Source organism: Streptosporangium sp. NPDC051022, assembly GCF_040683035.1.
In the GTDB taxonomy this organism is placed as follows: Bacteria; Actinomycetota; Actinomycetes; order Streptosporangiales; family Streptosporangiaceae; genus Streptosporangium.
On record NZ_JBFBCF010000053.1, the window covers coordinates 1 to 44,379 of the forward strand.

Below are 44,379 nucleotides of genomic sequence, written 5' to 3' on the forward strand. Positions count from 1 at the left end.
CACCGCCATCGACCAGCGACTACGGCTCGCCTTCACTTGCGCCGAGCCGGTCGACGCCGCCACCGCAGACGGGATCGAAACCCTTCACCCCCACCCCACCCTCACCACACCCGCGACCGCTCCACCTCGCCGCGTCCGTAACCGACCTCCCCCCACCATGGCCGTGACCATCCCGGCGCCGGTACGGCGGGCAGTGAGACGGAGCGGATCGGCGCCGATGAGCGGTGCTCGGCCAGGGAACGTCCCGGCCATCCCGTCTGTTGTGAGCGGAACCGTCGACGGAGGGCTCCGCTCTCCTTCCCCGCTTCTCCTCCCCGGCACGGTCGGCTCTTCCGGCACGGCCGGCTCCTTCGGTATGGCGGGTCCGCGCCTCACCCGTTACGCTATGACCAAATATCCGATCTGGTCATAGCTAAGGAAGGTTCGTGGCTGTCGCCTTCACCCAGCAGGAACGAGCGCGCATCACCGAGTGCCTGCTCGACACCGCCGAGGAGCTCTTCGCCGCCCAGGGACTGGCCAAGACCTCGCTGGAGGAGCTCGTCGCCCCGGCGGGAATCGCCAAGGGCAGCTTCTACGCCTTCTTCGACTCCAAGGAGACCCTCTACAAGGAGGTCATGATCCGCCGCGCCCCACTGATCGGGGACCGGCTGAAGGAGGCGCTCAGCCGTCCGCCGAGCGCGGAGGCACTGGCCGAGCTGATGCGGCAGATCTCGACGCTGCTCACCACCGATCCGTTCTACCGGCGGCTGCTCACCCACCCCGACGAGCTCCGGTCCGTGGCCCGGCGGGTCGGCACGGAGGAGATCGCCCGGGTGACGCCGCAGATCCTGACCCCGCTGCTGGACTACCTCTCCAGAGGTCAGCGCGACGGCCTGATCATCGGCGACGTGGAGCCGATGACGCTCATGGGCGTGCTGCGCACCACCGGACTGATCACGATGAATCGCCACCTGTTCGGCCAGGACTACGAAGCGGTCCTGGAAACCACGATCACCGCCCTCGCACGCGGGCTGACCACATCGAACGGAGACAGAAATGAGCGGCTTGTCGAAGGTGGCCGACACCTTCCGCATGACGGATGAGGCCTGGACCCGTCATGCCAACCCCTGGAGCGTGTGGACCCGCTTCGCCGCGATCCCCCTGATGATCCTGGCGATCTGGAGCAGGACATGGCTCGGCTGGTGGTGCCTGGCCCCGATCGCCGCCGTCGTCGTGTGGCTCTGGCTGAACCCGCACGTCTTCCCCCCGGTCACCACACCGCGGAGCTGGACCGCCAAGGGGATCTACGGCGAGAAGCTGTGGCTGCACAACCGGTCGATGATCTCCGCCGACCACCGCAACGTCCACCGCCTGCTGGTCGGGGTGGGGCTGACCGGGTTCGCCGCGCTGGTCTACGGGCTGGTCGCCCTGGAGATCTGGCCGACGGTCTTCGGCGTGACCCTCGTCGTGCTGGGCCAGCTCTGGCGGATCGACCGGCTGGGCCTGCTGTACGAGGAGCACCAACGCCAGGCCGCCTGATCCGTTCCCCCGGCCGGAACTCAGCTGCGGATGATCGCATTGAGGAGCGCCGCGAACAGCACCGCCGCCCCCAGGCCGTACGAGATCATGCGCCGGACCGCCTTCCGGGCCGCCGTCTTCGCGGGGAGAACCTTGGCGGCGGCCTCCGCGGCCGCCTGAATCGCCTTCCCCCATCCCGCCCACGTGTCCACGGTGCGCTGGAAGAGCCGTCCGATCCCGAACAGGATCAGTGCGATCAGGATGACAGCGGCAACCCGGCTGCTCGGGCCGTCCATGGGCGCGCTCCTACCTAGAGGGAAGCAGGATTTCGCCACTCAGGGTAATGTAATGACTACGTAAAGAAAGGAAAACGGCTCGGAAACCCGCCCCACCGCGCCACGCCGACCCCAGCCGCTCCGTTTCCCGGCCCTCCGTTTCCCGGCCGCTCCGCTCCCCTCGGTCCTCTGAAGCTCTCCTTGGCCCCCCGGAACCGCCCCTCCTGAAGTCACGATCCGCCGCCACATGGACGAAGACGGATCACCTCGTACGCAGGGCCGACGCCGCGGCGGGCACTGGAGAACCCTCACGGACCCGACCGGCACCGGTCCTTCACCGAGACTCGCCGTACCGGATGGAGCGGGAGGCGCAGGCGACCGCCACGAGCAGGATCAGGGCCGCCGTCAGCGCGGACACGGGGCCGACGTTCAGGTGGAGCACGGCGCCCGTCAGCCCGCCGGTGAACAGCGCGACGATCAGGACCGACCTGCGCAGCCCCGCATACCCCGGCGGGTCGACGGCCAGACGCGTGAGAGTGCTGGTGAGGACGGTGATGGTGACCAGGTCGGGTACCGCCAGCCGGTGCGCCGCGGCGTTCTGCAGGCCCATGCCGTAACCGAGCAGTCCGATGAGCGCCACCTGCGCGCCCGTCTCGCGATATCCCGCCGACCAGACCACCAGAAGGGCGACGGCGACCAGGATCGCGTGCATGATCGTGAGTGCGGTGAACTCCCGCCGTACGTCCCGCATCCACCTAGCGAGACGTCCCGTGCTCCACGCCCCGGTGACGAAGGCGGCCAGGGCGAGGAGCGAGGCCCACACCGACAGTTCGCGATCGCCGGCCAGGGCGAAGCCGACGAACATCACGTTGCCGGTCATGTTGGCGACGAAGACCCGGTTCAGGCCCAGGAAGCTGACGGCGTCCACGAGGCCGGTCGTGACGGTCAGCATGATCAGCAGGGCGGGCAGGATGCCGTGCTCGTTCGCGCCACGCGGGAACAGCGCATCGGAGACCCACCTCAACCCGCTTATCACGGGCGCTCCCCCGCGAGCGCGCCATGCCGGTGCCGCGGACCACCTCTCATGTGTTCTCCCCGCTCCCCTCGTTCTCCTCGGTCTCCCGGTGTCGGGACGACGCGGACGCGAGTGCTCCCATCTCCGCCGACAGACGCCTCATGATTGGAAATCTGCCCAGCTCATCCAAGGTGTAGTGCAGGCGGAACCGCCCTTCGGCAGGCCGTCGACCACGGGCCCGGCGCCCCATGGGAGCCGACGGCCGAGGCCCCGGCGAGCGTCGTGGGCGGTCAGTCGCCGAGGACGGCGATGTCCAGTCGCCGGAGACGGCCGGGATCGGCGATCACCTCGTATCCTGCGATCCTGTCCCCCGCCACCGTGACGGTGAGGACGAGAAGCAGGCGTCCGCGCGGGGCCACGACGATTCCCACGGCTCCGTTCACGAGCGCCGCCTCCGCGAAGCGCGCCCGCCGCCCGAAGACGAGGGTCTCCTCGGCGACCGCCCGCGCGCCACGGACCTCCGTCACCGCGCCCGGCGGCAGGGCGGCGGGGTCGGCCCGGCGCACGACGTCGGGGGCCAGCACCGCGAGAAGCGCGCCGATGTCGCCGCCGCGCGAGGCTGCGAGGAAGGCGTCGACGACATGCCGCTGCCGGGAGAGTTCGACGATGGGGACCCCGGACGTGCCCCGCACCCTGTGTCGCGCGCGGCTGGCGAGCTTTTTCGTGGTGACCGGTGTGCGCCCCACGATGGGGGCGATCTGGTCGAACGGCACGGCGAACATGTCGTGGAGCACGAACGCGACCCGCTCGGCGGGGACCAGGGTGTCCAGCACCACGAGCAGCGCGCGGCCGACCGATTCGGCCAGCAACGTCTCCTGCTCGGGATCGCCCCCGTCGTCGGGGTCCCCGGCCCGGTCGGGCATCTGCTGCCCGACGGGCTCCTCCGGCCGCGCCCTGCGGGAGCGCAGCATGTCGAGGCAGATCCGCGAGACGACCGTCGTCAGCCACCCGCCCAGGTTCTCGACACCGTCGGCGTCGACGCGGCTCAGCCTCAGCCACGCCTCCTGGACGGCGTCGTCCGCCTCACCGGACGAGCCCAGCATCCGGTAGGCGACCACCCGCAGGTGGTCGCGATGCTCCTCGAACCGCTCCGCCAGCCGGTCGTACTCGCCCATCGGTCACCTTTCCCCGTCGCACCCCGTCAACTACATGACGGATACGACACGACCAACGTGACATGGGGGAAAGCCGGATGACGTCCTTGCTGCACCTGGACTCCAGCGCCGACCGTTTCGACGACTCGGTCAGCAGGCGGCTGACCGCGCTGTTCGCCGACACCTGGCGGGGGCTGCACGGCACGACCGGATACCGGTACCGGGACCTGGCCGCCGACCCGGTGCCGCCGGTGACCTCGGCCTACGCCACCCTCGGCCGACGGGTGGAGAAACGCGGTGTCGTCCCCCCGGCCGGGGTGACCGCGCTGGCCGGGGACCCGGCCGAGAGACGGGAGTGGGCGCTGACCCTGCCACTGGTCACGGAGGTGCTGGCCGCGGACACCGTGCTGCTCGGCGTCCCGATGTACAACTTCTCGGTGCCCGCCTCGCTGAAGGCGTGGATCGACCGGATCTCCTTCCCGGGGGTGTTCACCGACCCGGACAGCGGGGGCAGCCTGCTGCGCCGTACGCGGGTGGTGGTGGTCACCGCGCGGGGCGGCGCGTACGGCCCGGGCACCCCGCGGGAGAGCTTCGACTTCCAGGCCCCCTATCTGCGGATGTACTTCGGCAACCTCGGGGTGACCGAGGAGAACCTGAGCTTCGTGCACGCCGAACTGACCCTGGCCGCGCAGATGCCACAACTGGCCCACCTCCAGCCCCTGGCGGCCGACTCACTGACGGCGGCCCGCGCCGCGGTGACCGAACTGGCCTCCCGCCCGGCGAACACCCCCGCGCCGGCGACCACGCCATAGGTTCTGGCGAACGGCCCACCCCGTCGACTCGGGCTCCGGCCGGGACGGCACATCACGATCACACGCCGGCAGTACGGATCCGTTCGACAAGGCGCCAGATGTCCGTACTCGGGTTCGCTCTCGACGGTGAGCCGTCACCCCGGTGTTTACCCTCAAGCGCCAGGGCACGGCTCACCGCCTGGTCATGCAGTTCGGCAAGCCGGGCGAGTGCCGCCGGGGTGAGAACCTTCCCGCAGCCGAGCAGCTCACGCACCTGGGATTGTGCGTCATGACGGTCGAGAGAGGCCCACTGCTCCTTGAGATGGAGCAGGAACCAGAGCTCCAGGCAGGGGTTGGAGACGGCGAGATTGATGCCGTGCGCGGCGGCGAGTTCGGTCGCCTGTCTGAGGTTGGGGTGTTCGTCCACGTCGAAGACGCACCAGTACTCGTCGTAGGCGGCACCGCGCCCACGTTTCTGCTCGCGCAGATCGGCCTTCTTACGGTCGCGGGCCTCCTCGACGAGACGCAGCGGTACCCCGTGGAAGTCGCCGAACGTCACGATGACCCGGTCACGGTGAAGTCGGTACCAGTGCTGGAGGTAGATCGTCTCGGTCTTCTCTCCCTCTGTGAAGACGAGCAGCGATCGACGAGCGGCCGCCTTCGACGGCTTACGCCCCCGTCCGTCGTGGATCGCGCGCCTCACCCGCGCCCGCTCTCGGCGATGTGCTTGGCGATCTCGGTGAACTCCTCATGACTGACGATCGGGGCGGCGCCGTATCGTCCGGCGAGATACCTGCGGCCGATCGCCTCTTCCTTGCGCGGCCCCAGGTCCGACAGCGGATAGAGCCGGGTGCTCCCATCGGGGAGTTTCTCGGTGAACCAGATCTGGTCACGGCCGAGCACGCGGTCGCTTTCGGCTCCGCCGAGCAGCGGGACATCGTGAGAGCTGAAGATCAGCTGGGCGTTGTGGGGATTGGACTCCGGATCCTGGAACAGCCCGACCAACCGGGCGACCAGCACCGGGTGCAGGCTCGCCTCAAGTTCGTCGGCGAGCAGGACGGATCCGCGGGCCAGCGCGTCCACCACCGGTCCGATCAGTCCCAGCCAGACCAACGTGCCGAGCGACTCGTCCTTGACGTCGAAGTCGACGTCGTCGCCCGCCGCGCGATGGCTCAGCGTGATCCCCAGCTCGGTGATCTTTATTTCGATCCCCGCGCCTTCGGGTTCCTCGTCCTGGCCGTGCAGGATCTCCACGATCCGACGGAGCCGCTCGACCACCTGGGGATCGAGCGGGCGGGTTTTCACGTCGGTGATCCCCAGGTCCGCGGCGCGGATCAGCGAGAGCATCAGGTCGCGGGTCTCCGGGTGATGGAGCAGTTGCGCGGTGAAAGCCCACCGATGGGTCCGGCTGGACGCCTCGGCCAGCAGAAGGTTTCCCTCGAACCATTCATAGATCGGCAGGAGATCGGGATGGCCCGCCGCGGCCGCCGCCGACAGGAACAGGGCGTTGGGCCGCATCACCTCGGTCGTCGCACGGCCTTTGGCGCGGTTCGACGCACCTAGTTCGACGTCGTCCCCGTCCCGCCGAAAAAGCAGTGCGGCCCGGCCACGCGGGTAACGGTACGCCCACTCCTCGATCACACGGTGGTCGTCGAGCCTGACGCCGTACTCGTGGCGGACTCCGTCCAGGATCAGGTCGATCTCGAAACGGGTCGAGTCATCCACGGCGGCGTCGAGCCGGAACGGACTGCGCTGGATGCGCCGGGAGGGGCTGCCCGCCCGGAACGAATGCAGGATGTGCCCTCGCAGATCATCCAGCGCTTTGAGCAGGTTGGTCTTGCCGGAAGCGTTGGCACCGAACAATCCGGCGGCGGGGAGGAGTCGCAACGGGTGTCCGCCCGCACGCCAGGGAATCTCGCGGGGCACCCCCGGCTCCGCGAGCGCCGTGGCCTCCAGGGAGAAGTCCAGCTCGTCCCGGAACGAGCGTGTGTTCTCGGCCCGGAACGCCAGCAACATCGACGTCGACCCAACCCTCTTCATAGGGAGAATTATTGCAGGCTACCTGCGATTTTCGTGCTAAGACAGCGCCCTATTGGATTCGATCAAGGTACACCGACACTCCTGTGGCATCTACGCCCACGAAGCTCCCCCGGTTCGGACAGGAGCAGGCCATGGACACTCCCGCGCACGGCGTCAGCGACGACCGGCGCGGCCAGGCGCTCCAAAGCCTGCCCCTCGACACGGCCAGGGATCGTTCCGTTTACACCGTCTCCGTGTCTCCGTCAGCCGAGACGTCCGGCCTTGATGGCGGCGGTGAGGGCGGACCAGGCGTCGGCGGCGAGAACGAGCGCCGGGCCGGTGCGGTCCTTCGTGTCGCGGACGGCACGGCGCCCACCGGAGAGGGCGGCGACCTCGACGCAATTACTTCCGTCGCCGCCGGACAGACTGGACTTGCGCCACCGGGCGCTGGAAAGCTCGCGGGTCAGGTCGTCCATCTGCGCATCGTCTCCTTGATGAGGCCGAGTGACTCGCGTCGTGGCAGGGCGTCGGCCCTGATCACGCCATGTCTGCATATTAAGCTTTTTACCTCCTCCGACCTATCGCTCACTCGATCCTCGGTGCTCTGAGAATCGATGTAGGCCACGGGCGGAGCCCCACTCGGCAACTCCGCGACGACGAAACTACCCAGCAGCCCGACGGTGCCATAGGCCGCGTAGGGAAGCATCTGAAGCGAGATGTGAGACCTTTCACCCAGCTCCAGCAGATGCCAGATCTGGTCTTTCATCACCTCCGGGCTGCCCACCGGCCGGTGCAGGATGCTTTCGTCCAGCACCACCCACATCATCGGCGGCGTGGGCTGGTCGAGGAGACGCTGCCGTTCCAGCCGGGCCGCCAGGCGCTCCTCCGCCTGGTCCGGGGTGGCGCCGGGCTCGTTGGCGATCAGCGCCCGCGCGTAGCCCTCGACCTGAAACAGGCCGGGAACCATCGACAGTTCCCAGACGTGCAGCGACTCCGCCTCGGACTCGAAGTCGAGCCAGGGGCGGAACCAGCGGGGCATCTGATCGGCCTCCCGGGTCAGCCGGTCGAGCAGGTCGGTCAGCTCCCTGCCCCTCCCCAGGGCGGCGTCCACCGTACGGGCCAGGTCCAGGGTGGGAGACCGGCGGCCGTTCTCGACCATGCTGACCTGGCTGACCGACATGTGGATGATAGCGCCCAGCTCTCGTTGACTCATTCCGGCCAGCAGCCGGATCTTTCGCAGTTCCGCTCCGAATCGAATGCGTGGGGACGCATAGGGATTCGGTTCCGGTGAAACAGTCATCTCCGGGCTCCTCCCGCCGTTTCCGACCGTGTTCAGGAGATTACTCCGGGGAGTCATCGGAAATGGCGGGGGTTCACACACTGTGAATACCATGCGAAGCCATCGGCACTCTTCGACAGAGAAAGCCCCTGTCGCCCGGGAAGCGGCCACGCACCACCGCCTCCCCCGGAGAACCGAAACCGGATATCCGGATTTCCATGACATAAAGCTTTATAGCGAAGGCGCGAATCGACTCGCCGGCCCCACGAACCGGATATCCCGCCATGAGACGAGCCGCTGGAGCGGGCCGTACGGCGCGACACGGCCGCATCCGCCGACGTCGCGAGGCACGGGACACCGGCCCACCCTCCCCGGAGAGAACTTCGTCTTCGTTGTTGACGATGTTTCAACGTCCACCCTAATGTTGTCTCTGCCAGAGACGATGTTCGACACATCCGGTGGACGCGGGGCTCCGTCTCGGGCGTGGTAGGAATGGGACTCACGGAGGAGGCCGGACAGACAAGTTGGTGTGCCATGACCGAGCACTTCCTCGGCGTTCTCGGCCTCGGCCAGGCGCTGGGGGTGAGCCGGCACGCGGTGCACAAGTGGCGCGCCCGCTACCCGAGCGATTCGAGTCACCCGTTTCCCGAGCCCGACGTCGAGGTCGATGGAGCTCCGGGCTGGCGGGCTGACCGGCTGGAGGAGATCATGCGCTGGCGCGACGGCCTGCCGGGCCGCGGCGCGGGCGGAGGCCGTCCTTCCGCCGCACGTCAGGAGTACCTCAGGGCCGCGATGGCGCGCGGCCTGACCCGGGACGAGGCGATACGCGCGCTCGTCACGTTCACCGAAGAGTTTCCCGAGATGACCGAGCCGGAAGTCTGCGCCTGGCTCATCGAGAAATGGCGTAGGTAGCGCTTCCGGTAACACCCCACCAAACGGAAGGCGATGACGCATGCCCGAAATCGGCGGAAGCACCGCACCGGGATTCGAAGAGGTGCGCGAGGCGTTCGCGGCCAATCTGGCCGGCGGGCAGGAGGTGGGCGCCGCGGTCGCCGTCTACCTGCACGGCCGGAAGGTCGTCGATCTGTGGGGCGGAATCGCCGATCCCGCGACCGGCCGCCGCTGGGAGCGCGACACCTTGCAGGTCGTGTTCTCCACCACCAAGGGCGTCACCGCCGCCTGCGCGCACCTGCTGGCCCAGCGCGGCGAGCTGGACCTCGACGCCCCTGTCGCCGAGTACTGGCCGGAGTTCGCGGCGAACGGGAAGGAGCGCGTGCCGGTCCGCTGGCTGCTCACCCACCAGGCCGGACTGCCCGCGATCGACCACCCGATCACCCCGGCGGAGGCGATCGCCTGGCACCCGATGGTGACCGCGCTGGCCGCCCAGCGTCCCCTCTGGGAGCCGGGCACCGCGCACGGCTACCACGCGCACACCTACGGCTGGCTGGTCGGAGAGGTCGTCCGCCGGGTGACCGGCCGCAGCCTCGGCACGTTCCTCGCCGAGGAGATCGCCGCGCCGCTCGGCTTGGACCTGTGGATCGGGCTGCCGAAGAGCGAGCATCACCGGGCCAGCCGGATCGTCGCCGCCCCGATCGACCTGGACGCGCTGGCCCGGATCGACCTGGACACCCTCCCCGAGCCCGCGCGCGAGGCGATGCGGGCCTACGCCGACCCCACGTCGCTGACCATGAGGGCGATGACCGTCGTCACACCGATGCTGAACCACGACGACCCCGACGAGCAGGCCGCCGAGATGCCCTCGACCAATGGCGTCTGTACGGCCCGCGCGCTGGCCCGCTTCTACGCCGCGCTCATCGGCGAGGTCGACGGGCACCGCATCCTCAGCCCCGGCATCCTGGCCGCGGCGACCGCCGAACAGGTCGCCGGTGTCGACCGCGTCCTGCGGGTACCCGTCCGGCTCGGCACCGGTTTCGGCCTGCCGACCCCCGACGCCTTCTGGTACAGCCCGACCGCCTTCGGCTTCCCCGGCTACGGCGGATCGCTCGGCTTCGCCGACCCGGCGAACGGCCTCGCCTTCGGCTACACCATGAATCACATTCGGGAAGGCGTGCCGGATCGGAGAGCCGCCGATCTCCTTGACGCGGTCCGCGGCGCGGTCAAGGCCCAGGACCGGTAGGCCGCGGTCCCCAACGGCTTCGATGTGCCGCCCGGGAAGACGTTCCGCCCGGGAATCGGCCGGTGAACGCCGAGGTCGTCTCAGCCGCGCCGTACCTCGAAGTGGAAGCAGCCGAACTCGATCGCGCGCACGTGCACCGTCGCCGCCTCGGGATCCTCGAACACCTCCCGCAGCGCCGCGTCCGGGTCCTCACCGTCGGCCAGGTAACGTCCCCCCAGGATGTGCCCGTCAGCGGCGTAGGCGCGGAGCATCCGGTGGGCCGTGTGCGCCTCGGGCCAGCCCGGCTTCGCGCCGGGGCAGTCCCCGGCGTGCACGAAGACCGGCCCCTGCTCGTCGTAGGCCCCCGGGTCCACTCCTCGCTCCGCCGCCCAGCGACGCAGCGGCGCGTACGACAGCAGCGCGACCCGCTCCCCCGCCTCCGCCTTGGCCAGACAGCAGCGCAGCGGAGCACCGGCCTCCTCGGCGACGAACACCCTCGGCGCCCGGCCCGCGTCGTCGCCGTCCAGCAGTTCCCTCACGACATCGGCGTCGATCGCCCTGACTTCATGTCCCATTCGCCCATCGTTATCCGTTCCGCCCCTCCGCACCGGCGGTTCTCAGACCTCGAAGCTGGGACCGCGTCCGCCGAGGCGCGAGGTGACGTGGCCGCTGAGGAGGAGCCATCCACCACCGGGGAGAGCAAGGCGGGAACCATGATCAGGGCTCACGGCCCGTGGGGGACGGTGTCAGACCGACGGCCAGTTTCTGAGGAGGAGGTCGAGGGCGTCCAGGGCTCTGAGCCACGAGGTCTCCACCCCGGGCGAGTGGCTGAACCCGCCCGCCATCTCCAGACTCACGTACCCGTGGAAGGTGCTGTGCAGCAGCCGTACCGCGTCCGTGTGGTCGGACTCCGGCAGCGTGTAGCCGCGCAGGATCGCCCGCGTCATCTCCGAGTGCCGGCCCGCCGCGCTGGCGGCCGCCGTCTCCGGGTCGAGCTCGGTCTGCATCGCGGCGTATCTCCCCGGGTGCGCCTTCGCGTAGTCCCGGTAGGCGTTCGCGAAGGCCACCAGCGCGTCCTTGCCCGCGCGACCGGCCAGCGCGGCGGAGACCCGGTCGGCGAGCTCCGCCAGGGCCAGCACCGCCACCCGCACCCGCAGGTCCTGCGCGTTCTTGATGTGGAAGTACAGGCTCGCGTCCGTGACGCCGAACCTGCGTGCGAGCGCCGAGACGGTCACGTTCCCGAAGCCGATCTCGTCGGCCAGGTCCGCCGCCGCCCGGGTCAGGCGTTCAGCGGTCATCCCCGCGCGTGCCATGTGCCACCCTTCTCGCATACTTAGAGGCATTAAGTATTTGCTTAATAGGCCTAAGGAAGCTAGCTTCCCCATCTATGAGACCAGTCACCGAACGCGACATCCGCATGTCGTTCGTCAACTGCACCAAGGGCGAGGCCAAGCGCCTGGCCGTACCCAGGGACCTGGCCACCCGGCCGTGGGACGACCTGGACTTCCTCGGCTGGCGGGACCCCGCCTCACCGGAGCGGGGCTACCTGGTCGCCGAGTCCGGCGACGGGTTCGTGGGGGTGGCGCTGCGGCAGGCCGCGCCCCACGCCGGGCACGTACGGCGCAGCATGTGCTCGTTCTGCCTGACCATGCATACGGGAGACGGTGTCTCCCTGCTGACCGCCCGCAGGGCGGGCCGGAACGGACAGCAGGGCAACTCGGTGGGCGCCTACATCTGCACCGACCTGGCCTGCTCCCTTTACCTGCGCGGCAAGAAGGAGGTCGGCCCCGGCGGACGGCTCCACGAGTCGCTCACCCTGGAGGAGCAGATCGACAGAACCACGGCCAACCTGGCCGGATTCCTGGACAAGGTGGTCGGGTGACCACGCCGAAGAACCGGGGGCGCGGCGGCCGTTCTCGATCATGCTGACCTGGCTGAAAGCACCGGTATCAGGCGCAAGGATTTTCAAGGCGTGAACCGCATGGCGGTGGCACCACTTACAGATGGCCGCGATGACCCACCCCCGCCCCAAAGCCTTACGGAGAAACGGCAGCAAGAATTCAACATTCCGCCAGGCATTGGTGGATTTTATCCTCATAGCGGATCGCTTCATCGAGGACATCACGTTCAACGAGGAGGTGACGGAACATTCGCCCCTCAGCGATGCCGTTGTGCCGACTGCCCCCGTCCCGATGATCAGCAAGGCGAGCCCACGACGATATCGCTCTGCCACGATCTCGACCGGCCGAGCCTGGCTGGTCCCGAAAACGAGATGAACGGTTGGTCCATCGGATGGAAGAGCCGCGACGTCCACAAACGCAGTGATGGCCGCAACCCGCTCGCCACCGGTGTCGTCGGCCGTCCACGCTCCTCGGCAGGGGCGAGTAGCCAGGGCCGGCACCCGGTCAGGCCCTTGATCACCCCTTGGCGGCGGGCATGACAGTCCGCGCCCCGGTGACCCGGCCCGGATGGTGAGGGTTCACCGCTGCGAACCCTCACCGGCGTCGGCGAACGCTTCACAACGCCACCGTCAGGCGACGTCGACGGACCATCTCACGGGCGACCTCCGATCAACGAGCGATGACGCCGATAAGCGAACACATTTCCGGCCCCCTCCATCTCACCCTTCGCATTTATGCCACAAAGCGCCACAGCATTACACCATGTCCCTTTATGGCGATTTATTGCTATTTGGCATCACTGCTCCCACCAGTCGGTATTCGCATCGAAAATAAACCTCATGACGAGTCTGCGAAAATCGTCGCGCAGGGGCCGGCTTTCTGCGGCCTCGGTCGTGTCGCCAGGGGCGGTGCGGCCGACAACGCGCTTCTGCGCTGATGGCGACGCGATGGCCGGGCGATCATGAGCACGCCGGAATCGGTCATCGCCCTGCTCAAACTGAAGCTGGCCGACAGCGAGCGGCAACTGGGGCGCGAGCACCCCCAAACCCTCAAGAGCCGCAACGACCTCGGCCTCGCCTACCTGGACACCGGGCGGACGGAGCAGGCCATCCCCCTGTACGAGCGGGCACTGGCCGACTCCGAACGGACGCTGGGCGACGACCACCCCGAAACCCTGCTCAGCCGCAACAACCTCGCGGGCGCCTACCTGCAGGCAGGACGGACAGAGCAGGCCACCCTCCTGCTCGAGCGGGTACTGGCCGATCGGCAACGAACACAGGGCGCCGACCACCCCGACACCCTGACCGGACGCAACAACCTCGCGGGCGCCTACCTGGACGCCGGACGGGCGGAGCAGGCCATCCCCCTCTTCGAGCGGGTACTGGCCGACCGACAGCGAACACTGGGCGCCGACCACCCCGACACCCTGTTCAGCCGCGGCAACCTCGTCCGCGCCTACCGGCAAGTCGGACGGGCGGAGCAGGCCATCCCCCTGTGCGAGAGAGCACTGGCCGACTTCGAACGGACGCTGGGCGCCGACCACCCCGAAACCCTGCTCAGCCGCAACGACCTCGCCCTCGCCTACCATGAGGCGGGGCAGACGGAACAGGCCATCCCCCTCTTCGAGCGGGTACTGGCCGACCGGCAACGAACACTGGGCGCCGACCACCCCGACACCCTGACCGGACGCAACAACCTCGCGACCGTCTACCTGGACACCGGACGGGCGGAGCAGGCCATCCCCCTGTTCAAGAAGGTACTGGCCGACAACGAGCGGACGCAGGGGGACGATCATCCCGACACCCTGACCGGGCGCAACAACCTCGCCCGCGCCTACCGGCAAGCCGGACGGAAGGAGCAGGCCATCCCCCTCTTCGAGCGGGTACTGGCCAACCTCGAACGGGTGCTGGGCGCCGACCACCCCGACACCCTGCTCAGCCGCAACAACCTCGCCCTCGCCCACCATGAGGCGGGGCAGTTGGAACAAGCTGTCCCCCTCTTCGAGCGGGTACTGGCCGACCGGCAACGAACACTGGGCGCCGACCACCCCGACACCCTGCTCAGCCGCAACAACCTCGCCCTCATCTACCTGGCTGCGAAGCAGGCGGAACAGGCCATCCCCCTGTGCGAGCAGATACTGGCCGACAACAAGCGGACGCGGGGAGACGATCACCCCGACACCCTGGCCAGCCGCCGCAACCTCGCGACCGCTTACCTGGAGACCGGGCGGGCGGAGCAGGCCATCCTCCTGTTCAAGAAGGTACTGGCCGACAACGAGCGGACGCAGGGGGACGATCATCCAGACACCCTGGCCAGCCGCGACGACCTCGCCTTCGCCTACCGGGCGGCTGGGCGGCCGGAGCAGGCCATCCCCCTGTTCAAGAAGGTACTGGCCGACAGCGAGCGAGGACTGGGCGACGATCACCCCGACACTGTGACCAGCCGCGACAACCTCGCCGCCGCCTACCATGCGGCGGGGCAGGTGGAACAGGCCGTCCCCCTGCTCGAGCGAGCGCTGACGGATTACGAGCGGATGGCGGGCCCCCACCACCTCAGCAGCGTGATACGCCGCCACGACCTCGCCCTCGCCTACCATGAGGCCGGGCGGGTGGAACAGGCCGTCCCCCTGTTCGAACAACTGCTGGCCGACAATGAGCGAACACTGGGCGCCGACCACCCCGACACCCTGACCGCGCGCAACAACCTCGCGACCGCTTACCTGGAGACCGGGCGGGCGGAGCAGGCCATCCCTCTGTGCGAGCGGGTACTGGCCGACGCCAAACGGATGCTGGGCGCCGACCACCCCGACAGCCTGACCGCGCGCAACAACCTCGCCCTCGTCTACCAGAGGGCGGGGCAGGTGGAACGGGCCATCCCCCTGTTCGAGCAGGCGCTGGCCGACAGCGAGCGGATACAGGGAGACGATCACCCCCACACCCTGACCTACTGCCACAACCTCGCGACCGCTTACCTGGAGACCGGGCGGCCCGAGCAGGCCGTTCCCCTGTTAAAGAAGGTACTGGCCGACAGCGAGCGGGAACTGCACGACAATCACCCCGACACATTGGTCAGCCGCTACAACCTCGCCTCCGCGTACTGGAGGGCGGGACGGGAGGAGGAGGCCATCGCCTTGTACGAGCGGGTGCTGCCAGATCTCAAGCAGGTGCTGGGCAGCGACCATCCGGCCACGCGAACAGCGCAGGAGAACCTCAGACGCGCCCAGACCGCTGGGCGTCCGAAGAGCTCGTGGTGGCGTCGGCTGATCGACTGATGAGACCGACGTCCGTGCCTTTCGCCTCCTCCTGCCGAGGTCAGCCGGTCGAGCAGGTCGGTCAGCTCCCTGCCCTTCCCCGGGGCGGCGTCCATCGTACGGGCCAGATCCAGAGTGGGGGCGCGGCGGCCGTTCTCGACCATGCTGACCTGGCTGACCGACATGTGAATGAGAGCACCCAGCTCCCGCTGACCCATCCCGGCCAGAAGCCGGACCTTTCGCAGTTCCGCCCCGAATCGAATGCGCGGGGACGCATACGGATCCAGATCCGGTTCCGGTGAACCAGTCGTCTCCGGGCTCCTCCCGCCTTCGAAGAACGCCATGACTTATCCGGCATAAGCCTTTTTGCGCCGGGCACCGTAATCACGCAAGTCAGTTCTGGGAATGACGTTTCACCCGGACTTCGGGGTGTCCGTTCTCCGTTCCCGCCGCTACCGACGGCATCCGGAGGTGTTCGGCATACGGCGCAGACGTCCGCCTCACCGATCCACACCGTGCTTGTCTCGCCGGGAAACCGGCCGGTGACCGGGGAGCGCGAGGGGTCGGCAGACCCTTCGCCCGGGGTTCGGGGCGGAGCCCGAGAAGGCAGGGCCCGAGCGTGGACCGCGCGAAGCGCGAAGGCTTACGCGGTCCACGCATGCGGGCCCTTCCCAAAAGGGTCCACGCATGCGGGCCCCTCCCAGAAGCGGTCCACGCATGTAGGCCCCTCCCAAAAACGGTCCACGCATGCGGGCCCTTCCAAGACGGTCCGCATGGGCGGACCCGCTCGGTGGCTCAGGCCTGTTCGAGGGGGAGCAGGCCGCGGACGCTGCGGCAGACGCCGTCGCTGGCAGCCGACGCGGCGAGCCGTTCGGCGTCGGGCGTGCCGTACTCGGTGGTCCGCTGGCGGATGCGGCGGCCGGTGGGTGCGACCATCTCGCCGATCTCGGTGATGGTCTTGAACGAGCCGTTCTCCGAGCCCGCCATCCGGCTGATCGTCTCCTCCATCAGCGTGCCGCCCAGGTCGTTGACCCCGCCCTGGAGCACCTGACGGCACAGGTCGTCCTGGAGCTTGACCCACGAGCACTGGATGTTGCCGATCGCGCCGTGCAGCAGGACGCGCGCCAGCGCGTGGACGGCGCGGTTCTCCCTGGCCGTGGGGCCCGGCCTGGCGATCCCGGCCAGGTAGATGGGCGCGCTGTGGTGGACGAACGGCAGCAGCACGAACTCGGAGAACCCGCCGGTCTCCTCCTGTATGCGGCGGATCAGCCGGATGTGGGCCACCCAGTGGGCGTGGGTGTCGACGTGGCCGTACATCATCGTGGAGGTCGTCGGGATGCCGACCCGGTGCGCGGTCGAGATGACCTCGATCCACTCCTTGGCCGGTAGCTTGCCCTTGGTCAGCACCCAGCGCACGTCGTCGTCGAGGATCTCCGCGGCGGTGCCGGGCAGCGAGTCGACCCCCGCCTCCCTGGCCGCGACCAGCCAGTCCTCCACGGACAGGTTCGTACGGCTCGCGCCGTTGATGACCTCCATCGGGGAGAAGGCGTGGACGTGCATCTCCGGAACCCTGGCCTTGACCGCCCTGGCGATGTCGAAGTAGGCGTCCCCGGGCAGGTCGGGGTGGATGCCGCCCTGCATGCACACCTCGGTCGCCCCGGCCTGCCACCCCTCCCAGGCCCGGTCGGCGACCTGCTCCAGGCTGAGGGTGTAGGCGTCGGCGTCGGTACGGCGCTGCGCGAACGCGCAGAACCGGCAGCCGGTGTAGCAGACGTTGGTGAAGTTGATGTTGCGGTTGACCACGTAGGTCACGTCGTCGCCGACCGCCTGCCTGCGGAGGTCGTCGGCGATCCGGCACAGCTCCTCCAGCGCCGCGTCGTCGGCCCCGGCGCCGTTCTGGTCACCCGCGACGTCGAGCAGGGCCAGTGCCTGCGCGTCGGTGAGCCGTGCCGGGTCGTCGGCGGCCTGGCGCAACGCCCGCCCGACCTCACCGACCAGCGCGGCGGGAGCGGCGGCTGCGGGCAGCCGCTCCTTCAGCGCCTCCCAGTCGCCGTAGACGTGGTCGAAGTCGTCGCGGCGGTCGCCGGTGCGGCCCTCGGTGTCGACGGCCGTGTGCAGGTCGACGCGGCCGGCGGAGACGAAGCCGCCGTCCGGCTCCTGCCAGGGACGGCCCACGAGGACGGCGTCCTCGCGCGCCAGGCCCGTCTCCGGGTCGGCGAGGGCGGCGACGTGGGCCCCCAGGCGGGGGTCGAGCCAGGGCTCGCCCGCCAGCACGAACTCGGGGTAGATCGTCAGCCGCTCGCGCAGGGTGAATCCGGAGGCGGCGGTGCGGGCGGCGAGTTCCTCGATCTGGGGCCAGGGCCGTTCGGGGTTGACGTGGTCGGGCGTCAGCGGGGAGACGCCGCCCCAGTCGTCGATCCCCGCCCTGATCATCAGGTCGTACTCGGAGTCGACCAGGTTCGGCGGCGCCTGCACCCTCATCCTGGGGCCGAGCACCAGCCGGGTCACCGCGATCGTGGCGGCCAGCTCCTGCAGGTCGGCGTCCGGCATGCCGCGCATCGCGGTGTCGGGCTTGGCGCGGAAGTTCTGGACGATGATCTCCTGGAGCCCGCCGTACTCGCGCGCCACCTTCCGCAGCGCGAACAGCGACTCGGCCCGCTCCTCGACGGTCTCGCCGATGCCGATGAGGATGCCGCTGGTGAAGGGCACGTTGCTCCGCCCGGCGTCCTCCAGGACGCGCAGCCGTACGGCGGGGTCCTTGTCGGGTGAGCCGTAGTGCGGCATGCCCTTGACCTCGAAGAGCCGCCGGGAGGTCGTCTCCAGCATCATGCCCATCGACGGCGCGACCGGCTTGAGGCGCTGGAGGTCGCGCCAGGTCATGACGCCCGGGTTGAGGTGCGGCAGCAGCCCGGTCTCCTCCAGCACCCGGATGGCCATCGCGCGGACGTAGGACAGCGTGTCGTCGTAGCCGTGGGCGTCCAGCCACTCGCGGGCCTGGGACCAGCGGTCCTCGGGGCGGTCGCCCAGGGTGAACAGCGCCTCCTTGCACCCCATGGCCGCGCCCTGCCGGGCGATCTCCAGCACCTCGTCGGGGCTCAGGAACATGCTTTCGAGCTTGTGCGGGGCGGTGGCGAACGTGCAGTACCCACATCGGTCGCGGCACAGCCTGGTCAGCGGGATGAAGACCTTGCGGCTGTAGGTGATGGTTCCCTGCCGTCCCACGGCTTCGAGGCCGGCGTCCCGGACGCGTCCGGCGTGCTGGAGCAGGGTGTCGAGGTGTTCGTCTCGCGCGTGCAGCAGGACCGTGGCTTCGGTGAGATCAAGAGCTTTGCCGTCGCGGGCGCGGGCCAGGGCCCGGCGCATCGCGGTGTCGGTGGGGTTGACGCTCATGACGGCACATTACGACCCGGCCTCGGGTGCTCCGGCGGTGGGTGCCGGGTCGGCGAAGGTTTCTTCAGCATCACTTAACCGTCCACTCAAGCATATCTCGATAGACGTAAATATTTGCACTTGCATATACTAAAAGCCCCCACCGCGTCCCAGGAGCGAAAAATGATCTGGTTTCTCCTCGCCCTCCTCGTCGTCTCCGCCGTCGCCCCGCTGATCGGGACGGACACGCGCGACGGCCGTGACTGGCGGAGCGCCGAGCTCCCGCCGATGGCCCCCATAAGTCCGAGAAGTCAGGAAGAGCGGGAAAGAGCGCGGGTCAGAACGACCGGTAGTCCCGCGGCCGCATCCTCGGCCCGCGGGCGGGCGGCCGCGCACCGCCCAACTTCAGCAGCCTGCTGACCCGGTGCCGGTGCCCCCGGTAGGGGGCCAGCAGCCGCAACATGCCCGCGTCGTCGGCCCGTTGCCCGGTCAGCGCCCAGCCGACCAGCGAGGACAGGTGATAGTCGCCCACCGAGAGCGCGTCGGCGTCGCCGTGCGAGCGCTGCCGTACCTCCGCCGACGTCCACACCCCGATCCCCGGCAGCGCCCGCAGCAGGCGGTCGGCGTCGGCGCTGTCACCGGCCGCCTCCAGCCTCCCGGCGTAGCGGGCGGCGTTCACGATCGTCCTCGCCCGTACGGCCTCCGCCCCCGCCCGGTGCCAGTCCCACGACGGGATCGACCGCCACGCCTCGGGGGCGGGACAGACCCGCATCCCCTCGGGGGCGGGTCCGGGGGCGGGCTCGCCGTACCGGTACAGCAGCCACCGCCAGGCCCGCCAGGCCTCCTCGGAGACGACCTTCTGCTCCAGTACGGCGGGCACCAGGGCCTCGAACACCCGGAAGGTGCGCCCGATCCGGAGTCCCTCGTGACGTTTGGCGGCGTGTCGTACGACGTCGTGCTCGGGCACGAAGCCCGAGACGTCGTCGCCGGCCCCGAGCAGCGCGGGCATCGTCTCCAGCAGCCAGTCGGCCCCGGGACCCCAGGCGGCCCCGGTGACGTGCCCGCCCAGGGCTGCCACCCGCAGCGTGCCCGGCCCGTCGGGGGTTCCGCAGGTGCGCCAGACCGCCCCGTCCGCCGTCCGCCGCCAGGCGGGATCCCCGCCCCCGTGCCGGAGGGGTTCGAGGGTCAGCCGGAGGTCGAGCGGCCTGTCGGACCGCCACTCCCGCTCCTTCACGAACCCTCTCTCACGAACTCTCTCTCACGAAGCCGTTCTCACACCGAACGCCGCGCGCGACGGACGCCGTCAGATGTCGCTGGAGAAACGGACGGCGCACTCGGGGAGCACCACGCCGGGCCAGACACGGCTGCCCGCCAGCAACTCGTTGCCCGGACCGACCACCGCGCCGTCACCGACGACCGCGTCGCACAGGACCGCGCCCGAGGCGATCTGCGCTCCGGCGCCGACGACCGAGTCGGTCACCGACGCCCCGGCCCGCACCACGCAGTCGTCGCCGAGCACACTGCCGGTGACCTGCGCGCCGGACTCGACGACCGCGCGGGCGCCGACCACGGAACCGCCGTCGATCTTCGCCTCAGCCGAGACCTCGGCCCCGGGCAGGGCCAGGAAGTCGCCGGTGGGGCCGGGCAGGGCCGGCGAGGCGAGACGGCCGAGGACCAGGTCGCGGGAGCCCCGCACGAAGGCGGCGGGCGTGCCCACGTCGAGCCAGTAGGAGGCGTCGGCGTAACCGAGCACCAGGGCGCCGCCCTCGATCAGCCCGGGGAAGGTCTCGCGCTCGACGGAGACGACCTCCCCTGCCGGGATCGAGTCGATCACCGAGCGGGTGAAGACGTAGCAGCCCGCGTTGATCCGGTTGGTGACCGGGTTCGGGGTCTTCTCCAGGAACGCGGTCACCCTGCCGTCCGCGTCGGTCGGCACGCAGCCGAAGCGCGAGGGGTCGTCCACCTCGGTCAGGTGCAGGGTGATGGCCGCCCGCCGGGCGACGTGCGTGGCGACCTGGTCGCCGATGTCGTGACCGGACAGGATGTCGCCGTTGAGCACCAGCACCGGGTCGTCGGGGCCGCAGGTCAGCGCCTCCGCGGCGTTCCTGATGGCGCCGCCGGTGCCGAGCGGGGTCTCCTCGGTCATGTATTCGAGCGAGAGCCCGAACGCCGAGCCGTCCCCGAACGCCTCGGAGAACATCTCGGCCCGGTAGGAGGTGGCGAACACGATGCGCCGCACGCCGAAGGAGCGGGCCCGGGCGAGCTGGTGGGCGAGAAAGGGGACCCCCGCCGTGGGCAACAGCGGCTTCGGGGTGCCGAGTGTCAGCGGACGCAGGCGCGTTCCCTGTCCGCCGACAAGGAGAATCGCCTCAAGTTTCGGCAAAGGGGTCTCCGTCATCCCGCGAGATTAGCTCACTATCCGGCGACACGCCGATAAGACCACTATTCGAGAGCGCGTTGATACGCCAGTGAATGCGCCTCAGCCGAGGCCTCCCAGGTGAATTCCCGCGCGCGGGACGGACCGGCTTTCGCCAGGATCTCGCGGCGTTCCGGAGAGGTCAGCAGCGTGCGCAGCGCCTCGGCGATGCTGACGTCGTCGGGCTCGGTGTAGGCGACCGCGTCACCGCCGACCTCGGGCAGCGAGGTGCGGTGCGTGGTGAGCACCGGTGTGCCGCAGGCCATGGCCTCCAGCACCGGAAGCCCGAACCCCTCGCCCCGCGAGGGGAAGGCCGCCACGAGCGCGCCGCCGAGAAATCCCGGCAGGTCGGCGAAGGACAGGTAGCCCGGACGGACGACGCGGACACGCGACGGCACCTCGCCGATCGCGGCGTCCACGTCGGCGTCGTGGACGCCTCCGGCCAGCACCAGGGCGGGCGGCGAGGGCAGGTCATGGACCGCCCGCACGAATCCCCTGACGAGGTTCGGCAGGTTCTTGCGGGGCTCCATCAGGCCGAGGAAGGCCACGTAGGGGGTGCCGTGCAGGCCGAGCCGGCCGGCCGCGTGATCGATCTCCCGCTGCGCCGGAGGACGGAACAGCCGCGGATCGACGCCGTGGTAGGCCACGTCGATCCTGGTCGGATCGGCGGCCAGCACCCTGACCAGCTCGTCCCTGGTCGCCTTCGACGGGACGATCAGCCTGGAGGCGTGCCGTACGGCCGTGCGGGTCGCCGAGCGGAAGAAGGAGGCCTTGACCCCGCTGTGCTGGGACGGCTCGGTGAACCAGGTGACGTCGTGCACGGTCACCACGGTCGGCAGCCCGGAACGCAGCGGCATCGAGTAGTAGGGCGCGTGGATCACCTGGGCGCCGGCCTGCTGGGCGACGACCGGCAGGCCGGTCTGCTCCCAGGCGAGCCTGGCGGCCCGGTTGGTGATGCCGAGAGGTCCGGGCAGGATCCTGGCCGAGGGGGCCAGCGCGGCGTAGCGCTCAGAGTCGGCGCGCTGGCACACGATCGCCAGGTCGGTGCCCGCCCTGTCCAGCGCGGCGAGCAGGCCGTCGACGTATCTGATCAAAGCACCGCGATCAGCCGGAACCGCGGCCGCGTCGACGAGCACTCGGGGCGTCAAGAACGATCACTTCCCTCAGGGTCCACGCGAGATCGTTGTCTGATTTCCCCCGACACTCTATTGCGAGCACCTCAGAAAACGTGGGGCAAATCACACGGGTTTTCCCGTTGTTTGATTGTGCGTGGAACCGACGTCACGACGGGCCGCGAAACCCGCCGCACCAGCGCATACGAGATCGCCGACAATGATCACGATTCTGGAGCAGAGCGCCACCGCGATCGCCTGTCCCTGGCTCAGCACGGGAGCCAGCACGGCCACCATGGCCACCTCTCGCACCCCCGCCCCCGCCGGGACCACGAACGTCATGATGCCCAGGCACCACGACAGCGCGAACGCCCCCACCGAGAAAACGATCATCGAGACGCCCGAGAGCCCGAAGTCGCGGACGATCGCCGCCAGGTGCAGGCCGTAGGCGGTCCAGCCGAGCAGTGCCCAGCCCATCGCGGTGAGCATGCCCCTGCGGGTCAGCGGGCGCTCCAGCGGATCGCGCCCCAGCTTCCGTAGCCCGAACCCGAGGATCGCGTTGATCACCCGCGGCTCGAAGACCACCGCGAGCACCGGGATCAGCAGGAACACCCAGGCGTACGGCACGGCGGCCCCCGGCAGCGCGGCCGCCAGCGTCACCCCGGAGATCACCAGCCCGGTGCCGAGCTGCACCGGCAACGTCAGGAAGAACGCCGCCGCGCTCCGCGACCGGGGCACGCCCAGCTCCCTGCCCATCTCCATCTGGGCGAGCACCGGCCAGAGGGAGCCGGGGATGTACTTGCCGAGCTGGCCGACGAAGAAGACCTTCGCCGCGGAACGGAACGGCAGCGGCGAGCCCAGGTCGGCCAGCAGCGCCCGCCACGTCATCATCCCGCCGCCCAGCGCCGCGACCACGGCGACCAGCGACAGGGCGATCGCCTGCCAGGACAGCCGGGCGAACCCCGCGCGGACGTCGTCCCACTGCCTGGCCACGGCCCAGGCTCCGAAGCCGAGCGCGATGACCAGGAAGGCGACGCGGACCAGCCGTTTCACCGGACCGGCCGTTTCACGCGGAGTGCGGGGAGCACGGGGAGTTTCGGCAGGGGCGGCCGTCTCATCGGGGTCCCAGGGGACGGACCTGCTCGGGCGGCTGCGGCAGCGACGCCCCCGCGGGGCGCCGGGTGCCCTTGGTCGCCACCCACAGGTAGGTCGGCACCACCGGCAGCAGCGCGCGCAGGACGCCGCGCGGCAGCCGGGACAGCACACCCCCGGCCGCCCGGCCGAGCACGCCGGGGAACAGCTCGGACCCGGCGAACGCCTCCGGGGTGGCAAGCACCGGGAAGGTGTAGTCCCACACCCGCAGGCCGCGCACCATCCTGCGCAGCCCACGGCGGGTCCGGTAGCGCTCGTAGTAGCTGTCGGCCCGCCCGGACAGGCGGACGTAGCGGTCGGCGAGCGCGGGCGGCAGGTAGGACAGGAACGGCAGCTTGTAGTGCGGCTCCATCACCCCGAGCCGGTTGCCCAGGCCCAGGTAGAGCACGCCGTCGTCGGCGAGGACCCGGCGCATCTCCGCCATGATCGCGTCGGGGTCGACCACGTGCTCGTAGATGTGGTTGAAGACCAGCACGTCGACCGAGCCGTCGGGGAAGGGCAGCGCGGTACCGTCCGCGCACACGAACTCGACCCGCCCGCCGAACCTCGTGGCCGCCTTGCGCAGGCCTGGTACGTCGATGTCCACCCCGAACGTACGGCTCGCCCCGGCCGCCGCCAGCTCGTCGGCGATGAACCCGGCCGAGCATCCGATGTCGGCGACCGTCAGGCCCTCCAGGACGTTGTCCTTCCTGCCGAGGAAGTGGCCGAGCACCGCCACGATCTTCGCGGCCTTGCGGCGCCGTTTCTCCTCGTCCAGCATCGCCGACTGGAACTCGGAGTACTCCAGCTGCGCCGTCCGTCCGCCGTCGCCCATCGCCCGCCCGCCGCTCCTCGTCGAGTCCGTCCGGTCCACCCGGTCCACCCGGTCCGTCCGGTCCACCCGGCCCGTCCGGTCGCCGGTCTCCGTCGTCCCGCGCACCAGGGCCTTGAGGTAGGCGGCCCAGTGGGGCTCGGGATCGACGGCCTTGACCCCGGCGCGGAGCCGCTCGGGCTCGCCGGGTCGGTAGAAGGCCGTCAGCGCGGCCCGCAGGTCCTCGACCGAGCCCGGTTCGACCAGCAGGCCGTCGACCCCGTCGGTGACGTGGTGGCCGAGCGTCCCCACCCGGCTGGCGACCACCGGCACCCCGTGCTCGTGACCGAGCCACACCTGCTGGCTGGCCGTGCCACTGCGGTACGGCAGGACCAGCGCGTCCACGTCCGCGAACAGCCCCGGCACGTGCTCGTCGGCCACGTAACCGGGCCGCAGCTCCACCCTGCCGGTCAGGCCCAGCTCTGCGACCAGCGCCTTCGTCTCCTCCAGCCCGCCCCAGAACTCACCCGCGACCCGCAGCGAGACGCCCTCGGGCAGCGCGCGGATCAGCACGTCCAGCCCCTTGTAGGGGCGGACCAGGCCGAAGAACAGCAGCCGGTTCGCCACCGCGGCCCCGTCCACGCCGTCCGCACCGGAGATCGCGCCGTCCCGGCGGTCACGGCCGCCGGAGGCGGAGGGCAGGTGCGGCGCCATCTCGGCGACCGTCACCGGGGCCGGTCCGAGACCGCGGGCCAGCGCGGCCTGCTGCTCGGAGTGGACGAGCACCCCGTCGACCCTGCGCAGCAGCGCCCTCATCAGCGGCGTGTCGTACGGCTTGCGCTCGTGGGGCAGCACGTTGTGGCACAGCGCGACGACCCGGGTCCGGCGGCGCAGGCCGGACAGGATGCCCAGGTAGGGCGGCACCTGCACGGGGCTGAGCACCACGAGGACCACCAGGTCGGCGCTCGCCAGGCGGCGGCCGGCGCGGACCCAGCCGTCGGGACGGCGCCAGTCGAGGTCACGCAGGACGTTGGGAAAGGGGGCGCCGTCCGGGGTGTCCACGGTCTGCTGCCCGGGATACAGGAAGGAGGGGTACTGCGCCCACCATGACTCGATCACCACGTCGTGCCCGGCGGCGCGCAGGCGGTGGGCCAGCTCGGTGGTGTGCGCGACCCCGCCGCCCTTGTAGGGATGGGCGGGCCCGACGATCGCGATGCGCATCTACTCGCTCCTGGAGCGCACGATGAGGTCGGCCAGCAGCGCCAGCGACCCGATGAGCAGGCCGGACAGGAAGATCACGATGGTGTTGCTGGTCAGGTAGAACCCGTAACGGACCATGTCGACGACGCCCTTGACCAGGCCGATGCCGACCAGCCAGAGTGCGGGCGGCATGAGGACCTTGAGCGGGTTGAAGTACATGACCATCCGCAGCACCTGCAGGATGTAGCGGTAGACGTCGGAGATGAAGCTGAACTTCGACTTGCCCGCCCGCTTGCTGTACTCGATCGGCAGGTAGTACACGTCGTGCTGGTTGGACAGGAACGACAGCGTGATCGTGGTGACGCAGGAGAACCCGGGGGGCAGCAGCCGCAGGTAGGGGCGGGCGACCGACTTGCGGAAGGCCCGCAGCCCGCTGTTGAGGTCGGGGATCCTCTGACCGGCCAGCCGCTCGGCCACCTTGCGGATGAACCACTTGGCCGGGACCCGCAGGAACTTGTGCGAGCCCTCCTCGGTGGTCCGCGCACCGACGACCTGGTCGATCGTCTGGTCCTTCTCCAGGATGTCGACCAGCTCGGGGATGCGCTCGTTCGGGTAGGTCATGTCCGCGTCGGTCCACACGACGATCTCGCCGCGCGCCTCCTGCGTGCCGATCCTGCGCACCGTGCCGGAGCCGCCGTTGCGATGGAAGGCCCGGATCCGCATGTTCGGGAAGCGCGGCGCCGCCTCCTGCAGCCGGGCCAGCGTCTGGTCTGTCGAGAAGTCGTCGACGGCCACGAGCTCGTAGGTATAACCGCTGCGATCCATGGCGTCACAGATGCGCTCGACCTCGTCGATGACGTGGTCCTGCTCGTTGTAACAGGGCAGGACGATCGTGACGTACGGCGTTGCGTCCACAGCGGTTCCACTCTTCGGCGTCTCGGGCGTGCTCACGTCGGGCGAGGATACTCTGCCCGGCTGGGCACCGAACCCACTTCGCCTGTTCGCGCGGTCGCGGTAAGGATCAGTCCACGTCCATGACACGGGCCCCGCTGACACCCGGCAGTCGTGCCATCGTTCCAGAGACCAGGCGCGCGTCATCCGGGCGGACAAGCTTGACGTAGTAGCTCTCCGGGAAGTCCGTCGACCCGAAAGTCTCGTCCACCCAGAAGAACGACGCCACCCGCCTGGCGTGCGCCGCGTCCTCCGCATAGACCTGCTCGACCTCCCGCATGCCTCGAAGCTTGGCCTCGACCGCCTCCCTCTCCTGACGCGTGACCCGACCGCGCCCGTCACAGTCGGTTCCGCACAGCGAGATCAGGACGTCTGCCTTACCCGCCCAGAAGTCACCGCCGAAGGCCGCGACGTTGGCGACGCCCGGCACCTGCGTGAACGCGGATCTGAACGGCACGACGTCGGCCCGCCTGCGGAGTGTGCCGACGAACGACTCCGGCATGTCCTTGGCCTCAACAACGGAGAGCATGACCTCGTCGTCGGCAAAGGCCTCCCTGAAGTTGGCCAGCGCCTCCTGGCGGGACTCGAACCTCACCTCCGCCACCTGGGGCATCGCCCGTAGTTTCCTTTCGAGCGCGCGTCGCTGCTCGGGAGTGATGGCCCGATTGTGGCAGTTGTCCCATGGGGCGTCATTCCAGCAGAGGAAGACGAAGAAACTCCCGTCCTTGGGCCAGGGGCCGGCGGGCGGTGGCGAGAACTTCTGGCCGCCGGCCCACGGTCCGTCCGGCGGCGAGGACTGCGGGGGCAGAGGTGACGCGGAGGCCTGGGTTGCTCCCGTGGCCCCCAGCAGCGCCGCGGCGACCGCCACCCCGCCCAGCAGGGCGCGACGAACTCCGGACCGCACTCGCCTGACGTCCGGACCGTTCACGGGATTCATCGCGTCCATTGCGTCACCCACAGTGCTAAACCAGCTATTTCGATCAACGGCTAGGCATGGATATCACGGATCCGATCATCGCTCGACGGGCCCGCGTACAAAGCCGCCCCCGGGACGGAATCGTTACCGGCGGCCGGGGTCAGGGGGCGGAGCCCGCGTCCGGGACGGTCATCCAGACGTCGACGGCCATCGACCAGGTGCCCTTCGGCGGGGCGACGAGGGAGCGCCCGTCCTGGCGGGTGACGAGCTTCACCACCTGGGCCGGGTCGCCGTACAGGGCGAGCTGGTCGGCCTTGACCGCGAGCAGGACCGGGACGCGGCCCGCCGCGCGGACGCGGCCGACCAGGCGGGTGACGTCGGCGGGCGCGGGGATGTCGGCGCCCTGGCGGAAGGCCACCCTGGCGGTCGGCACGCCGCAGGTGCCCCGGACGACCTGGGTGAAGCGGTCGCCGGTGACCCGTTCGACCACCAGCACCGAGGCACGGGACGGCAGTGCCGCGCACAGCGCCTCGACCGCCGCGCGCTCACCGCGCTCGACCGGGGTGAAGGCGGTGCCCGCCGAGGTGATCACGGGCGGGACGAGCAGCACCACCGCGCCGACGGCGGCCAGGCCGTTCTGCACGCGCAGGCCGTACCCCACCCTGCGTGCCTTCTCCCTGAGCCAGCGCAGGCCCCAGACGGCGAGCAGGATCAGGCCGGGGATGACGACGGGGACCAGCCGCCGGGAGGCCCACGGGTGGTCGGGGGTGATGGAGGGCAGCAGGAGCGTGGCCACCGTGGTCCAGCCGATCACGGCCAGCGGCAGCAGCCAGCCGAACCCGCGCCGCCTGACCAGCCTGCGCGTCAGCAGGGCCGCGGCCAGCGTGGCCAGCACCACGACGGGGACCCCGACGTACCAGATCACCCAGTAGAGCGACTCCTCGTAGTAGAGCCGGTAGGGCTCGACCGCCAGGCCGTTCGCCTGCTGGGTCCGCTCGATGAACCCGGCGTTCAGCACGTCGTCGACGGTGAGCGGCATCCGGGTCACGGTCTGCAGCCACGGCCTGGCCGCGAAGACCAGCACGACCAGCACCACCAGGCCTGCGGCGATCTCCGGCAGCCACCTGATCCGCACGATCCGCCGCAGCACGGGCGCCAGCACCGGGGTCAGCGCCGCCGTCAGCAGGGTGAGGAGCACGACCGCGCCGCAGATGAGCAGCAGCGGCCTGACCGAGCCCGACAGGTAGCCGAGGTACGGCCTGGACAGGAAGTAGGCGCCGGCCAGCCCCAGCCCGGTCCCCACGGTCAGGCCGCACAGCAGCGGGAGGCCGAGCCTGCCCTCGTCGCGGCCGTCGGCCCGGCGCATGGCGATCAGCAGCCCGGCGTAGACGAGCACGGGCAGCACGTCCCGCAGGCCGTCGATCCTGACCAGGACGGCCAGCCCGAACACCAGACCGGCCAGGTCGGCACCGGCGATCGCGCCGTAGGACTGGGCCGCGCGGATCAGGCCCGGCTTCTCCCCGGAGGGGACGGGCGGCAGGTAGCCGAGCCCCGTGATGCCGGAGCGCAGCCTGACCCGGGCGTCGTACAGCAGGGCGAGGCCGCCGAAGATCATGATCAGGGACGGCATCTCGCTGAACGTGGTGCGCGAGGTGTAGAGGATCGGCAGGCTGATCGCGAAGATCAGCGCGGCCAGGGGGGCCCAGCGGGCGCCGACGAGCCGGGCGACGAGTCCCGACAGGACGAGCACCGCCAGGGCGCCGAGCACCGCGGGAACCAGCAGCAGCCCGGACAGGCCGCCCAGCCAGTGGCCCAGCGCCTGGATCATCGGCGGCCCCGGCATGAACTGCGGCACGACCGCGCCGCCGAAGTCGTAGAAGCCCATGCTGTCGAAGCGCAGCGCCGGATCGGGGCCGCCGAAGGCCGCCTCCTGGTAGGGGATGGGCAGCGAGCCGTGCCCGGCCAGCCAGACGGCGTACTGCGCGTAGGTGGCGGGATCCCGGCGGATGAGCAGCTGCTCGCCGGCGAGCAGGCCGTTGAAGACCGCCGAGCCCAGGGCGACGGCGACCACCCCGCCCGTCTGCCAGGCGGTCGCCTCGACCGTCTCGGGCAGGCGGCGCAGGCCGTAGCGGCACAGGAGCACGGCGGCCAGCAGGCCGAGCGGCAGCGCGGCGACCGGCCGGAACCAGCCGAGCATCAGCAGCGGGAGACCGGCCAGCAGCCAGCCGGCCAGCGCGAGCGCGGGCACGGTCGACAGCACGGCGAGCACCCTGCCCGCCGAGGGCCTGCGTGTGCGATCCGACCAGCCGATCCTCATAGCTGGCCCCGAGCGTAGCGGCAGCGCCCGCCACGGGCGACGAGGGCGCGCGCCGGTCCGGGGGGAGCGGGTAGCGTACGCGCAGCGTGCGAAGGGGGCGGACAGTGGTCGGGTGGTCTCGGCGGCACCGATGGTTCCTGGGGGTGCTGGGCGCCGGGGTCGTCCTGCGGACGATCACCATGCTGGGCTACCGGCCCGCGCTGTGGTTCCCCGACTCCTACACCTACGTCGTCACCGCGCTGCGGCCCAGGCCCGACCTGGTCCGCCCGGCGGGATACTCGATGTTCCTGCGACTGCTCGAACCGTTTCACAGCTTCGCCCTCGTCGCGCTGATCCAGCACCTGCTGGGGCTCCTGGTCGGCGTGCTGGTCTACGTCACCGCCCGGCGGCTGCGCGCCCCCGGCTGGGCCGCGGTGCTCGCCGCCGTCCCCTCCCTACTGGACGCCTACCAGATCGAGCTGGAGCACCTGCTGGTCTCGGACACTCTGTTCGGGGCGCTGGTGATGGGGGCGGTCTGCCTCGCCGTGCCGGGACCCGCGGCCCGGCCGAGGGCGGAAACGGGAGCGGGAGCGGTGGGAGGGGCCGGACCGGCGGCCTCGGGCAGGACCGCCCCGGGCAGGGCGTACCTGGTCAGGGCGGGCGCGATCGGCCTGCTGCTGGCGGTGGCGACGCTGACCAGGACCGTGGGGCTGCCGCTGGTTGCGATCCTCGCGGCCTGGCTGGTCTACCGGGCGCGGGGCCGGGTGGCTGCGGCCTCGGTGATGCTGGCCGTGGCGGCGCTGCCCATCCTGGGGTACGGGGCCTGGTTCTACGCGACCTACCAGCGGATCGGCCTCGTGGGCGCGAACGGCGCCTTCCTCTACGCCAAGACGATGACGTTCGCCGACTGCTCGGTGATGAAACCGTCCCCGGAGCTGGCCGTGCTCTGCGATCCCCGCCCGCCCGCGCGACGGCCCCCCTCGCAGGAGTACATCTGGGACCAGGACTCCCCGCTGGTCAGGCTGCCGGGCATCACCTTCACCCGGGAGAACGACGCGCTGGCCGGGGAGTTCGCGTCGCTGGCCATCCGCAGCCAGCCGCTCGGCTATCTGGGCTCGGTCCTCACCGAGCTGGGCCGCTCCTTCACCCTGGACCGCCCCGTCTACCCCGACCAGGAGATATACGACTACTACCGGTTCCCGGCGAAACCTCCGGCCCCGCCGGGGCGCTACCCGGCCATGGTGGGCGCGAAGTTCGCCCAGAGCTACGAGCAGGGGCCGATCGGCACCCGGATCGTCGAGCCGTACGCGGGCTGGATGCGGGCCTACCAGAACGTCGCCGGGCTGCCCGGCGCGGCGGTGCTGGTGATCCTGCTGGTCCCGCCGGTGGCGGCGGGCGTACGGCGGCTGCGGCCGGAGCGGGGCGGGCGGCCGCGACCTGCGTCGACGGCTACGGCGTGGCTGTTGCCCTGGACGACGGCGGTGGCGCTGCTGGTCATGCCTGCGGCGGTGGCGGAGTTCGACTACCGGTACGTGCTGCCCGCCGTACCGGCCGCGTGCCTGGCGGCGGCACTTGCCGTGAGTAAACCTTCTTTCACTAACATTCCAATAAATGTCCGTATTTGAGTATGCTGGGCGGCCGGATCTTCACGGAGGCTGCAGGGGGCGGTCATGACCAAGTTCGCATCATCACCGCTCCCGGAACTCGCCTCGTGACCTACTCTTTGGGCGCAATGAGCGAGTCGCAACAGCAGCGGACGTCGCCGCCGAGCAAGGAGATCGCATGAGCGACCACCGGCACGTCGGCGTGAGCGATCACAGGGACGAGCCGACCGTTCCCGGCCGCCGGGGGTCCCGGCGCGCGGACCGGGGCGGCGCGCCGCCACAGGAGCACCCGGCCCCGTACGACGAGCCCCCCCGGAGCCCCGGCAGGTCCGGCGGCAGGTCCGGATCGAACGGCAAGGCGAAGCGGCTGAGTGTCGGCGGCTGGGTCAGCGTCGCGCTGACCGGCGTCTTGGTGGTCGGCACCCTCAGTGGATACAAGTTCTACCGCGACATCTCGGGGAACATCGCCCGCGAGGACGTCGAGGACAAGCTCGGCGCGAACCGCCCGCCGGACACCGGCGCGCTCAACGTGCTCGTCGTCGGCTCGGACAGCCGCGACGGCGCGGGCAACAAGAAGTACGGCCAGCACCTGCAGGGGACCGGCGAGCGGACCGACACGATCATCCTTCTGCACATCTCCCCGAATCGCGACAAGGCGACCCTGCTCAGCTTCCCCCGCGACTCGATGGTCCAGGCGCCCGAGTGCCAGAACCCCAAGACCAAGGCGGTCATCCCGGCCAGCCTCCGGCAGATCAACGCGACCTTCAACGACGGCGGCATCGCCTGTACGTGGAAGACGATCGAGACGCTGACCAACATCCACATCAACCACTTCGTCAAGGTCGACTTCTCCGGCTTCAAGGGCATCGTCGACGCCCTCGGCGGCATCGAGATCTGCCTGCCCAAGGACGTGGCGGACAAGAAGGCCAAGCTCAACCTGACCAAGGGCAAGCACATCGTGAAGGGCGAGACCGCCCTGGCCTATGTCCGCGCCCGCTACCAACTCGGCGACGGCAGCGACATCAGCCGGATCAAACGCCAGCAGGTCTTCATCACCCAGGTCATGAAGAAGGCCACCAGCTCCGACCTGCTCACCGACCTCGGCAAGCTGACCGACTTCCTCCAGGCCGCCACCTCCTCGGTGACGATGGACCGCAACCTCACCACCGGGCGCCTGCTGGAGATCGCGCAGAGCGCGAAGTCGCTGACCGCCAAGGGCCTGAAGTCCGTCACCGTCCCCTGGAAGCCCTACGCGCCCGACCCGGCCCGGGTCGAGTGGGCCCAGCCGAAGGCCGACCAGCTGTTCGCCGCGATCCGCAGCGACATCGAGGTGCAGCCGACCGCGACGCCCAAGCCGTCCGGCACCGGCACCCAGACCGCCGCCCCTGCCAAGCCGGCGATCAAGCCCTCCCAGGTCAGGATCCAGGTGCTCAACGGCACCAACACCTCGGGCAAGGCCCAGGAGGTGGCCGACGCGCTGGCCGCCCAGGGCTTCACGGTGACCGAGCTGGGCGACGCCCGGCTGTCCAACGGCGCCGACCAGCCGAAGACGAAGATCCTGTTCGCCAAGAACGCCCAGGAGGGCGCCGACTACGCCGCCCCGGTGGCCGCCAAGCTGCTCAACGAGGAGAAGGTCAAGCCCGAGGGGGGCAAGATCAAGCCCGGCAGCACCAAGCCCTACGTGTCCTCGGCCACCCCCGAGTCCGGCGCGACGCCCTCGGCCACGCCCACCGCCGCGACGCCCCCGGAGGGGCAGGGACCGGTGATCCAGCTGGTCGTCGGCGCCGACTGGAAGGGCGTCGCCTCCCCCATCAAGATCCCCGACAGCATCAAGGGCGAGGTCATCGACGCCGACACCAACCCCTGCCTCTGACCCCCGCCCCTCGCCCGTGCCCGTCTCCGTGCCCGCCCGTGCCCTCCGGTACGGCGCGGGCACGGGATCCGGGAGCGCGGACAGGGGACCGGGGTCACGAGCGGGGGACGGCGGTTCGCCTGACGATCATGATTCACCCAACGGTCACGACCGGTTTGACTGGCATGGGTGACCTCACGGTCACGATTCGCCGGGAACCCCGTGAAAGGCGGTGCGCTCATGCGACACCGCGTTCATGAGCGTTTATGGTGGTCGGATCGGCGAAGCGGACCCCGCCATCCGTCCCCGTTCCCGGCGATCCCCGGGCGACCCCGCCGACGTGCTCGACCTTCCCCGTCTCCGACAGATAGCTGAGCGTTTTCCTCGTGAGCGACACCCGATCCCCATCCCAGGTACCGACCCCGTGGGAAGACGGCTCCTCCGGTGCCGCCACCGGCGGGTCCACCGGCGGACAGGACCGGCAACCCGCCCCATGGCCCGCCTCCGAGCACGCACAGCCGTCCGAGACGTCCCAGTCCGCCGGAACGCCGCCGACGTCCGGGACACCGCAGTCATACGGGGAACCGCAGTCATACGGGACGCCACCGGCCTTCGGGGCGTCACAGAAGCCGTGGCCGGAGCCGCCGGGCCCGCCTCCCGCCGCCTGGGGAGCCCCCCGATACGGCCAGGCCGACCAGAACGGCGGGAACGACGACCGGAACGGCTGGAACGGGGAGTCCGACGAGGACGCCGGCGAGATCACCGCGTGGGGTTACCCGGCCTACCGGGACCCGCAGCCGTACTCCAGACCGGAGACGAGCGCGCCGTACCCGGGGACGGGCACCTCCTTCCAGGGGACGGCCTTCCAGGGGACTGGCGCCCCCTTCCCGGGCGCCCCGGGAAGCCCGAACCACCCGGGCGCCCCGGGAGGCCCGAACCACCCGAGCGCCCCGTCCCCGGACCCGCGCGTGGCCGACGCCCCCGGGCACGCCGCGCGGGTGACCCGGCAGCCCTACTCCGACGCGCCGCCCGTCTCCTCCTACTCCGACGCGCCGCCCGCCGCCCCGTTCCCGCAGTCCTCCCCGTATCTCCAGGCCGACCCGGGGGCGCCGTCCCACCACTCCTTCCCCGGTTCCGCCCCGGCCTGGCCCGCCGCCCCCGAGGCCCAGCCGGCGGCTCCCGCGACCCGGCCCCTGCCGCAGGAGGTCCCGCCCTCCTCCGAGCGTCCCTTCTCCTACTGGGAGGCTCCCGCCTGGGACGCCCCCGTCCAGGAACCCGCGCCCCTTCCCGGGGCCCCTCGGGAGTACCTGCCCTCCCCGCCACGGGAGCAGGGCCCCGGGCACCGCCTGGAACCCGCCTCCGCCCCGCAGCCCGCTCTCAGTCCGCAGGCCGCCCCCGCCCCACAGCCCGTTCCCGCCCCGCAGCCCGCTCTCGGCCCGGAGCCCGGCCGCTCGCGCTGGGGCCACTTCCCCGAGCCCGAGCAGGAGCGAGAGCCGCGCCCCGAGGAGGAGCCCGCCGCGCCCCGGGCCAAGAAGAAGCGCGAGCCGTACCTCGACAACGTGAAGTTCGTCCTGATCGCTCTGGTGGTCACCGGGCACTCGCTGGTGCCCACCCTGGCGGCGCACTCGGCCAAGTCGGCCTACATGTTCATCTACACGTTCCACATGCCCGCGTTCGTGCTGCTCAGTGGCTACCTGGGGCGCAACTTCTGGAACTCCAACGCGAAGATCAACAAGCTGGTCGACACCATGCTGGTTCCCTACGCGTTCGTCGAGATCGGTTACGCGCTGCTGCGGTACTCGCTGGGCCAGAAGTGGACGCTGACGATCATCGACCCCGCCTGGCTGAACTGGTATCTGGTCGCCCTGGTGCTCTGGCGGATATCCACCCCCATCTGGACCCGGATGCGGCAACCGCTGCTGGTCGCGGTGACCATCTACATGATGGCGGGCTTCTCGGAGATCTCCGGCGACTTCAGCCTCGACCGTTTCTTCGGCCTGCTCCCGTTCTACGTGCTCGGCCTGCTGCTCAAGCCGGAACACTTCGACCTGCTCAAGCCGCTCTGGGTGAGGATCACGGCCGGGGTCGTGTTCGTCGCCGCCATCGCCACGGCCGTCTACATCGCCCCCCGCGTCGGGCTCGACCCCGTTTACTACCGCTACAGCTTCAAGTCCATGGACCTCAGCTGGTGGATGGGGCTGATCGTGCGCGCGGGCATGCTGCTCGCCGGTCTGACGCTGTCGTTCGCGCTGTTCGCGCTGGTGCCCCGGCGCGAGACCTGGTTCTCCGAGCTGGGCACCCGCACGCTCTACGCCTACCTGCTCCACGGCGTCGTGGTGCTCATCGCCAAGGACCAGGGCTGGCTGAAGTTCCCCTGGCTGTACGGCCCGCTGGGCGTGCTGGCGATCGCGTCGTGCTCGTTCCTGCTGGCGACCATCCTCTGCCTGCCGCAGACCCGCACGCTGTTCAAATGGCTGCTGGAGCCCCGCCTGGTCTGGCTGTACCGCAGACCCACCGAAGCCCCCGCGAACAGGGAGAGTTCAGCCGTAGTTTCCCAGTAGTTAACGCAACACACGCGGTGAGGACGGAACCGGCACTCAGCATCGGCATATGCGGGTATGTGTCGGGACGATTGTCCATCACCCGGAAGACGCCCGGATCATGCAACGGCAGATCCGGTCGCTTCTTGATGCCGGGCACGAGATCACCTATGTCGCGCCCTTCACCGACTGCAACGTCACCCCGGATCCCCGGATCCGGGCCGTGGACGTTCCCCGCGCGGTCGGCCGCCGCCGCAGACGTGCGCTGAAGGCGGCCCGCCAGGCCCTCAAGCGCGGGATCAAGGACGCCGACCTGCTGATCGTCCACGACATCGAGCTGCTGTTCCGGCTTCCCCGGCGCCGCCCGGTCACCGTCTGGGACGTGCACGAGGACACGGCCGCCGCGCTGGAGGCCAAGCCGTACCTCCCCGAGGCGCTGCGCCGGACGCTGCCGTCGCTGGTCCGCCGGATCGAGGCGAGGGCGGAGCGCCGCCTGCACCTGATCCTGGCCGAGGAGTCCTACCGGGAGCGGTTCGCCCGCCCCCACCCGGTGGTGCTCAACACCACCTACGTGCCCCGGCGGCCTCCCGCGCCGTCCGGCGGGAACCGGGTGGTCTACGTCGGTCACCTCTCCCGGGCCAGGGGCGCCGTCGAGCTGATCGAGCTGGCCAGGCGGCTGCTGCCGTACGGGATCAGGACCGACCTGGTGGGCGCCGCCGACCAGGAGATCCGGCCGCTGCTGCGGGACGCGCAGCGGGAGGGCGTGCTCGACTGGTACGGCTACGTGCCCAACCAGCACGCGCTGCGGATGGCCGAGGGGGCGATAGCGGGGCTGTCGCTCCTGCACGACGTGCCCAACTACCGGCAGTCGATGCCGACCAAGGTCATCGAGTACATGGCCCGCGGGCTTCCCGTGGTCACCACGCCGCTGCCCACCGCGGCCTCGATGATCGACCGGGTCGGCTGCGGCGTGGTCGTGCCGTTCGGGGACGTGGACGCGGCGCTGCAGGCCGTACTCGGGCTGCGGGACGATCCCGGCAGGGCCGCGACGATGGGCAAGCGCGGCTACGAGGAGGCGCTGTGCCACTATCACTGGCCCGACCACGCGCGCGAGTTCGTGGGGCGGCTGGAGGAATGGGCCGGTAAACCGGTGACGTCCGGCGTGGAGATTGGTGTACTGGAGGCATGGCACGCCATCTGATCCAGGGACGTGAGATCGCCACACCGGTTCGCATCAGGGATGCGACGGCGTGCAGCGCCTCGTACCTGGTCCGGGCGAACGCCGCCCGAGCGGTGATCGCCTACTCGGGCCTGGACGTCGCCGAGGTGCTGCCGGGGAAGGCCCTGTGCACGCTGATGTTCGCCGACTACACCGACGGCGACCTGGACGCCTACCGGGAGTTCGGCGTCGTCTTCCTGATCAGACCGCCGGACGCGGGGCCGCCTCCCCGTGACCGCGGCCTGCGCGAGAGCCTGTCCGACCTGCGCGACACGGGAGCGTTCGTTCACTGGCTCCCCGTCGACCAGGGCTTCACCCTGGAGGCGGGACGCGCGATCTGGGGATTCCCCAAGGAACTCACCGACATCGACATGCGCCTGTCGTCCCCATACAAGCGGTGCATCGTCCGCAAGGACGGCCGCCTGGTGCTGGACCTGCTCGTCAAACCCGGCGTCCCGGTGCCCATGGCCGGCACGCTGACCCCCGCCGACGCCTACAGCCACCTGGACGGCGTCACCCGTCGCATCCCCTGGTCGACGACCCCCCGCGGCGTCCGTGTCCGCCCCGGCGGCGCGCTGGTCCGCCTGGGCAACCATCCGATCGCCAGGGAGCTGAGCGAGCTGGGCCTGCCCAAACGCGCCCTGGTGAGCAGCACGATCTCCCGTCTGGCCATGACCTTCGGCGACCCCAAACCCCTCTGACCTCCCTCCCCGGCCCTCCGGCGCGTGACCCGCCGCCCCCTGGGCCCCGTGGCTAACCTTCGAGCTCCAGGAGCGGCAGCTCGGGCCTGGTGGGGAGGCCCTGCCAGTCACTGGGGCTGGAGGAGGCGAAGGCCGCAAGCAGGGCGCCCCTGCGCAGCCGGTCGGCCGGGTACAGCCGCTCCAGCAACGCGCTGAGATAGCCCGCCACGAAGGCCTCGTGCGAGCCGCCGGGGTCGACCACGGGCGCGGAGAGGCCGGGGGCGTCATGGCGGACACCGTCGACCCGGACGCTCGCGCCCCGGGTGCCCCGGAGCACGACGACCTGCCGCCCGCCGCCCAGGGCGGGCTTGACCAGGTCCAGCTCGCTCTGCCGGACGAACAGCAGGTCGGCCGACGAGGCCAGCGCGCCGAGGATCTCCTCCGCCTCCCGCAGATCGGGCCAGAGCTGGTCCCGGTAGTCGACGGAGACCGAGACGACCGCTCCCGCGCTCTGCGCGGCCCGTATCGCGGCCTGCATGGCGTCGCGCGCGTTCAGCGCGGCGGTGATCCCGCTGACGTGCAGGATGCGGGCGGACGCGACCCGGTCCACGGGAACGTTCCCCTGCGCGAGCCTGGCCGCCGATCGGTAGTAGGTGGCCCTGGCGGCCTGCCCCAGCCGGGTCTCCCGCAGCAGCATCCCGGTCGCGGTCCCGTCCTCGACCCGGGCGTCGGAGACGTCCACGCCCTCCCCGCGCAACGCGGTGAGGATCCGCGCGCCGAGCTCGTCGCCGCCCACCTTGCCCAGCCACGCGACCTTGTGCCCGAGCCTGGCCAGCCCGACCGCGACGGTGAACTCCGCCCCGGCGACGTCCAGCCTGGCCTCGTGCTCGTGACGGATCCGGCCGCTGGTGACGACGGCGAAGGCCTCGCCGAGGGTGTAGACGTCCACGCCGAAACCTTTCGCGGCGCCGTACGGCGCCGATGGAGCCATGTTCGGATCCGGCCCCGAAGATCCGCTTGCAGAGGGCCGGAATCCGAACTCTAGCGATATATCCCGCGCTGCTCTCGCCGGGGAGCGGAACAGAAACCAGCCGGTGACATCGGCGACGCGGACGACCGGCCCGGGGCCGGTGGCCGACCACCGCGGCCGGGGCGCCGGGAGCCGGTTCCCGGCGAATCACCGCAGGCCCGGCCCCCTGAGTCGCCGGAAAGCCGATTTCTCACCGGTCGGGCCGACGCCGAGACCTCAGAGGTCTGAGGACCTGCTATCGTCCTCATGTCGAAGGTGCCGTTCCCGGCACCCGGAAACGACGGGGAGGTGGAGGATGCCGGAGCCGTCCGGACTGCGGCACGGGCCTGTCGTGCCGCAGCTTGAGAACCTGCTGCGCGAGCTGCTCAGGGAGCAGCGCTGGAAAGCCGGTGAGCGGCTGCCGAGCGAGGTGCGGCTCGCCGAGGAGCTGGGCGTCGGCCGCTCCTCGGTGCGCGAGGCCGTCCGCCTGCTGGCACGCGACGGCCTGCTGGACGTACGGCACGGCTCGGGCACCTTCGTCGTGGCCCCGCCGCCGGTCACGGAGGAGACGCCGGACGTGCGCCAGCTCCTGCGCCGGGCCCGGCTGCTCGAGGCGTACGAGGTGCGCAGGGCGCTTGAGGTCGAGGCCGCCAGGCTGGCCGCGCAGCGCATCCGCCCCGAGGACGTCGAGCGGCTGAGGTCGCGGCTGCGCGACCGCCAGGATCGGGCCGGTGGCGACCCCGCCGCCTTCGTGGACGCCGACCTCGAGTTCCACCACGCGATCATGGAGCTGTCCGGCAACGCCGTCCTGGTCGGCCTGTTCACCGTGGTGCGCCCCGTGCTGCGCGAGGCGCTGATCGAGATGGTCACCCACGAGGCCCGCCTGCCCGACGTCTCGTGTGCCCACGCCGACGTGCTGGAGGCGCTGGCGCGCGGCGACGCCGAGGCCGCGGTCGCCGCCACGGTGGACAACCTGGAGGGCACCATGGCGTTCATCAAGGCGGAGATGGCGGACCGATGACGGGGCGAGACAGCAGAGCGACGACGGACAGGGCGGATCAATGATCGTCTCCCACCCCTCGGACACCGGACCCGTGCTGTGCGTGCAGGAGGTCGACGTCGTGCGCGACGGCGACCATCTGCTGCGGTCGATCTCCCTGACGGTGCGCAGGGGTGAGCACTGGGCCCTGCTCGGCGCCAACGGCGCGGGCAAGACCACGCTGCTCAACCTGCTGGGCGCGGTCACCCACCCCACCCGCGGCGTCGTCGAGGTGCTGGGGCGGAGGCTGGGGCGGGTCGACATGCGGGAGCTGCGTTCCTACCTGGGCCACGTCGACCCGCGTCACGCGCCCGACTCCCCGCTGCGGGTCAAGGAGGTCGTCCTGACCGGGCTGACCAACACGATCGCGCTCGTGCCCCGCTGGTCCCCCACGGCCGAGGAGACCGAGCGTGCCGACCACCTGATCAAGATGCTCGGGATGGAGGCCAGGAGCGACGCGCGCTGGCCCACGCTGTCACAGGGCGAGCGCGGCAGGGCCCTGATCGCCAGGGCGCTCATGCCGCAGCCGCGCCTGCTGCTGTTCGACGAGCCCGCGACGGGCCTGGATCTGGCCGCCCGAGAGCAGCTGCTGAGCAGCATCGACATCCTCAGGCACGAGCATCCGTCGCTGGCCACGGTCCTGGTGACCCACCACCTGGAGGAGCTCCCCGCGAGCACCACGCACGCGATGCTGCTGCGTCAGGGGCAGTGCCTGGCCTCCGGCCCCGTCGCCGATGTCCTGACCACCGACCGGATCAGCACGTGCTTCGACCATCCCGTCCGGATCACCCGGAGCGACGGGCGCTGGAGCGCCAAGGCGGACCGAGCCGTGGCCCTCGGCACCCCGTAGAGAACCCGACACCGCCCCCGCACCCTCCGACCCCGGCACCCTCCGAAACGGTGAAACCGGCCGCCGCGGTCGGCCGGTCGGCGCCGCAGGTCCTCTGAGGACCGACAACAGTCCTCAGAGGACAGATGTCCCAAGAAGCCGGAGAAACGGAACCGGCGAAGAAGCAGCACCGGAGAGAGCTCCGGAAAAGCAGTGAAGGACAGACAGGCAGTGAAGAACGGCAGAGCCCTGGGGCTGCTCACGCTCACCCACGGGGTCAACGACATGTACCAGGGCATCGTCCCCGCCCTGCTCCCCTTCCTGGTGGCCGAGCGCGGCTACAGCTACGCGCTGGCCACCGGGATCATCGTGGCCGCCACGGGGCTGTCCAGCATCGTGCAGCCCCTGTTCGGAGTGCTCATCGACCGCCGTCCGCTGAACTGGCTGGTCGCCGTGGGCATGATGGTCGCCGGTCTGGGGGTCGGCCTGTCCGGCCTGACGGACGGCTACCTGTGGACCTGGCTCGCCATCGCCGTCTCCGGCCTGGGCATCGCCGCCTACCATCCCGCGGCGGCGAAGGCGGTACGCGTCGTGAGCGGCGGCTCCGCGCGCTCGATGGGGGTGTTCTCCGTGGGCGGCAACGCCGGGGTCGCGCTCGCCCCGCTGTTCGTGGCCTTCACCCTCGACGCCACCGGGACGCGGGGCACGTGGCTGCTGGCCGTACCGGCCGTGGTGGCCGGGGTCGGCTACCTCCTCGCGCAGCGGACGTCCCGCGTCTCCGGCTCCGCCTCGGCCTCGCGGACCGGAACGGCCACGGCCACGGCCACGGCCACGGAGCGCGACGACTGGCGGGCGTTCGGGCGTCTGTCCGCCCTTTCGGTCTTCTGGTCGATTCCCTACGTCGTCATGGGTTCGTTCGCGGCCCTGAACGTCATCGGCCGCTTCCACGTCTCGACGGCCACCGGAGCGGCCACGCTCACCGCGTTCACCGCGGGCGGCGTGGTCGGCACGCTCGCGGGCGGATGGCTCGCCGAGCGGCGGGGACGGCTGAGCGCCATCCGCCTCGGCTACCTGACGGCCGTGTTCGCGGCCGCCGGTGTCGTGTTCATCCCCCATCTCGCCGGGGTGCTGTGCTGCACGCTCCTGTTCGGTACGGCCCTGTTCGTCCCCTTCGCGGCGCAGGTCACCCTGGCCCAGGACTATCTCCCCAACCGCGTGGGAACCGCCAGCGGCCTCACCCTGGGCCTGACCCTGTCGGTCGGCGGCCTCCTCTCCCCCGTCTTCGGGATCCTCGCCGACAGGTGGGGGGTGCACACCGTCCTGACCACCCTCATCGCGGTGCTGGCCGTGGCCGTCCTGCTCGCCTGGCGGCTCCCCGAACACACCCGGCCACCCCGGGAGACCGTCCCCGAACCCGCCGCGGCCTCCACCCCCTGACCCTCCCGGCGAACCCGTCCCCGCGAAGGGGACGTCTCACGGACAGGGACCGTCTCGCGGACGGCCCGGCCGCCTCCACGAGGTCTCCGGGCCGTCGGCGGACGGACGTGGACCGGGGCCGGTACGGCGGTGGACCGGGGGCCGGTACGGCGCCTCACGCCTTCTGTGCCCTCTTACGCCTTCTGTGCCCTCTTCCGCGTTCCTTGGAGGGCGAGGGTCGCGGCGAGCCGCCCACCCCACTTCCGGGCGCGCTCGACCTCTCCGTCGGCCAGCGGCCCCATCGTCTCCATGACATGGAAGCTCATCGCGGGCGCGGCGACGGTGAGACCGAGCCCGCGAAGCCGCCTTTCGGCCCCGCGCGCCGCCGAGCCGGGCAGATGACTGCCGATGCGGGTGTCGAACGCCGCCGCGGCGGTCCCCACCGAGGAGATCCGTACGGCCTCCAGCCACTCCCGCAGCCCGATCCCCTTCGAGATCGGCGCACACCCGGCCCGCCCGGCCTGTTCGGCGGCGGTTCTCCGGGTGGCCGCCCTGGTCAGGCCGAAGGCGTGGGTCGGCCCCCCGAGCAGGAGCAGGTCGATCCCCCCGGGAAGGACCGTGGGCGCGGAGCCGACCTCCACGATGTTCACCTCCATGCGGGACGACAGGCCGTCGGCCACCGCCTCCGCGATCCTCTGGGTGTTGCCGAACATGGATTCGTACACCACGAGCGCGCGCATCTCAGACCGTCCTCACTTCCGATGACACCGGATGTCCCCGCCCCTACCGGCACCCCGCCGTCTTGGCACGCAGGCGGACGACGGCACGCGTCATCAGGAAGGCGGCCACCGCGACGAGCTGGCCACCGAGGATGACGCGGTTGACGTCGATCACGGGCTGCCAGCGGACCTCGGAGTCCTTGATGACGAACACCCCGGCCGGCGTGACGCCGAGGCCGAACCCGCCTCCCGTGTTCTCGGACGGCTGCCCGCCCTCCTGCCTGCCGCTGCCGGCACCGGCTCCGCCCGAGACCCTGGCCACGGGGATGACCGTCACGTCTCCCCGGACGATGGGCTCGCCGAAGACTCGTTTGACCGACGCCGCGTCCCGTGCTTGGTCGATCATTTCCATGACGTTCATCGTCTTCCCCTTCCGCCGGGTGATCCTCTTCCACGATCGACCGAAGCGAGATGACGGGAAAGAGACGAAAGTCCGGCCTCCCGGGCCGAAAGCCCCACGCTCCGCCCCGGTCTCACGGCGTTCGGGACGGGGGCGACGGGCCGCCCGCCGTACCGGCCGCCCGGTGTCGCAGGACACAGCCGCCGACCTGTTAAATGGCGCGAACCCGGGTACCCGCACTCATGGGGCCCGATACACGAGATAACCAGGGGGAGTCGAATGACTGCGGTACCCACGATCAGGCTGAACAACGGCGTCGAAATCCCGCAGCTGGGATTCGGCACCTTCCAGATCAAGCCGGAGGAGACGAAGGAGGCGGTCCTCACCGCGCTCAAGGCCGGCTTCCGGCACATCGACACCGCCGAGATGTACGGGAACGAGAAGCAGGTCGGCGAGGCCGTCAGAGCATCCGGGCTCGACCGGGGCGAGGTGTTCGTCACGAGCAAGCTGAACAACGGCTTCCACGCCCACGACGAGGCACTGAAGGCGTTCGACCGGTCGCTGGAGGATCTTGGGTTCGACCATCTGGACCTGTTCCTCATCCACTGGCCGCTGCCCGACGTCGGCGACTTCGTCGAGACCTGGAAGGCGATGGAGGAGATCTACCGCTCGGGACGCGCCAAGGCCGTGGGGGTCTCCAACTTCCACGCGCACCACCTGAGCAGGCTGCTGGAGGAGACCGAGATCGTGCCCGCGGTCAACCAGATCGAGGCGCACCCGTACCTCACCCAGGACGAGCTGCGGGCCTTCGACGCCGAGCACGGCATCGCCACCGAGGCGTGGTCGCCGATCGCGCAGGGCAAGGTGCTCGGTGACCCGACGATCACGCGGATCGCCGAACGACACGGCAAGACCCCGGCCCAGGTGACACTGCGCTGGCACATCCAGCGTGGCGACATCGTCTTCCCCAAGTCGACCAAGCGCAGCCGAATGGAGGAGAACTTCGACATCTTCGGCTTCGAGCTCACCCAGGACGAGATCAACGAGATCTCCGGGCTGAACCGCGACGAGCGCGTCGGCCCCGACCCGGACACGTTCAACTGGATCCCGTGATCCGGCGGAGGTCTCACGACGACAGCGGTCACCCGACGCGGTGACCGCGCACCTCCTCCGGGCGGGGTCACACGAGCTCCGGGCGGGGTCACACGAGCGGGGTCACGCGGCGACGGAGGCGCCCGCGAGGGCGGCGACGGCCCCGAGGACGCCGGCACGACGACCGCCTTCCTTCTTCCCGTCCGTGACCGTCCGAGCGCCGGTACGGCGGGCGGTGAAATGGCCGGTCCCCGCTACTGCGGTGACCGCTTACCTTCACCGTGTTCGTGACCGTCCGAGCGCCGGTACGGCGGGCGGTGGAGCGGGGCGGGTCGGCGCCGATGAACGGCGCCCGGCTCGGTGAACGTTCCCGGTCACAGCACTAATAGGGCTTGGTTAGGTGGGGACAGATTGGGCGTGTCTGGGTAACGCGCGGCGGCAGGTGGGGCAGATCCCGGCCCAGCAGGCCAGGATCAGCTGT

Annotated in this window: 37 protein-coding genes and 3 pseudogenes; 17 read left to right on the top strand and 23 right to left on the bottom strand. The window is 70.5% G+C overall.

From position 1 onward, the window contains the following. The first annotated feature begins 425 nt into the window (after window positions 1-425). Window positions 426-1,082, top strand: coding sequence for a TetR family transcriptional regulator (locus AB0N02_RS44975; RefSeq protein ID WP_363960868.1), 657 nt, complete (start codon window positions 426-428; stop codon window positions 1,080-1,082). After that, on the top strand, window positions 1,036-1,518 hold the full coding sequence (locus AB0N02_RS44980) for a DUF6653 family protein (RefSeq protein ID WP_363960870.1): 483 nt from the start codon (window positions 1,036-1,038) through the stop codon (window positions 1,516-1,518). The genes AB0N02_RS44975 and AB0N02_RS44980 overlap by 47 nt, the downstream gene beginning before the upstream one ends. A gap of 20 nt (window positions 1,519-1,538) precedes the next feature. Here the strand turns inward: AB0N02_RS44980 and AB0N02_RS44985 are convergent, their stop codons facing one another. From AB0N02_RS44985 to AB0N02_RS44995, 3 genes are all read right to left on the bottom strand, one after another. After that, window positions 1,539-1,793, bottom strand: coding sequence for a hypothetical protein (locus tag AB0N02_RS44985; RefSeq protein ID WP_363960872.1), 255 nt, complete (start codon window positions 1,791-1,793; stop codon window positions 1,539-1,541). Between the two features lie 313 nt (window positions 1,794-2,106). Next, window positions 2,107-2,808 carry a YoaK family protein gene (locus tag AB0N02_RS44990; protein WP_363960874.1) on the bottom strand — a complete coding sequence of 234 codons (702 nt, stop codon included), beginning with the start codon at window positions 2,806-2,808 and terminating at the stop codon, window positions 2,107-2,109. Window positions 2,809-3,077: 269 nt separating this feature from the next. Next, window positions 3,078-3,962, bottom strand: a complete 885-nt coding sequence (locus AB0N02_RS44995) for a sigma-70 family RNA polymerase sigma factor (RefSeq protein ID WP_363960876.1) — start codon at window positions 3,960-3,962, stop codon at window positions 3,078-3,080. 77 nt (window positions 3,963-4,039) lie between these two features. Between AB0N02_RS44995 and AB0N02_RS45000 the strand changes: the two genes are divergently transcribed. Beyond that, the gene (locus AB0N02_RS45000) at window positions 4,040-4,753 is read left to right on the top strand and encodes an NAD(P)H-dependent oxidoreductase (protein WP_363960878.1); all 714 of its coding nucleotides are present in this window, start codon (window positions 4,040-4,042) and stop codon (window positions 4,751-4,753) included. 58 nt (window positions 4,754-4,811) lie between these two features. Here AB0N02_RS45000 and AB0N02_RS45005 read toward each other — a convergent pair whose 3' ends face one another. The 4 genes from AB0N02_RS45005 to AB0N02_RS45020 all read right to left on the bottom strand — a co-directional run bounded on the left by AB0N02_RS45005 (window position 4,812) and on the right by AB0N02_RS45020 (window position 8,255). Then, window positions 4,812-5,435: an RloB family protein gene (locus AB0N02_RS45005; RefSeq protein ID WP_363960880.1), complete on the bottom strand. Its 624-nt coding sequence runs from the start codon at window positions 5,433-5,435 to the stop codon at window positions 4,812-4,814. Beyond that, on the bottom strand, window positions 5,432-6,772 hold the full coding sequence (locus tag AB0N02_RS45010) for an ATP-binding protein (RefSeq protein ID WP_363960882.1): 1,341 nt from the start codon (window positions 6,770-6,772) through the stop codon (window positions 5,432-5,434). The genes AB0N02_RS45005 and AB0N02_RS45010 overlap by 4 nt, the downstream gene beginning before the upstream one ends. A gap of 242 nt (window positions 6,773-7,014) precedes the next feature. Beyond that, window positions 7,015-7,227 carry a DUF397 domain-containing protein gene (locus AB0N02_RS45015; RefSeq protein ID WP_363960884.1) on the bottom strand — a complete coding sequence of 71 codons (213 nt, stop codon included), beginning with the start codon at window positions 7,225-7,227 and terminating at the stop codon, window positions 7,015-7,017. Further along, complete coding sequence (locus AB0N02_RS45020) at window positions 7,215-8,255, bottom strand: helix-turn-helix transcriptional regulator (protein ID WP_363960886.1); 1,041 nt, start codon at window positions 8,253-8,255, stop codon at window positions 7,215-7,217. Before AB0N02_RS45020 ends, AB0N02_RS45015 begins: the two co-directional genes overlap by 13 nt. Window positions 8,256-8,564: 309 nt before the next feature. On the opposite strand from AB0N02_RS45020, the gene AB0N02_RS45025 reads away from it, so the two are divergent. Continuing rightward, window positions 8,565-8,942, top strand: coding sequence for a hypothetical protein (locus AB0N02_RS45025; protein WP_363960888.1), 378 nt, complete (start codon window positions 8,565-8,567; stop codon window positions 8,940-8,942). 40 nt (window positions 8,943-8,982) lie between these two features. Next, a complete protein-coding gene (locus tag AB0N02_RS45030) occupies window positions 8,983-10,167 on the top strand; it encodes a serine hydrolase domain-containing protein (protein WP_363960890.1) in 1,185 nt (394 codons plus the stop codon). An 80-nt stretch (window positions 10,168-10,247) separates the two neighbouring features. On the opposite strand, the gene AB0N02_RS45035 is transcribed toward AB0N02_RS45030, so the two are convergent. Next, window positions 10,248-10,721, bottom strand: coding sequence for a DUF1203 domain-containing protein (locus tag AB0N02_RS45035; protein WP_363960891.1), 474 nt, complete (start codon window positions 10,719-10,721; stop codon window positions 10,248-10,250). Between the two features lie 171 nt (window positions 10,722-10,892). Next, window positions 10,893-11,459 (bottom strand): WHG domain-containing protein, encoded by a 567-nt coding sequence (locus AB0N02_RS45040; protein ID WP_363960893.1) that lies wholly within the window; start codon window positions 11,457-11,459, stop codon window positions 10,893-10,895. Window positions 11,460-11,533: 74 nt separating this feature from the next. Here AB0N02_RS45040 and AB0N02_RS45045 point away from each other — a divergent pair, with 74 nt between their 5' ends. From AB0N02_RS45045 to AB0N02_RS45055, 3 genes are all read left to right on the top strand, one after another. Then, window positions 11,534-12,028 carry an FBP domain-containing protein gene (locus AB0N02_RS45045; RefSeq protein WP_363960895.1) on the top strand — a complete coding sequence of 165 codons (495 nt, stop codon included), beginning with the start codon at window positions 11,534-11,536 and terminating at the stop codon, window positions 12,026-12,028. Between the two features lie 121 nt (window positions 12,029-12,149). Continuing rightward, the gene (locus tag AB0N02_RS45050; RefSeq protein ID WP_363960897.1) at window positions 12,150-12,422 is read left to right on the top strand and encodes a hypothetical protein; all 273 of its coding nucleotides are present in this window, start codon (window positions 12,150-12,152) and stop codon (window positions 12,420-12,422) included. 586 nt (window positions 12,423-13,008) lie between these two features. Next, window positions 13,009-15,318 (top strand): tetratricopeptide repeat protein, encoded by a 2,310-nt coding sequence (locus AB0N02_RS45055; protein ID WP_363960899.1) that lies wholly within the window; start codon window positions 13,009-13,011, stop codon window positions 15,316-15,318. Window positions 15,319-15,383: 65 nt separating this feature from the next. Here AB0N02_RS45055 and AB0N02_RS45060 read toward each other — a convergent pair. From AB0N02_RS45060 to AB0N02_RS45110, 11 genes and pseudogenes are all read right to left on the bottom strand, one after another. Beyond that, window positions 15,384-15,641 (bottom strand): annotated as a pseudogene (locus AB0N02_RS45060) (helix-turn-helix transcriptional regulator); the annotation flags it as partial. A 451-nt stretch (window positions 15,642-16,092) separates the two neighbouring features. Continuing rightward, window positions 16,093-18,687, bottom strand: coding sequence for a bifunctional FO biosynthesis protein CofGH (locus tag AB0N02_RS45065; RefSeq protein ID WP_363960901.1), 2,595 nt, complete (start codon window positions 18,685-18,687; stop codon window positions 16,093-16,095). Window positions 18,688-19,003: 316 nt separating this feature from the next. Continuing rightward, window positions 19,004-19,900, bottom strand: coding sequence for a DNA-3-methyladenine glycosylase 2 family protein (locus AB0N02_RS45070; RefSeq protein ID WP_363960903.1), 897 nt, complete (start codon window positions 19,898-19,900; stop codon window positions 19,004-19,006). 69 nt (window positions 19,901-19,969) lie between these two features. Beyond that, complete coding sequence (locus AB0N02_RS45075; RefSeq protein WP_363960905.1) at window positions 19,970-21,064, bottom strand: NDP-sugar synthase; 1,095 nt, start codon at window positions 21,062-21,064, stop codon at window positions 19,970-19,972. 44 nt (window positions 21,065-21,108) lie between these two features. Then, a complete protein-coding gene (locus AB0N02_RS45080; RefSeq protein ID WP_363960907.1) occupies window positions 21,109-22,230 on the bottom strand; it encodes a glycosyltransferase family 1 protein in 1,122 nt (373 codons plus the stop codon). Window positions 22,231-22,320: 90 nt separating this feature from the next. Further along, window positions 22,321-23,247 carry a lysylphosphatidylglycerol synthase transmembrane domain-containing protein gene (locus tag AB0N02_RS45085; RefSeq protein WP_363960909.1) on the bottom strand — a complete coding sequence of 309 codons (927 nt, stop codon included), beginning with the start codon at window positions 23,245-23,247 and terminating at the stop codon, window positions 22,321-22,323. Between the two features lie 61 nt (window positions 23,248-23,308). Beyond that, window positions 23,309-24,160 carry a class I SAM-dependent methyltransferase gene (locus AB0N02_RS45090; RefSeq protein WP_363960939.1) on the bottom strand — a complete coding sequence of 284 codons (852 nt, stop codon included), beginning with the start codon at window positions 24,158-24,160 and terminating at the stop codon, window positions 23,309-23,311. A gap of 102 nt (window positions 24,161-24,262) precedes the next feature. Then, window positions 24,263-25,357, bottom strand: a pseudogene (locus AB0N02_RS45095) (glycosyltransferase family 4 protein); the annotation flags it as partial. Next, window positions 25,358-26,251, bottom strand: a complete 894-nt coding sequence (locus AB0N02_RS45100) for a glycosyltransferase family 2 protein (protein ID WP_363960911.1) — start codon at window positions 26,249-26,251, stop codon at window positions 25,358-25,360. Window positions 26,252-26,357: 106 nt separating this feature from the next. After that, window positions 26,358-27,224, bottom strand: a complete 867-nt coding sequence (locus tag AB0N02_RS45105) for a permease-like cell division protein FtsX (RefSeq protein WP_363960913.1) — start codon at window positions 27,222-27,224, stop codon at window positions 26,358-26,360. A 139-nt stretch (window positions 27,225-27,363) separates the two neighbouring features. Next, complete coding sequence (locus AB0N02_RS45110; RefSeq protein ID WP_363960915.1) at window positions 27,364-29,520, bottom strand: hypothetical protein; 2,157 nt, start codon at window positions 29,518-29,520, stop codon at window positions 27,364-27,366. Window positions 29,521-29,624: 104 nt separating this feature from the next. Here AB0N02_RS45110 and AB0N02_RS45115 point away from each other — a divergent pair, with 104 nt between their 5' ends. The 5 genes from AB0N02_RS45115 (at window position 29,625) to AB0N02_RS45135 (ending at window position 37,415) form a co-directional block, all read left to right on the top strand. Further along, window positions 29,625-31,124 carry a hypothetical protein gene (locus AB0N02_RS45115; protein WP_363960917.1) on the top strand — a complete coding sequence of 500 codons (1,500 nt, stop codon included), beginning with the start codon at window positions 29,625-29,627 and terminating at the stop codon, window positions 31,122-31,124. Between the two features lie 157 nt (window positions 31,125-31,281). Continuing rightward, window positions 31,282-32,976, top strand: coding sequence for an LCP family protein (locus tag AB0N02_RS45120; RefSeq protein ID WP_363960919.1), 1,695 nt, complete (start codon window positions 31,282-31,284; stop codon window positions 32,974-32,976). 365 nt (window positions 32,977-33,341) lie between these two features. Further along, entirely contained in the window at window positions 33,342-35,516 is a 2,175-nt protein-coding gene (locus tag AB0N02_RS45125) for an acyltransferase family protein (protein WP_363960921.1), read from the top strand. Between the two features lie 49 nt (window positions 35,517-35,565). Further along, window positions 35,566-36,696 (top strand): glycosyltransferase family 4 protein, encoded by a 1,131-nt coding sequence (locus AB0N02_RS45130; RefSeq protein WP_363960923.1) that lies wholly within the window; start codon window positions 35,566-35,568, stop codon window positions 36,694-36,696. Next, a complete protein-coding gene (locus AB0N02_RS45135) occupies window positions 36,681-37,415 on the top strand; it encodes an acetoacetate decarboxylase family protein (protein WP_363960925.1) in 735 nt (244 codons plus the stop codon). Before AB0N02_RS45130 ends, AB0N02_RS45135 begins: the two co-directional genes overlap by 16 nt. 52 nt (window positions 37,416-37,467) lie before the next feature. On the opposite strand, the gene AB0N02_RS45140 is transcribed toward AB0N02_RS45135, so the two are convergent. Then, window positions 37,468-38,385, bottom strand: a complete 918-nt coding sequence (locus tag AB0N02_RS45140; RefSeq protein WP_363960927.1) for a sugar kinase — start codon at window positions 38,383-38,385, stop codon at window positions 37,468-37,470. Between the two features lie 334 nt (window positions 38,386-38,719). Here AB0N02_RS45140 and AB0N02_RS45145 point away from each other — a divergent pair, with 334 nt between their 5' ends. From AB0N02_RS45145 to AB0N02_RS45155, 3 genes and pseudogenes are all read left to right on the top strand, one after another. Next, entirely contained in the window at window positions 38,720-39,424 is a 705-nt protein-coding gene (locus AB0N02_RS45145; protein WP_363960929.1) for an FCD domain-containing protein, read from the top strand. A 40-nt stretch (window positions 39,425-39,464) separates the two neighbouring features. Beyond that, window positions 39,465-40,292 carry an ATP-binding cassette domain-containing protein gene (locus tag AB0N02_RS45150; protein ID WP_363960931.1) on the top strand — a complete coding sequence of 276 codons (828 nt, stop codon included), beginning with the start codon at window positions 39,465-39,467 and terminating at the stop codon, window positions 40,290-40,292. A 162-nt stretch (window positions 40,293-40,454) separates the two neighbouring features. Then, a pseudogene (locus AB0N02_RS45155) lies at window positions 40,455-41,708 on the top strand (MFS transporter); the annotation flags it as partial. Window positions 41,709-41,881: 173 nt separating this feature from the next. On the opposite strand, the gene AB0N02_RS45160 reads toward AB0N02_RS45155, so the two are convergent. Both AB0N02_RS45160 and AB0N02_RS45165 read right to left on the bottom strand, forming a co-directional pair. Further along, a complete protein-coding gene (locus AB0N02_RS45160; protein ID WP_363960933.1) occupies window positions 41,882-42,427 on the bottom strand; it encodes a flavodoxin domain-containing protein in 546 nt (181 codons plus the stop codon). Window positions 42,428-42,470: 43 nt separating this feature from the next. Then, window positions 42,471-42,827: a spore germination protein GerW family protein gene (locus AB0N02_RS45165; RefSeq protein WP_363960935.1), complete on the bottom strand. Its 357-nt coding sequence runs from the start codon at window positions 42,825-42,827 to the stop codon at window positions 42,471-42,473. Window positions 42,828-43,085: 258 nt separating this feature from the next. Here AB0N02_RS45165 and AB0N02_RS45170 point away from each other — a divergent pair, with 258 nt between their 5' ends. Further along, entirely contained in the window at window positions 43,086-43,919 is an 834-nt protein-coding gene (locus tag AB0N02_RS45170; protein ID WP_363960937.1) for an aldo/keto reductase, read from the top strand. Window positions 43,920-44,379 lie beyond the last annotated feature (460 nt).

Bases quoted from the DNA above. Each gene is read 5' to 3' on its own strand.
- AB0N02_RS45050 (WP_363960897.1), top strand. From the start codon at position 12,150: ATGGCCGCGATGACCCACCCCCGCCCCAAAGCCTTACGGAGAAACGGC.
- AB0N02_RS44980 (WP_363960870.1), top strand. From the start codon at position 1,036: ATGAGCGGCTTGTCGAAGGTGGCCGACACCTTCCGCATGACGGATGAG.
- AB0N02_RS45015 (WP_363960884.1), bottom strand. From the start codon at position 7,227: ATGGACGACCTGACCCGCGAGCTTTCCAGCGCCCGGTGGCGCAAGTCC.
- AB0N02_RS45130 (WP_363960923.1), top strand. From the start codon at position 35,566: ATGCGGGTATGTGTCGGGACGATTGTCCATCACCCGGAAGACGCCCGG.
- AB0N02_RS45025 (WP_363960888.1), top strand. From the start codon at position 8,565: ATGACCGAGCACTTCCTCGGCGTTCTCGGCCTCGGCCAGGCGCTGGGG.
- AB0N02_RS45075 (WP_363960905.1), bottom strand. From the start codon at position 21,064: ATGACGGAGACCCCTTTGCCGAAACTTGAGGCGATTCTCCTTGTCGGC.
- AB0N02_RS45045 (WP_363960895.1), top strand. From the start codon at position 11,534: ATGAGACCAGTCACCGAACGCGACATCCGCATGTCGTTCGTCAACTGC.
- AB0N02_RS45090 (WP_363960939.1), bottom strand. From the start codon at position 24,160: ATGGGCGACGGCGGACGGACGGCGCAGCTGGAGTACTCCGAGTTCCAG.
- AB0N02_RS45065 (WP_363960901.1), bottom strand. From the start codon at position 18,687: ATGAGCGTCAACCCCACCGACACCGCGATGCGCCGGGCCCTGGCCCGC.
- AB0N02_RS44985 (WP_363960872.1), bottom strand. From the start codon at position 1,793: ATGGACGGCCCGAGCAGCCGGGTTGCCGCTGTCATCCTGATCGCACTG.
- AB0N02_RS45120 (WP_363960919.1), top strand. From the start codon at position 31,282: ATGAGCGACCACCGGCACGTCGGCGTGAGCGATCACAGGGACGAGCCG.
- AB0N02_RS45160 (WP_363960933.1), bottom strand. From the start codon at position 42,427: ATGCGCGCGCTCGTGGTGTACGAATCCATGTTCGGCAACACCCAGAGG.
- AB0N02_RS44995 (WP_363960876.1), bottom strand. From the start codon at position 3,962: ATGGGCGAGTACGACCGGCTGGCGGAGCGGTTCGAGGAGCATCGCGAC.
- AB0N02_RS45150 (WP_363960931.1), top strand. From the start codon at position 39,465: ATGATCGTCTCCCACCCCTCGGACACCGGACCCGTGCTGTGCGTGCAG.
- AB0N02_RS45105 (WP_363960913.1), bottom strand. From the start codon at position 27,224: ATGAATCCCGTGAACGGTCCGGACGTCAGGCGAGTGCGGTCCGGAGTT.
- AB0N02_RS45110 (WP_363960915.1), bottom strand. From the start codon at position 29,520: ATGAGGATCGGCTGGTCGGATCGCACACGCAGGCCCTCGGCGGGCAGG.
- AB0N02_RS45165 (WP_363960935.1), bottom strand. From the start codon at position 42,827: ATGAACGTCATGGAAATGATCGACCAAGCACGGGACGCGGCGTCGGTC.
- AB0N02_RS45135 (WP_363960925.1), top strand. From the start codon at position 36,681: ATGGCACGCCATCTGATCCAGGGACGTGAGATCGCCACACCGGTTCGC.
- AB0N02_RS45030 (WP_363960890.1), top strand. From the start codon at position 8,983: ATGCCCGAAATCGGCGGAAGCACCGCACCGGGATTCGAAGAGGTGCGC.
- AB0N02_RS45000 (WP_363960878.1), top strand. From the start codon at position 4,040: ATGACGTCCTTGCTGCACCTGGACTCCAGCGCCGACCGTTTCGACGAC.
- AB0N02_RS45020 (WP_363960886.1), bottom strand. From the start codon at position 8,255: ATGTCATGGAAATCCGGATATCCGGTTTCGGTTCTCCGGGGGAGGCGG.
- AB0N02_RS45040 (WP_363960893.1), bottom strand. From the start codon at position 11,459: ATGGCACGCGCGGGGATGACCGCTGAACGCCTGACCCGGGCGGCGGCG.
- AB0N02_RS45170 (WP_363960937.1), top strand. From the start codon at position 43,086: ATGACTGCGGTACCCACGATCAGGCTGAACAACGGCGTCGAAATCCCG.
- AB0N02_RS45035 (WP_363960891.1), bottom strand. From the start codon at position 10,721: ATGGGACATGAAGTCAGGGCGATCGACGCCGATGTCGTGAGGGAACTG.
- AB0N02_RS45010 (WP_363960882.1), bottom strand. From the start codon at position 6,772: ATGAAGAGGGTTGGGTCGACGTCGATGTTGCTGGCGTTCCGGGCCGAG.
- AB0N02_RS45140 (WP_363960927.1), bottom strand. From the start codon at position 38,385: ATGGCTCCATCGGCGCCGTACGGCGCCGCGAAAGGTTTCGGCGTGGAC.
- AB0N02_RS45055 (WP_363960899.1), top strand. From the start codon at position 13,009: ATGAGCACGCCGGAATCGGTCATCGCCCTGCTCAAACTGAAGCTGGCC.
- AB0N02_RS45145 (WP_363960929.1), top strand. From the start codon at position 38,720: ATGCCGGAGCCGTCCGGACTGCGGCACGGGCCTGTCGTGCCGCAGCTT.